This is a genomic window from Cupriavidus sp. IDO (genome assembly GCF_000812465.1).
In the GTDB taxonomy this organism is placed as follows: Bacteria; Pseudomonadota; Gammaproteobacteria; order Burkholderiales; family Burkholderiaceae; genus Cupriavidus.
This window is the reverse complement of sequence record NZ_JWMA01000165.1, coordinates 1-56097: the sequence shown is the minus strand read 5'-3', so window position 1 is coordinate 56097 and position 56097 is coordinate 1. Positions and strand designations below refer to the sequence as shown.

Below are 56097 nucleotides of genomic sequence, written 5' to 3'. Positions count from 1 at the left end.
ATGCCCGGCTCGGTGTGGGCGGACCTGTTCTGGCCGGTCTTCGGCGCCGGCGTGGCGGTCGGGGCATTCCTGGCCACGCGCGTCGGCATGGAACACGACAACCGCCGCCTGCTGACGTGGTCCTATGGCCTGCAGGCGCTGGGGGTTGCCATCGCCGTGGTGTGGCCCACCGTGACCGGCTTCGCGTTGAGCAGCCTGCTGGCGGGGCTGCCGTTCACAGCGCTGGTGTCGTTCGCGATGCGCGAGGCGCGCAAGCTGTGGGGGCCGCAGGCGCCGCGCCTGATGGGCCTGATGACGGCGTCGTACGGGCTCGGCCAGATCGTCGGCCCGCCGCTGGCCACGGCGCTGGTGGCGCGCACCGGCGGCTTTGGCGGCTCGCTGGCCTGCGCGGCAGCGGCGCTGCTGCTGGGAGCCGTGATGTTCGCGTGGATGATGCGCAAGTGGCCTGCGAGCGCCACGCACGCGAGGTAGCGGGGGAGCGCGGCAGACTGCGCTACAGTATTGCCTTCGCCGCCCATTGCCTCGCATGGAGCGACCTGAAGAAGCCGGGTGGAAGACCCGGCAAGGGCGGCGCAGGAGCGGACCCCCTATGTCTTTTGCCTTGCAGCCCGCCCGTGCGACGGGCGCCCCCCAGCCCATCACCCCCGAGGAGCAACGCGTACGCGTCGACCTGGCCGCCGCCTACCGGCTGGCCGCGCTCCAGGGCTGGGATGACCTGATCTACACGCATATCTCGGCCGCCGTTCCCGGCGAGCCGGACCATTTCCTGATCAATCCGTTCGGCTTTGCGTTTGACGAGATCCGCGCCTCGGACCTGGTCAAGATCAACGGCCGTGGCGAGGTGGTCGGCGAGACCGTGCACCCGGTCAACGTGACCGGCTTCGCGCTGCACGCCGCCGTGCACGCCGCGCGTGTCGACGCCATGTGCGTCATGCACCTGCACAACACCGCCGGCATCGCGGTGTCGGCGCAGGCCGACGGGCTGCTGCCGCTGTCCCAGCATGCAATGCGTTTCCATGGCCGGATTGCCTATCACGACTATGAAGGCCTCGCCTTCAGCCCGGCCGAAGGCGCGCGGCTGACGGAGTCGCTCGGCGATCACCCGGCCATGCTGCTGCGCAATCACGGCACGCTGACGGTGGGGCGGACCGTGGCCGAGGCCTATGTGCTGATGGCGACGCTGATCAAGGCCTGCGAAGTCCAGCTCGGCGCCCAGGCCGGCGGGCGCCTGGTGCAGCCGGCGCCGGCCGTGGCCGACAAGACTTCCGAGCAGCTTTATGACAACGGTGCAGTCGAAGGCGCGCTGGAGTGGCCCGCGCTGCTGCGCAAACTCGATAAAATCGATCCTTCCTACCGGGACTGACGCGCCGCAATGAATCGGGCGCGCCCCGACAATCAATCACAGGAGCATTGCATGCCGACTTTTCACGTAGAGCTGTTTGAAGGCCGTACCATTGAGCAGAAGCGCAAGCTGGTCGAAGAGGTGACGCGCGTCACCTGCGAAGCACTGGGCTGTTCGGCTTCGGCCGTGGACATCATCATCACCGACATCAAGCGCGAGAACTGGGCCACCGGCGGCGAACTGTGGGCCGACAAGAAGTAAGAGCCAGCGCATATTCGCCGACCGCCGCCATGCAGCACTTCGCCTCGGACAACTACGCCGGATTCTGCCCGGAATCGCTCAAGTACTTCCTGGAAGCCAATGCCAGCGGCCACGAACAGGCCTATGGCGACGACTCGTGGACGCAGAAGGTCTGCGATCGCATCCGCGACCTGTTCCAGACCGACTGCGAAGTCTTCTTCGTGTTCAACGGCACGGCGGCCAATTCGCTAGCGCTGTCGGCGCTGTGCCAGTCCTACCATTCGGTGATCTGCCACGAGCTGGCGCATATCGAGACAGACGAGTGCGGCGGCCCGGAATTTTTCTCGAACGGCTCCAAGCTGCTGACCGCGCCGGGCGCCAACGGCAAGCTGACACCGGATGCGGTGGAGGCGCTGGTCACGCGCCGCTCCGACATCCACTATCCGAAGCCCAAAGTGGTGTCGCTGACGCAGTCCACCGAAGTGGGCACGGTCTACACGGTGGACGAGGTGCGGGCAATCGCCGCCATCGCCAAGCGCCGCCAGCTGCGCGTGCATATGGACGGCGCGCGCTTTGCCAACGCGGTGGCCTCGCTCGGCGTGCATCCGTCCGAGATCACCTGGCGCGCCGGCGTGGACGTGCTGTGCTTCGGCGGCACCAAGAACGGACTGCCGGTCGGCGAGGCGGTGGTGTTCTTCGACCGCCGCCTGGCGGAAGATTTTGCCTACCGTGTGAAGCAGGCGGGCCAGCTGGCATCGAAGATGCGTTTTATCTCGGCGCCGTGGCTCGGGCTGCTGGAAAACGATGTCTGGCTGTCCAACGCGCGCCACGCCAATGCCATGGCGCAACTGCTGCAATCGCGCATTGCCGATATTCCGGGCGTGCGCATCATGTTCCCGACCGAGTCGAACGCGGTCTTTGCCGAATTGCCGCTGCCTGCGATCGAGGCGCTGCGCGCGAAGGGCTGGCGCTTCTATACCTTCATCGGTGCCGGCGGTTGCCGCTTCATGTGTTCGTGGGACCTGCAGCCGGCCACGGTCGAGGCACTGGCGGCCGACATGCGCGCGGCCTGCAGCGCCTGACAGATCCTGTAAAGAACAGACCCACTGGAGCCCCCAAATGCAATATCGATTCTGTCCGCAATGCGGCGCGCCGCTTGAAGTGCTGCCGCTGTCCGGGCGCGAGCGCCATGCCTGCGTGGAGCAGGGCTGCGGCTTCGTGCACTGGAACAACCCGCTGCCCGTGCTGGCGGCCGTAGTCGAATATGAGGACAAGCTCCTGCTGGCGCGCAATGCCGCGTGGCCGGAGAAGATGTTTGCGCTGGTGACCGGCTTCCTCGAGCGTGACGAAACGCCGGAGCTGGGCGTGGCGCGCGAGCTGAAGGAGGAGACCAACCTCGATACCGAGGCGGTCTCCCTGATCGGCGTCTACGAGTTCATGCGCAAGAACGAGCTGATCATCGCCTATCACGTCAAGGCGAGCGGCACCATCGCGCTGTCAGAGGAGTTGGCGGAGTACAAGCTGGTGGCCCCGGAAGACATGCGGATCTGGTCGGCCGGCACCGGCTTCGCTGTCGCCGACTGGCTACATGCACGCGGCTATCCGGTGCGATTCTTCGACCGGCAGACCGGCGAGGACATTCCGGACCCGCGTCGCCCGAACGACTTCAGCCTGGTCAACGGTTCGCTACAATACCGCTTGTAGAACAAACACAGATACCGAGGAAGAGAGGAATGGAGTTCCAGAAAGAAGTGGATGCGCGCGGCCTGAACTGCCCGCTGCCGATCCTGCGCACCAAGAAGGCACTGGCGGACATGGCCAGCGGCGATGTGCTAAAAGTGCTTGCCACCGATCCGGGCGCAACCCGCGACTTCCAGGCCTTTGCCAAGCAGACCGGCAATGAGCTGCTGTCGCACCAGGAAGTCGACAAGGTTTTCGTGTTCTACATGCGCCGCCGCTGACCCGCACACCGCGGGCTTGCGCAGACAGAAAAAGCCGCTCGAAGCGGCTTTTTCTTTGACTGCGCGATGCGCCTGGATCAGGCGGGACCCGTCAGGTGCTCGCGCGATTCCAGGTAAGCGCTGAATTCCTGGCCGACTTCCGGGTGCTTCAGCGCGAACTCCACGGTCGCCTTCAGGTAGCCCAGCTTGCTGCCGCAGTCATAGCGGCGGCCCTGGTAGCGATAGGCCAGCACCTGCTCCTGGTTGAGCAGGGACTGGATCCCGTCGGTCAGCTGGAACTCGCCGCCGGCCCCCGGCTTCAGTTCGCGCAGGTGGTCGAAGATGCGCGGCGTCAGGATGTAGCGGCCGACCACCCCGAGGTTGGACGGCGCGTCTTCCGGCGCCGGCTTCTCGATGATGTTCGACACCTTGATCACGCCCGGTTCCCACTCGCGGCCCTCGATCACCCCATACGAACGGCTCTGCTCCGGCGTGATCTCCTCGACGCCCAGCACCGAGCAGTTGTAGTGGTTGTAGGTATCCACCATCTGCTTCATCACCGGCGGGTCACCGTCGATCAGGTCATCGGCCAGCATGACCGCGAACGGCGTGTCACCGACCAGCTTGGCCGCGCACAGCACGGCGTGGCCGAGCCCGAGCGCTTCCGGCTGGCGCACGTAATAGCACTCGACGTTGGCCGGCTTGATCGAACGCACCACGTCAAGCAGCGCCTGCTTGTTCTTGGCTTCGAGCTCGACTTCCAGTTCGAAGGCCTTGTCGAAATGATCCTCGATGGCACGCTTGGAGCGGCCGGTGACGAAGATCATCTCGGTAATGCCGGCGGCCATGGCTTCTTCCACCGCATACTGGATCAGGGGCTTGTCCACAACCGGCAGCATTTCCTTGGGGCTTGCCTTGGTGGCGGGAAGGAAGCGGGTGCCCAGACCCGCGACCGGGAAGACTGCCTTGGTAACGCGATTTTCCATTTCAGGTGTTCCTCTCGGGTTTGAATCACAACCCTGCCGGATGCAGAGGGTGCCGTCTGTCCGGTTTCGTCCTATACGGGGCGCGAAACCGGACCGCTGTGACGGATTATGCAGGCAAGCGCTGCAACTGATCCTGCAGCTTGGTCAGCGTCTGTTCGAAATCCGACAGACGCTGTGTCTCCTGCGCCACCACGGCGGGTGGCGCCTTGGCAACAAAGCTTTCATTGGAGAGCTTGCCGCGGCACTTGCCGATCTCGCCGCCGATGCGTTCGATTTCCTTCGACAGCCGCGCCCGCTCGGCGGCGACGTCGATTTCGATCTTCAGCATCAGGTGGTTGCCGCCGACGATGGCAACCGGAGCGCCGGCACCTTCGGCCTGCAGGGTGCTCTCGTCTTCGAATACGCGCACCTCCGAAAGTTTCGCCAGCGCCTGGATATGTGCGCTGGCAGCCTTCAGGAATTCGCTGTCGCCCTGGGCATAGAGCGGAATGCGCTGCGCCGGCGAGATGCTCATTTCGCCACGCAGGTTGCGGCAGGCATCGACCACGGCCTTGAGCTGGGCGACCCATTGCTCGGACGCCTCATCGATCTTGGCCAGGGCAGGCAAGGGATAGTCCTGCAGCGCGAGGGTCTCGCTGCCATCGCCCTTGGCGCGGCCGGCCAGCGGGGCCACCTTCTGCCACAGTTCCTCGGTGATGAACGGGATGATCGGATGGGCCAGGCGCAGCACGGTTTCCAGCACGCGCAGCAGCGTGCGGCGGGTAGCGCGTTGCTGGGCTTCGGTGCCCGTCTGGATCTGCACCTTCGCCAGCTCCAGGTACCAGTCGCAGTACTCGTCCCAGACGAACTTGTAGATCGCGCTGGCGATGTTGTCGAAGCGGTATTCGGCAAAGCCCTTCTCGACTTCGGCTTCCACGCGCTGCAGCAGCGAAACGATCCAGCGGTCGGCCTGCGAGAAGTGCAGGTAGCCGTCCGGACCGCAGTCATTGCTGCACGGGCCCATGCCGCAGTCGTGGCCTTCGGTGTTCATCAGCACGAAGCGGGTCGCGTTCCACAGCTTGTTGCAGAAGTTGCGGTAGCCCTCGCAGCGGCCGGTGTCGAAGTTGATGTTGCGGCCGAGCGTGGCCAGCGAGGCGAAGGTGAAGCGCAGCGCGTCGGCGCCAAAGGCGGGTATGCCCTCGGGGAATTCCTTCTTCGTCTTTTTCTCGATCTTGGGCGCGTCCTTCGGGCGGCGCAGGCCGGTGGTGCGCTTCTGCAGCAGCGTATCGAGGTCGATGCCGTCGATCAGGTCGACCGGATCGAGTGTATTGCCCTCGGACTTGCTCATCTTCTTGCCTTCCGAATCGCGCACCAGGCCGTGCACGTAGACGGTATGGAAGGGCACCTTGCCGGTGAAGTGCTTGGTCATCATGACCATGCGCGCCACCCAGAAGAAGATGATGTCGTAGCCGGTGACCAGCACCGACGACGGCAGGAAATGCTGCATCTCGGGCGTCTCTTCCGGCCAGCCCAGCGAGGAGAAGGGCACCAGCGCCGACGAGAACCAGGTGTCGAGCACATCGTCCTCGCGGCGCAGGGCGCCGGTGCTCCCGGCGGCCCTGGCCTTTGCGGCAGCTTCCTCTTCCGTGCGCGCCACGAAGCAGCTGCCGGCATCGTCGTACCAGGCCGGGATCTGGTGGCCCCACCACAGCTGGCGCGAGATGCACCAGTCCTGGATATTGCCCAGCCACTGGTTGTAGGTGCTGATCCAGTTTTCGGGCACCAGCTTGATCTCGCCGCTCTGCACGGCCTCGAGCGCCACTTCGGCGATCGAGCGGCCCGGGTAGTAGGTGCCTTCCGGCGCCGGCTTGCTCATGGCGACGAACCACTGGTCGGTCAGCATCGGCTCGATCGCGCTGCCGGTGCGCTCGCTGCGCGGCGTCATCAGCTTGTGCTTCTTGACCTCGGCCAGCAGGCCTTGTTCTTCCAGGTCGGAAACGATCGCCCGGCGCGCGTCGAAGCGGTCGAGGCCGGCGTACGCGGCGGGCGCATCGGCGACGATCTTCGCGTCCAATGTCAGGATCGACAGTTGCGGCAGGTTGTGGCGCTGGCCGACGGCATAGTCGTTGAAGTCGTGGCCCGGGGTCACCTTGACCACGCCGGTGCCGAATTCGCGGTCGACGTATTCGTCGGCAATGACCGGGATCTGGCGGCCCGTCAGCGGCAGGTGCACGAACTTGCCGATCAGGTGCGCATAGCGCTCGTCTTCCGGGTGGACCATCACGGCCACGTCGCCCAGCATGGTTTCCGGGCGGGTGGTGGCAACGGTCAGGTAGGTCAGGCCGGCCTTGGTATCCGCCTCGACCAGCGGATAGTGGATGTGCCACAGCCAGCCTTCTTCCTCGACGTTCTCCACTTCGAGGTCCGAGACGGCCGTGCCCAGCACCGGATCCCAGTTGACCAGGCGCTTGCCGCGGTAGATCAGGCCCTGTTCGTACAGGCGCACGAAGACTTCGGTGACCGCCTTCGACATCTCGGGCGACATCGTGAAGTACTCGCGGCTCCAGTCGATCGAGGCGCCCATGCGGCGCACCTGCCGCGTGATGGTCGAGCCCGATTCTTCCTTCCAGGCCCACACCTTCTCGGTGAACTTCTCGCGGCCGAGGTCATGGCGCGATACGCCCTGGCCCTCGAGCTGGCGCTCCACCACGATCTGCGTGGCGATGCCGGCGTGGTCGGTGCCGGGGACCCACAGCGTATTGGCGCCCGACATGCGTGCGTGACGCGTCAGGCCGTCCATGATGGTCTGGTTGAACGCGTGGCCCATGTGCAGCGTGCCGGTCACATTCGGCGGCGGCAGCTGGATCGCGAAATCGGGGCGGGCCGGGTCGAAGGTCGGCCTGGCGATGCCGCGCTTCTCCCACTCGGGGCCCCATTTCGCCTCGATGGCGGCGGGTTCGAAGCTCTTGGCAAGGGACTGGTCTTGGGCGGTCATGCTGGGGATGTCGATGTTGGCGTCGGGGGTCGTCGCAGGATGCTTCGGCCTGCGCCTGGCGGGGCGGCGGCCGACGGCGGCCGGCATTGCGCCAGTAAAACGTCAAATTATACGGGGGGCGACTGGCCGGTGCCTATTTCCGCCCGCCGGCGCCGCCCAGATGTGACTTGCAGGACAGGGCCCGCCGGTATAATTGGCGCCAATCCACAAGGCCCTCCGATGTCCGACCTGCTTGCCAACCTGAACGCCGAACAACTAGCCGCCGTTACCCTGCCGGACGAACCGGCACTGATCCTGGCGGGCGCCGGCAGCGGCAAGACGCGCGTGCTGACCACGCGCATCGCCTGGCTGATCCAGAACGGCCGGGTCTCGCCGGCGGGCATCCTGGCGGTGACCTTTACCAACAAGGCCGCCAAGGAAATGCAGACGCGGCTGTCGTCGATGCTGCCGATCAATACGCGCGGCATGTGGATCGGCACCTTCCACGGCCTGTGCAACCGCATGCTGCGCGCGCATTTCCGTGACGCGGGACTGCCGCAGACCTTTGCCATTCTGGACAGCCAGGACCAGCTTTCGGCCATCAAGCGGCTGCTGAAGTCGCTCAACGTGGACGACGAGAAGTACCCGGCCAAGAACCTCCAGTACTTCATCAACAATGCCAAGGAGCAGGGCCTGCGGCCGGCCGACGTGGAGGCCAACGACGATTTCAATAAGCGCTTCGTCGACCTCTACGCTGCCTACGACATGCAGTGCCAGCGCGAAGGCGTGGTGGATTTTGCCGAGCTGCTGCTGCGCTGCTATGAGCTGCTGCGCTACAACGACGCAATCCGCCAGCACTACCAGCACCGCTTCCGCCATGTGCTGGTCGACGAGTTCCAGGACACCAACGTGCTGCAGTACCAGTGGCTCAAGCTGCTGGCGGGATACGGCACGCAGAATCCGGCGGCAGTGTTCGCGGTGGGCGACGACGACCAGAGCATCTATGCCTTCCGCGGCGCGAACGTCGGCAATATGCGCGATTTCGAGCATGAGTTCCGCGTGCGCCGGATGATCAAGCTGGAGCAGAACTACCGCTCGCACGGGCACATCCTCGACTCGGCCAACCACCTGATCTCGCACAACGCGCGCCGCCTGGGCAAGAACCTGCGCACCGACGCCGGCCACGGCGAGCCGGTGCGGGTGTTCCAGGCGGGCTCGGACGGCCAGGAGGCCGCGTGGATGGTCGAGGAAATCCGCGACCAGATTGCGCAGGGCATGACGCGGTCCGAGATCGCCATCCTGTACCGCAGCAATGCGCAGTCGCGCGTGATCGAGCACGCGCTGTTCTCGGCCAGCATTCCGTACCGCGTGTACGGCGGCCTGCGCTTCTTCGAACGCGCCGAAATCAAGCACGCGCTGGCCTACCTGCAGTTGCTGGAGAACCCGCGCAACGACGCCGCCTTCGGCCGTGTGGTGAACTTTCCCGCGCGCGGCATTGGTGCGCGCTCGCTGGAGCAACTGCAGGATGCCGCGCGCCAGTACAACTGCTCGTTGGCCGAGGCCGTGGCCTATGTGCCCGGCGCGGCGGGCAGCAAGCTGGCGGCGTTCGTCCGCCTGATCGAGCAGATGCGCGCCGAGACGCGCCGCATGACGCTGGCCGAGGTGGTCGAGTACGTAACCAACACCAGCGGCCTGATCACGCATTACCACGGCGAGAAGGAAGGCCAGGACCGCATCGAGAACCTGCAGGAGCTGGTGACCGCGGCGCAGGCCTTTGTCGTGGAAGAGGGCTATGGGCTGGAAGCACTGGCCTCGGTGATCCCGGTCGGCTTCGAATCCCGCGCGGCGCAGGCCGTGCCGCAGCTAGCAGAGGGCGACCAGGCCCAGCAGGTGCTGGACCCGGAGGCGCTACCGGTGGTGATGACGCCGCTGGTGGCGTTCCTCACGCACGCCTCGCTGGAGGCTGGCGACAACCAGGCCCAGGCCGGACAGGACGCGGTGCAGATGATGACCGTGCACGCGGCCAAGGGCCTGGAGTTCAACGTGGTGTTCATCACCGGGCTGGAAGAGGGGCTGTTCCCGCACGAGAACAGCGCGATGGAGCTGGATGGGCTCGAGGAAGAGCGACGTCTGATGTACGTGGCGATCACGCGTGCGCGCGAGCGGCTGTACCTGTCCTTTGCCCAGAGCCGCGTGCTGCACGGCCAGATGCGCTACCACGTGCGCTCGCGCTTCTTCGAGGAGCTGCCTGAAGAGTCGATGAAATGGCTGACGCCGCCGGCGCAGAGCTACGTCAGCAGCCGCAAGCAGCAAGACACCGGATGGGGCCGCGACTGGTTCCGCAAGCCGGAGGATGTGCCGTATTCAGGCAACAAGCCGACCGGTGGCATGGATACCGGCAACGGCTATGCCGATGCGAAGCGCGAGGCCGGAACGGGATTTCGTGTGGGACAGGAAGTGTTCCACAACAAGTTCGGCGAAGGGGTGATCACCGCGCTGGAAGGCGACGGGGCGGATGCCCGGGCCAACATCAAATTCAAGCGCCACGGCGCCAAGTGGCTGGCGCTGTCGGTGGCCAAGCTCGATCCGATCAACTGATCGCGCCGGCCGGCCGTGGCGGTTGTGCCGCCGCGGCCGCGGACGTCATGCCGACGCGGCGGGTTCCGCGCCCGGCGGTGCCACGTTGAAGCAGCCTCGGTAGGTCGCGTAGAACGAGCAATAGAGGATCGCCAGCATCAGCAGCGAATACGGCGTGACCAGGAAAGACAGCACGGTTTCAGCGCCAAAGGCGCTGAACACGGCTTCGAGGAAGAACGGGATCGCCACCAGCAACACGGCGAACAGCACCACGTAGGTGAAGAACGCGCCGCGGTTGCGCCAGCACGCCGTCCAGCTGAAGAACAGCGCCTTGACCGGCGGCACGCCGTGCCAGGCCGCCAGCAATGGCGCGAACCAGAACATCATGGCGATCGGCGTATAGAGCATCGCGCCGATCAGCAGCGCGTAGTAGAGCTGCCGCACCGCCTCGGCCGAAGGCGCTTCTTCCTTCAGCAGGATCGGCAGCAGGGCGCTCATGTCCACCAGCGAGCCGGCGATCAGGCTCAGCAGGAATACCAGTCCGGCATAGATGCCGCCCAGCACCAGCAGGTTGCGCGTGGCTTCCTTGCCGTTGGTGCGGAACCCTGCCAGCAGTATGGTGGGCAGGACTCGCTTGTTCTGGATCACCTCCCGGCATGCGGTCATGACACCGACGGACAGCCCCGGCGTGACCACCAGCAGCGCGATGATGCCGATCAGCGGCACGAAGATGGCCAGCTGTGCGGCGATCAGGTAGATAAACAGCAGCATCAGGAAGGCGAGCGGATTCTTGCGGAACAGCCAGATACCCTGGCGGAACCAGACATAGCCTTCCTTGGCGGGGACTTCCAGTAGTTGCATACGGATCAGATCCAGGGGAGCGCGGCGGCGTCCGACTTTACGTCAATTCGCCGGCGCAGGATGCGTTCGAAATGGGTCGGATCATGCGGCTGGAGCATGTCGGCCTCGCGCGGCAGGTAGAAATCCCACAGCCGGGATACCCAGAAGCGCAGGGCGCCCGCGCGCAGCATGTCCTGCCAGTGCGCGGCCTCGATCGCGCCGAGCGGCCTGACGGCATGATAGGCCCGCAACAGTGCCTGCGCACGCGCGGCGTCCAGCTCGCCAGTGGCCAGGTCGATGCACCAGTCATTGACGGTCACGGCCAGGTCGAACAGCCACTTGTCGTTGCCGGCGAAGTAGAAATCGAAGAAGCCGCCCAGGCGGTGATGCCCGGTGCCGTCCTCCTCGAACAGCACGTTGTCGCGGAACAGGTCGCAATGGCACGGGCCGCCCGGCAGCGCCGCGTAGTCCGCGCTGCCGAAGAAAGCAGTCTGGTGGGCGATTTCCTGTTGGAGCAAGCCGCGTTGCGCCGCGTCCAGGAACGGCACGATCTCGCTCTCGGTCTGGCGCCACCACGGCAGGCTGCGCAGGTTGGGCTGCTGGCGCGGATAGTCCTGTCCGGCCAGGTGCATGCGTGCGAGCATGTCGCCGACCTGGCCGCAGTGCTCGGCATCCGGCGCCAGCTGCGAGGCGCCCGGCAGGCGGGTGACGATCGTGGCCGGCTTGCCCTTGAGCGCGCGCAGGATCTCGCCGTCGCGGGCCGGGATCGGTGCCGGCACGCTGATGCCGCGTTCGGCCAGATGCGCCATCAGGTACAGGTAATACGGCAGTTGCGTGAAAGACAGGCGCTCGAAGATGGTCAGCACGTACTCGCGTACGTGGCCATCCTGCTCCATGGTCAGAAAGAAATTGCTGTTTTCGATGCCCGAGGCGATGCCGCGCAGTTCGCGCACTTCGCCTAGGTCGAAATCAAGCAGCCAGCTGGCGATCTCGTCCTGCGAGACCGTGGTGAATACGGCCATACTCGTTGTTTGAAGCGAAACGGAAAGCGGCGGCAAAATAGTGTCCGCCGCCGCGGCAAGACTGCCGGAGGGCCGGCGCGGCCCGGCAGCTTGCACTGCCGGCCGTGGGAAATCAGATTCAGAACTGCAGGTTGACCGACGGCACGCGGTTGACGTCGTGATCGCGGATCTTGGGCGAGCTGTCTTCCGGCTTGCTCATCTGGTACTTGGTGCCAAAGCCCGACTTGACCTGGATATCGGTCGCCTGGCCTTTGTTGCGGAATTCGCGAACCTGGGTGCCGTCGCGCTCATTGAGCTGGAAGCTCGGCTGGCGCGGCTGGTTGAGTTGCGTCTTGGCGGCCGGGGCGATCGGCTGGTTGTTGATCTGGTTCAGTTCCTGCTGGGTCAGGGCATTGCTTTCCTGGCCGGTCTGCGCCATCAGCAGGCCGGGCATGGCCAGCGCCAGCGCGGCAGCGGCTACCGTCAGCAGATGAGCCGGCACGGCGGCAGGCGGCTCTTCCGCATTGGCGGCAGGCAGATAGGAGGAGGAGTTCATCAGGGGCTCCTGTGCGGCACAGCAGGGCGGGGCGTGCTGTGCGGCGAATTGGGGCGTTGGCTGCAACCCGGCGGCGCCGGGCTTGGCAGACGGACAGGTTCCATTCTAGCAATTCCTGCCGTAAGCGGGCCGCTGCGGTGCCCCGTGGGGCACCTGAACAACGGTGCACAGCCGGCCCGGCAGAAGAGCTTGCTCCCGCTGCCGGCCTGGACTTACAGATAGAACATCTCTTCCTTGGGCGGAATCGGCTTGTCGCCGCCACGCTGCTCGTAATACTCATAGACCGCTTCCAGCACTTCGTGCGGCTCATCCACGATCTTCATCAAGTCAAGGTCGTGCTCGGCGATCAGGCCCATCGGCAGCAGCGTGAAGCGGAACCAGTCCAGCAGGCCTTTCCAGAAACGGCTGCCGAACATCACCACGGGCACCGAACGCGACTTGCCGGTCTGGACCAGCGTCAGCACCTCGGCCAGCTCGTCGAGCGTGCCGAAGCCGCCCGGCATCACGATGAAGGCGTCGGAGTTCTTGACGAAGGTGACCTTGCGCGTGAAGAAGTGGCGGAAGCGCATGGCAATGTCCTGGTATGGATTGCCCTGCTGTTCGTGCGGCAGTTCGATATTGAGGCCGACGCTGGCCGACTTGCCGGCGTGGGCACCCTTGTTGGCTGCTTCCATGATGCCGGGGCCGCCGCCGGAGATCACGGCAAAGCCGGCATCCGAGAACAGGCGTGCGATTTCAATGGTGCGCTGGTAATACGGCGAATCCTCGCGCAGACGCGCGCTGCCGTAGATCGAGACCGCGGGGCGGATCTCCGACAGGTACTCGGTGGCCTCGATGAACTCTGCCATAATCGTGAACATTTGCCACGAGGCGCGCGCCTTCTTTGCCGTAGCGCGATCTTCGTCGGCCAGCGCACGCAGGCTGGGAATCATCTTGCGCGGATTGGCGCGCGAGCCGGGCGCGCCTGCGCCGTCGGCCGGTGCCTCCGCGGGATGCCCCGCAGCGGCCGCGTCGGCGGCAGCGGCTACGGCCGCGGCATGTTCGGCAGCAGCTTCCGGCGGCGGTTGTACGGTATCGCCGGAAATATCGGAAACATCCGGGTCAGCAAGGGGGGCGGTCGAAGCACCGCCTGCGGCGGCACCAGTCAATTTTGAGTCCATGGGAATGTCGGATAGTCCAAAAACACTCTTGCTCGTCGACGGATCGAGCTATTTGTATCGCGCGTATCACGCCCTGCCGGACCTGCGCAATGGAGAGGGTCTGCCCACAGGGGCAATCTACGGCATGATCAACATGCTGCGCAAGCTGCGCAGCGATTACCCGGCAGAGTATAGCGCCTGCGTGTTCGACGCAAAGGGCAAGACCTTCCGCGACGATCTCTATCCCGCCTACAAGGAACACCGGCCTTCCATGCCGGAAGACCTGGCGAAGCAGATCGGGCCGATCCACGAGGCGGTACGCGCGCTGGGCTGGCCGATCGTCATGGTCGACGGCGTGGAGGCGGACGACGTGATCGGCACGCTCGCCCGCCAGGCCACGGAGCAGGGCGTGCGAACCGTCGTGTCCACTGGCGACAAGGATCTCGCGCAGCTGGTCGACGGCCACGTCACGCTGGTCAACACCATGAGCGGCGAAGTGCTCGATCCCGCTGGCGTAAACAGCAAGTTCGGCGTGCCGCCCGAGCGCATCGTCGACTACCTGTCGCTGATCGGCGATGCCGTCGACAATGTCCCGGGCGTGCCGAAAGTCGGGCCCAAGACCGCCGTGAAGTGGCTGACCGAGTATGGCACCCTCGACGCCATCATGGCGGGCGCCGCCGGCATCAAGGGCGTGGTGGGCGAGAACCTGCGCAACACGCTCGACTGGCTGCCGATGGCGCGCACGCTGGTGACCGTAAAGACCGATTGCGACCTGAGCGATGCGGTGGCCGACTTCCATGCGCTGAAGGAAGTGGGCGAGGACAAGGAGAAGCTGGTCGAGTTCTTCTCGAAGTACGGCTTCAAGACCTGGCTGCGCGAACTGACCGGCGAACGCCTGCCCGACCCGCGCGCCCAGGCGCGTGCCCGCGCTGCGGCACCGGCGCCAGCCCCGGCGCAAGGCGGACTCTTCGATATGGAGACGCCAGCTGCCCCGGCGGCAGCCGAGCACGCCGAGACCGTGCCGACCGAGATCCGCTATGAAAGCGTGACGACCGAGACCGCGTTTGAAGCCTGGATGCAGCGCATCGAAGCCGCATCGCTGGTGGCCATCGATACTGAAACCACCTCGCTCGACCCGATGCAGGCGCAACTGGTCGGCATCTCGCTGTCGGTCGAGCCGGGTGAAGCCTGCTATATCCCGGTGGGGCACCGCGGGCCGGATGTCGCCGGACTGGAAAACCACGGCCAGCTGTCGCGTGAGTTCGTGCTCGAGCGCATGCGGGCCTGGCTCGAGGATGCCGGGCGCGCCAAGCTCGGCCAGCACATCAAGTACGACTCGCACGTATTTGCCAACCATGGCGTGACGCTGCGCGGCATCGCGCATGACACCATGCTCGAAAGCTACGTGCTGGCATCGCACCGCAATCACGGCATGGACAGCCTGGCCGAGCGCCTGCTCAGCCTGAAGACGATCACGTACGAGGAAGTCTGCGGCAAGGGCGCGAACCAGATCGGCTTTGACCAGATCGACCTGGTGCGCGCGACCGAGTATGCCGCCGAAGATGCCGACGTGACGCTGCGCCTGCACCGCAAGATGTATCCGCAGGTCGAGGCCGCGCCGGGACTGCATCGCGTGTACAGCGAAATCGAGATCCCGGTCTCGGTGGTGCTGCAGAAGATCGAGCGCAACGGCGTGCTGATCGATTCGGAGCGCCTGGCGACGCAAAGCGCCGAACTCGGGCAGCGCATGCTCGAGCTGGAGCAGGCCGCATACAGTGCGGCCGGCCAGCCGTTCAACCTGGGATCGCCGAAGCAGATCGGCGAGATCCTGTTCAACCAGATGAAGCTGCCGGTGGTCAAGAAGACTGCCAGCGGCGCACCGTCCACCGATGAAGAGGTGCTGCAGAAGCTGGCGGAAGACTATCCGCTGCCGAAGCTGCTGCTCGACTACCGCGGCCTGGCCAAGCTCAAGTCGACCTACACGGACAAGCTGCCGAAGATGGTCAACGCGAACACTGGCCGCGTGCATACCAGCTACGGACAGGCCACCGCCGTCACCGGCCGGCTTGCGTCGACCGATCCGAACCTGCAGAACATCCCGGTGCGTACTGAAGAAGGACGGCGCATCCGCGAGGCGTTCATCGCCGCGCCGGGCAACGTGATCGTGTCGGCCGACTATTCGCAGATCGAGCTGCGCATCATGGCGCATATCTCGGGCGACGAGAACCTGCTGCGCGCCTTCGCCAATGGCGAGGACATCCACCGTGCGACCGCCGCCGAGATCTTCGGCGTGGAGCGCGACGCCGTCAGCAGCGAGCAGCGCCGCTACGCCAAGGTGATCAACTTCGGCCTGATCTATGGCATGAGCGCGTTTGGCCTCGCCAGCAACCTCGGCATCGAGCGCGAAGCCGCCAAGCACTATATCGATCGCTACTTCATGCGCTATCCGGGCGTGGCCCACTACATGGAAGAAACGCGGCAGACCGCGCGCGAGCAAGGCTATGTCGAAACCGTGTTCGGCCGCCGCCTGTGGCTGCCCGACATCAACGGCGGCAGCGGCCCGCGCCGGCAGGCGGCGGAGCGCGCAGCGATCAATGCGCCGATGCAGGGCACGGCGGCGGACCTGATCAAGCTGTCGATGATCGCGGTGCAGGGCTGGCTGGAGCGCGACAAGCTGCAAACGCGCCAGATCATGCAGGTGCACGATGAACTCGTGCTGGAAGTGCCGCAGGACGAGCTGGAGCTGGTGAAGGTGCGGCTGCCCGAGCTGATGTGCTCGGTCGCTGAACTGCGCGTGCCATTGGTGGCGGAAGTGGGAAGCGGGACCAATTGGGAGGAGGCGCACTAAGGCTCGCGCCCCGACCCCTGCATGGTGGTACTGAATGAAGCGACTGCTGAGTCGGTGTTTGCAGTCTTGCGAGTTCTGTTGCAATGCAGCAGACTGTGACAAACGGCTTATCCGCTGAATCATTGAAATCCATGTCAGTGATTCCGTGGACCAGGGCCCAGCTTTTCAAGAAAAATCGGGTAGACCATGACCACCAAAGAGGGAAGGGCGCATCGCATCATTGTCGTAGGAGGAGGGGCAGGCGGACTGGAACTGGTGACGAGGCTGGGCGACAAGCTCGGCCGGAATGGCGCCGCACAGGTTGTACTGGTGGACCGCATGCCCACCCATATCTGGAAGCCGCTGCTGCATGAAGTTGCCGCCGGCAGCATGGATCCCAACACCCATCAGCTCGAATACGTGGCGCAGGCGCGCTGGCATCATTTCGAGTTCCAGCAGGGCGAGTTGACCGGCATCGACCGCACGCGCAAGACGATTTCGGTCACGGCCTGCCTCGACCAGGACGGCACGGAATTGCTGCCGGCGCGCGAGCTCCCGTACGACACGCTGGTGCTTGCGATCGGCTGCGTCACGCATTTCTTTGGCGTGCCCGGCGCTGCCGAGAATGCCATTGCCCTCGATACCGTCGACCAGGCCGAACGCTTCCGACGCCGGCTTATTGCCGCCTGCGTGCGCGCCCAGAACGGCAAGGGCCGCGTCGGCGAAGACGGCCGGCCGCGCGTGGACGTGGCGATCATCGGCGCAGGTGCCACCGGCGTTGAGCTGTCCGCGGAGCTTCGCAATACCGCGCATGTGCTCAATGCCTACGGCCTGCACCAGCTCGATCCGCGCCGCGATGTGCGCATCCATGTGATCGAGGCCGGGCCGCGCATCCTGCCGGCGTTGTCGGAGCGGGTTTCCGCCGAGACCACCAAGCTGCTGCGCAAGCTCGATGTCGACGTCTTTACTGGCGAGCGCGTGACCGAAGTCACGCCGGAAGCGGTGCTGACCGCCAGCGGCAAGCGCATCGACGCCGACCTGACGGTGTGGGCGGCAGGCATCACCGCGCCGCCGGTGCTCGCTACGCTCGGCCTGCCGGTCAGCCGTCAAGGCCAGATCGTGGTCGGGCCCACGCTGCAGAGCGAGGGGGATCCGGACATCTTCGCCTTTGGCGACTGCGCCAGCTGCCTGTGGCCGGAGAAGCAGACCGCGGTGCCACCGCGCGCGCAGGCCGCGCACCAGCAGGCCACGTTCCTGTACAACGCGTTGCGGGCCCGTCTCGAAGGCAAGCCGCTGCCGAAATTTGCCTTCAAGGATTTCGGCTCGCTGGTGTCGCTCGGGCATTTCAGCGCGGTCGGCAGCCTGATGGGCGGCCTGATCGGCGGCTCAATGTTCATCGAGGGGCTGATGGCGCGATTCATGTACACCTCGCTCTACCGCATGCATGTGCTCGCGCTGCACGGTGCCATCGGCATGGGCCTGGATACGGTGACCCACTGGCTGCGCAGCAAGACCAGCCCGCGCGTGAAGCTGCACTGAGGAGTCTCCGCATCGCGAACGGGCTGCGTGCGCGATGCGGCATGTTTGCTTAGAATCGGCGGCTGGCGCCACCCGCCAGCCACCGATCCTGGAGACACGCATGCTGAAACCCGAAGTGGAGAGCCTCGTACCCGGCCAGACGTTCGATCGCCGCGGATTCGTCAAGACCGCGCTGGGCTCGGCCTTTGCCGCGGCCGCGCTGCCGGTGATGGCGCAGGCCATCAAGACCGATTTTGCGGGCCTGACCGCCGGCGAAGTGACCATTCCTTCCGGCGGGTTCAATATGCCCGCCTATCGCGCCCAGCCCGAAGCTAAGAAAAACCTGCCGGTGGTGCTGGTGGTCAGCGAGATTTTCGGTGTGCACGAGCATATTGCCGATGTCTGCCGGCGTTTTGCCAAGCTCGGCTACCTGGCCATCGCGCCGGAGCTGTTTGCGCGGCAGGGCGATCCGCAGAGCTTTGGCACCATCCAGGAACTGCAGGCCAGGGTGATTTCCAGGGTGCCGGACGAGCAGGTCATGGGTGACCTGGATGCCACGACAAGCTGGGCCGGTGCCAATGGCGGCGACTTGTCCCGGCTGGCCATCACCGGCTTCTGCTGGGGTGGCCGGATGACCTGGCTCTATGCCGCGCACAACTTGCGGGTCAGGGCGGCGGTGGCATGGTACGGGCAACTGGTGGGCGAGCCAACGCCGCTCAAGCCGAAGAACCCGATCGACCTGGTTGGCCAGTTGCACGCCCCGGTACTGGGCCTGTATGGCGGCAAGGACACGGGGATTACGCAGGAGCAGGTGGAGAAGATGAAGGCCGCGCTTGCGGCATCGTCCGATCCGGAGGCCAAGGCCTCCAGGTTCGTCGTCTACCCGGACGCCGGCCACGCCTTCCATGCCGACTATCGTCCCAGCTACCGCGAAGCGGACGCCAGGGACGGCTGGCAGAAGTGCATCGACTGGCTCCGCCAGCACGGCGTGGCCTGAGCGGCACCCGGCAGCCTGGCCAGCGGGGAAGGATTGCAAAGTTCTTGCTGGAATACGTACAATGCGGCCTTCGAGTAGTTGCAACATTGTTGCGTTTGCCGCCCGGGCCGTCCCGGGCGGAACGGCGAGCGGCCTCCGGCCGCGCCAGCCCCCCGGGAGCCCATCATCCATTCGACGCTTTTGTATATCCTGCTCGCCGCCACCATTTCCGGCGTGGGCAGCATTTTCGGGGCGGCTCTGTTGTCGCTGACGGTGGCGTCCCGCGTGGTCGAGCGCATGGTGAGCTTTTCGGTGGGGGTGCTGCTGGCCACCGCCTTGCTGCACTCGCTGCCAGAGGCCTTCGAATCCGGCGCGGATCCCCGTGCGCTGTTCGGCACGCTGCTAGCCGGGCTGCTGGGATTCTTCCTGCTGGAAAAGATCTCCCTGCTGCGCCACTCGCATCATCACGAGGGCGACGGGCACCATCACCACCATGGGCATGACCGCGAGGAAGCGGGGCGCAGCGGCCTGACCATCCTGGTGGGCGACACCTTCCACAATTTTGCCGACGGCATTGTGATCGCCGCGGCGTTCCTGGCCGATCCGCATATCGGCATCGTCACCGCGCTGGCGATTGCCGCGCACGAGATCCCGCAGGAAGTGGGAGATTTCATCGTGCTGCTCAACGCCGGTTTCTCCAAGGCGCGCGCCTTTGCCTTCAACCTGCTGTCGAGCGTGGCTGCCATTGTCGGCGGCCTGGTGGGGTATTTCCTGCTCGACCAGATGAGCGGGTGGATTCCGTACGTGCTGGTGATTGCTTCCAGCAGCTTCCTCTATATCGCCGTGAGCGACCTGATGCCGCAGATGCAGCGCAAGCCGCGCTGGCGCGAATCGGCCATCCAGGTGGTGCTGGTGGCCGCCGGGATTTCGGCCATTGTCTTCATTACCAATGGCGTGCACGAGCGGCATGGCCATGTCGGCCACGGCCACGCCGCTCCGGTGGCATCGTCGGACTGACCGTCCCTTGCGTCAGCCTGCGCCGGTCGCGACCGGCCGCGCCGGGTCGGCGCACCATTCGCTCCACGATCCCGGATAGAGCGCCGAGCCGCTCAGGCCCGCCACTTCCAGTGCCAGCAGGTTGTGGCAGGCGGTCACGCCGGAGCCGCACTGCATCACGGTCTGCGCGGGCACGGTCTGCCCGATGACGCGGGCGAAGTCGGCGCGCAGCTCGGCCGCCGGCCTGAAGTAGCCGTCCGGCGTCAGGTTGTCCTTGAAGAAGCGGTTGGCCGCGCCGGGGATATGGCCGCCGACCGGGTCCAGCGTTTCGTTTTCACCGCGGAAGCGGTCCGGTGCGCGCGCATCCACCACCAGCAGCACGGGCTTTGCCAGATTTTCCAGCACCACGCCGGCGTCGACGGTCTGCACCAGCGGCGTGCCGCGCTCGATATTGCCCGGCATTTCCGGTTCCGGCGTCGGGTCGGCTGCAACCGGCAGGCCGGCTTTCACCCAGGCGTTCTTGCCGCCATCCAGCACCGTCACGGCCTCATGGCCGATCCAGCGCAGCAGCCACCACAGGCGCGCGGCGTACATGCTGCCCTGTGCGTCATAGGCGACCACCAGCGTGTCGCGGTTCACGCCAAGCGCGCGCAGGCGTGCTGCGAACGTATCCGGATCCGGCAGCGGGTGGCGGCCGTTCTGGCCGTTCCTGGGGCCCGACAGCTCGTTGTCGAGATGGAGGTAGAAGGCGCCGGGCAGGTGGCCCTGGCGATACGCCTCGCGGCCCGCCGCGGGGTCGGCAAGGTCGAAGCTGCAGTCGATGACGACGCTGCTGCGCAAGGGATCGTTGCGCAGCGCCTGCAATTCGGTGACGGAGATCAGCGGTGTCGACATGTGAATCCTGTTGATGTCTGCCAGTGAGAGGTGGGTTCCCAATGCTACACCTCGGGATGCACCTCCGCCTCCGGCGACTTGACCGGCGTGTCGGCGGTCGGCTTGTGGTGCGAGGTCTCGCGTGCGCGGGTCAGCGTGGTGGCGATGCCGCTGGCGATGATCAGCGCCATGCCAAGCCACGAAATCCAGTTGAGCTTGTCCGACCAGATCAGCATGCCCCAGATGCTGGAGAACACGATGCCGGCGTACTGCAGGTTTGCCGTCAGCAGCGTATTGCCGCGCTTGTAGGCCCGCGTCATGGAGGTCTGCCCGAGCGTTGCCAGGATGCCGATCGCAACCAGCAGGCCGGCGCCATGCCAGGTGTGGGGGCTCGGGCCCGAGTAGAGCATCCAGGCCAGGCCAACGACCATCCCGACCGCCGAGAAGTAGAACACGATGCGGCCTTCCGGTTCGCCGAGCTGGCCCAGCTGGCGCACTTCCACATAGGCCAGTGCAGTGAACATGCCGGAAATCAGCCCGATCAGGCCGCCGGTCAGCTGGTCCTTGCCCACCGAAGGTTGCAGCAGGAGCAGGACGCCGGCAAACGACATCAGGATGGCGCCGATCAGCTTGCGGTCCGCTGGCCCGGCGGTGCCCGCCAGCGCGGCGCCGGCGCCGAGGATCAGCGCGATCCAGACCGGCGACATGTAATTGAGCGTCATCGCCGTGGCCAGCGGCAACAGCGTGATCGAGGTGAACCACAACAGCAGTGCCGTCACGCCGAACAGGCTGCGCTTGATGTGCGTGACCATGTGGGGGGTGCGCACCGAGACCCCGCCATGGGCCAGCAAGGCCCACATGATGGCCACGCCGATCACGCTGCGGTAGAAGACGATTTCACCCGTGGTGTAGAACTCGGATGCGAGCTTGACGCCCACCCCCATCAACGAAAACGAGAAGGCGGCGAACAGCATCCAGAGCGATTGCATGGCGAGGGCGGAACCGGGAGGTAGAGAGTGCGCGCGAGCACGACTTCATCAGGGCGCGGCCCTGCGTCGCGGAACGGAGGCGCAGGCAATATGGACAATATGGCCGGCACCGGACAGCAATTGTAACTTTGCGTGCGCGTCACATTAACGCAAAACGGACCGCACGCGGTCCGTTTCTTCCCGTGGTGTGCGGTAATCGCACGCGGCCTCGCTCTGCAGCCTCAGCCCGTATAGGCCATGGCGCGGCGATACCACTCGTGAAAGTGCTGCATCCCGTCTTCCATCGGCGACTGGTACGGGCCGACTTCGCTGGTGCCGCGCCTGAGCAGGGCCAGGCGGCCGGCGTCCATGCGCTCGGCGATCTCGTCGTCCTCGATGCAGGTTTCCATATAGGCGGCGCGTTCGGCCTCGACGAATTCGCGCTCGAACAGCGCGATTTCCTCGGGGTAGTAGAACTCCACCACATTGCGTGTCTTGCGCGGGCCCACCGGGTGCAGTGTCGAGATCACCAGCACGTTCGGGTACCACTCCACCATGATATTGGGGTAGTAGGTCAGCCAGATCGCGCCGTGCTTGGGCAGCACGCCGTTGTTGAAGCGCAGCACGGCGTCATGCCACTTCTCGTATGTCTGGCTGCCGGGGCGCTTCAGGCCCGCGTGCAGGCCGACCGTCTGGACGCTGTGCCACTCGCCGAATTCCCACTTCAGGTCGTCGCAGGACACGAAGCTGCCCAGGCCCGGGTGGAACGGCACGACGTGGTAGTCCTCCAGGTAGACCTCAATGAAGGTCTTCCAGTTGTACTCGCACTCGTGGACCTCGACGTGGTCGAGCATGTAGCCGTCGAAGTTCAGGTCTGAGGCCACGCCAAGCCTTGCGAGGTCGGCGCGTACGTCGCGCTCGCCATCGAACAGCAGGCCGTTCCAGTTCTGGAGCGGCGAGCGCTTCAGGTGCAGGCAGGGTTGCTCGTCGAAATGCGGCGCGCCGAGCAGTTGGCCCTTCAGGTCGTAGGTCCAGCGGTGCAGGGGGCAGACGATGTTCTTCGCGTTGCCGCGGCCGTTCAGCATGATGGCCTGGCGGTGGCGGCAGACGTTGGACATGAGTTCCACGCCGCTCGCGTTGCGCACCAGGATCCGGCCCTCGTCCTCCGCCTTCAGGGTGTGGTAGTCGCCTGCCTCCGGCACCATCAGCTCGTGGCCGATGTAGCCCGGGCCCTTCTTGAACAGCAGTTCCAGTTCTTGTTGATGCAGCGCCTCGTCGAAATAGACGTCAACGGGCAGTTGCGTATCAGCCGGCGCCAGCTTGAGCGCGGTGCTGAGATTGGACATTATCCCCACTCCCAGATAACAGGTGAAAGCAGTGAACAACCCAACCATCGAAAAATAAATCGATTTGGGAAAGACTGTCAGGCGCCCCTTGGGCATTGCGCTGACGAACCGGGGATTGTACCCGACCCAAAAAGTTAAGGGCCTGATTTTTTTGCCTTTTTAGCGAAAAAGTCGACCCGGGTCGTCTTCTGGGTGCCGTACCGGGCGCATTCCGAATGACGACCCGAGCGCACAAGTCACTTCTGTGGGCCGCGCGTCGTCAAGTGACCCTTTCGCTTAGTGGCAGGATGCGGCCGGGCGCCTGCTTTGGCGTAAAATCCGGGGTTCCCCTGTTCCAAGGCCTGACATGCCCAAAACGACGACCGACCCGGTCCAGACTGACGACACCGCAGCCGCCTCCACGCCCCCCGCCTCCTACGAGGCCGCGATGGCCGAGCTGGAAACCCTGGTGGCGAGCATGGAAAGCGGCGAGCTGCCGCTGGAAGCGTCGCTGGCCGCCTACCGCCGTGGCGCCGAGCTGGTGCGCTACTGCCAGCAGAAGCTGGAGCGGGTCGAGCAGCAGGTGAAGGTACTGGAAGGCGACGTGCTCAGGCCGCTGGCCGGCGAGAATGGTTCGAACGGGGTGGATCAGGAATGACCGATTTCGCAAGCTGGATGAAGGCGCAGGGCGCCCGGACCGAGGCTGCCCTGGAAGCAGCGTTGCCGAATTCCAACACTGTGCCGCATACTCTGCACGAAGCCATGCGTTATGCTGTTCTCGGCGGTGGCAAGCGGGTGCGCCCGCTGCTGGTCCACGCAGCCGGCGAGGTGGCCGGCGCGGACCCAGCGGCCTGCGATGCGGCCGCCAGCGCGGTGGAGATGATCCACGCCTACTCGCTGGTGCATGACGACATGCCCTGCATGGACGACGACGACCTGCGGCGCGGGCGGCCTACTGTGCACAAGGCCTACGACGAGGCGACCGCGCTGCTGGTGGGCGATGCGCTGCAGACCCAGGCCTTCATCGTGCTGGCCCAGGCCGGCGCGATCGCGGCCGAGGCCCGCCTGAAGCTGGTGGCCGAGCTGGCGCTGGCCTCGGGCTCGGTAGGCATGGCAGGCGGCCAGGCGATCGACCTGCAGAACGTTGGCAAGGCCATGTCGCGGGACGCGCTGGAAGCCATGCATCGCATGAAAACCGGTGCCCTGTTGCGCGCAAGCGTCCGCATGGGTGCACTATGTGGTGAAATCGATGCCGGCGGCCTGGCTGCGCTGGATCGCTATGCGGCGGCGGTGGGATTGGCGTTCCAGGTGGTTGACGATATTCTGGACGTCACTGCCGATACCGCCACATTGGGCAAGACGGCCGGCAAGGATGCCGCCCACGACAAGCCGACCTACGTCTCGCTCATGGGGCTGGACGCGGCACGCGAGCTGGCAGCCGGCCTGCGCACGACGGCACACGAGGCACTGGGCGGCTTCGGCGCCCGTGCCACCCGCCTGGCTGAACTGGCGGACCTGATCGTGCTGCGCACACACTGAACTGAAAGCCGGGCGCAAGAAACCGGCGGCCGAACGGACATCATGACCTACGCACTCCTCAACAAGATTGACGCCCCCGCAGACCTGCGCAAGCTTGACCGGCGCGAACTCCAGACCCTGGCAGGGGAACTGCGCGCCTATGTGCTCGAGTCAGTTTCGCAAACCGGCGGCCACTTGTCGTCGAACCTCGGTACGGTCGAGCTGACCATCGCGCTGCACTACGCCTTTAATACTCCTTCGGATCGCGTGGTCTGGGACGTGGGCCACCAGAGCTATCCGCACAAGATCCTGACCGGCCGCCGCGACCGCATGAATACCCTGCGTCAGTGGGGCGGCATCTCGGGCTTCCCGCGCCGCAGCGAGAGCGAGTACGACACCTTCGGTACCGCCCATTCGTCGACCTCGATCTCGGCCGCGCTGGGCATGGCGCTGGGTGCGCGCACGCTGGGCGAGAAGCGCGTGTCGATCGCCGTGATCGGCGACGGTGCCATGACCGCCGGCATGGCCTTCGAGGCGATGAACAACGCTGGTGTCTACAAGGACCTGCCGCTGGTGGTGATCCTGAACGACAACGACATGTCGATCTCGCCGCCGGTCGGCGCGTTGAACCGTCACCTGGCCCGCCTGATGAGCGGCCAGTTCTATGCGGCCACCAAGAAGGGCATCGAAAAGGTGCTGTCGGTGGCGCCGCCGGTGCTGGAGTTTGCCAAGCGCTTCGAAGAACATGCCAAGGGCATGATGGTGCCGGCCACGATGTTCGAGGAATTCGGCTTCAACTACATCGGCCCGATCGACGGCCATGACCTGAACTCGCTGGTGCCGACGCTGCAGAACATCCGCCAGCGCGCCCTGGAAGGCGCCGGTCCGCAGTTCCTGCACGTGGTGACCAAGAAGGGCCAGGGCTACAAGCTGGCCGAGGCCGATCCGATCCTCTACCACGGCCCCGGCAAGTTCAACCCGGCCGAGGGCATCCGCCCGGCGGCCAAGCCGTCGCGCAAGACCTATACGCAGGTCTTCGGCGAATGGCTGTGCGACATGGCCGCGGCCGACAAGCGGCTGATCGGCGTGACGCCGGCCATGCGCGAAGGCTCGGGCATGGTCGAGTTCGAGAAGCGTTTTCCGGACCGCTACTACGACGTCGGCATCGCCGAACAGCACGCCGTCACGTTTGCCGGCGGCCTGGCTTGCGAAGGGCTGAAGCCGGTGGTCGCGATCTACTCGACCTTCCTGCAGCGTGGCTACGACCAGCTGATCCACGACGTGGCGCTGCAGAACCTCCCGGTGGTGTTCGCGCTCGACCGCGCCGGACTGGTCGGCGCGGACGGCGCCACCCATGCCGGTGCCTACGATATCGCCTACCTGCGCTGCATCCCCAACATGATGGTGATGACGCCGGCGGACGAGAACGAAACCCGCCAGTTGCTGACCACCGCCTTCCATCAGAATTGCCCGACTTCCGTGCGCTATCCGCGCGGCACCGGCCCGGGCGTGGCGATCGCCGCCGAGCTCACCGGCCTGCCGGTCGGAAAGGGCGAGATGCGCCGCACGGGCGGTGCTCGCGCCGGCCAGCGCGTGGCGTTCCTGGCGTTCGGTTCGATGCTGCATCCCGCGCTGGGCGCCGCAGAGGCGCTCGACGCGTCGGTGGCCAACATGCGCTTCGTCAAGCCGCTCGACGTGGAACTGGTCAGGAAGCTGGCTGGCAGTCACGACTACCTCGTCACGGTCGAAGAGGGCAGCGTGATGGGCGGCGCCGGCAGCGCGGTGCTCGAAGCGCTGTCGGAAGCCGGCATTGATATCCCGGTGCTGGTGCTGGGCCTGCCCGACCGCTTCGTCGATCATGGCGATCCCGCGTTCCTGCTGCAGCAATGCGGCCTGGATGCAGCGGGCATCGAGCGCTCGGTGCGCGAACGTTTCGGCCTGGGCCAGGCGCCCGTGGCAGTGGCAACGCGCGTAGCCTGAGGCGCCGGCGGGTGACTCGTATCACCCGCGGCGCGCAAGGGGATTCCGGGCCGAGGCAGACGGCCCGGTCCGAATTCCCTTAAACTCCCCCGTTTTGTGTTCGCAGCTGCGGGTCGGCATGAGGTTTGCCGGGTCCCGTGGTTTCACACTCGTTGCGCGGCATGGATGGACTGCGAAAATGCCGCGACCGTAAGGACCTGTGCCATCCCGTGGTGCAGCCCTGGAGGAAACCGTAGATGAATGACATCAATCCCGCCTTCGTGATGCCCGACGTCCAGTCGAGCCTCGACACCCGCCAGATCCCCATCCAGCGCGTCGGTGTCAAGGGCGTGCGCTATCCCGTCACCCTGAAGACCCCGACCGGCGTGGTGCCGACCGTGGGCACCTTCAGCCTCGACGTGCACCTGCCGGCCGACCAGAAGGGCACGCATATGTCGCGCTTCGTCGCGCTGCTCGAAGAAGAGCGCGCGCCGCTGGAGCTGGCGAGCTTCCGCCTGCTGCTGGACAAGATGCTGGAGAAGCTCGAAGCCGAGGCTGGCCGTATCGAAGTCACGTTCCCGTACTTCATCAGCAAGATCGCGCCGGTATCGGGCGTGCAGTCGCTGCTGGACTACGAAGTCACGCTGACGGGCGAAGTGCGCAACGGCGCGACGCGCGTGTTCCTGAAGGCGCTGGTGCCGGTGACCAGCCTGTGCCCGTGCTCGAAGAAAATCTCGCAGTACGGTGCGCACAACCAGCGTTCGCACATCACCATGAACGTGGAGCTGGCCAGTGAGCTGCCGGTGGAAGCGCTGGTGCGCATGGCAGAGGAAGAGGCATCGTGCGAGCTGTGGGGCCTGCTCAAGCGTCCGGACGAGAAGTTCGTCACCGAGCGCGCCTACGAGAACCCGAAGTTCGTGGAAGACCTGGTGCGCGACATCGCCATGCGGCTGAATGCCGATGACCGCATCGTGGCCTACGTGCTCGAAGCGGAGAACTTCGAGTCGATCCACAACCACAGTGCGTATGCCGTGATCGAGCGCGACAAGCGGATCGCCTGACGTCAGCGCGCCGCCAACGAAAAAGCCACCGCTTGACGGTGGCTTTTTCGTTTTTGCGGGCAGAAACGTCAGGCTGCAGATGGCAGCCGGATATCCGAAAGATCCCAGCGCGGTGTCACGCCATAGCCATAGCTGTGCTGCGCCAGTTCCGGTGCGGCCTGCAGGCGCATCGCGCCGGCAAAGGCGATCATCGCGCCGTTGTCGGTGCAGAAGGCCAGGTCCGGGTAGTAGACCTCGATCCTGCGCTGCTTGCCCAACAGGTCCAGCCGCTCGCGCAACTGCCGGTTGGCGCCCACGCCGCCGGCCACCACCAGCCGCTTGTGGCCGGTTTGCTTGAGCGCGGCCATCGACTTGGCTGCCAGCACGTCAACGATGGCATCCACGAAGGCGCGTGCCAGGTTGGCGCGGTCCTGCTCGCAGGTGTTGGCGAGCTTGCGCGTCTGCGTCAGCACCGCCGTCTTCAGGCCGGCGAACGAGAAATCGAGATTGCCCGAATGCAGCATCGGCCGCGGCAGTTCGAACGCGCCCGGAACGCCGAATTCCGCCAGCCGCGATACCTCCGGCCCACCCGGATAGCCCAGGCCGAGCAGCTTGGCGGTTTTGTCGAAGGCTTCGCCGGCGGCATCGTCGAGCGTTTCGCCCAGCAGGGCATAGTCGCCGATGCCCTTGACTTCCATCAGCTGGGTATGGCCGCCCGACACGAGCAATGCAATGAAGGGGAAGGGGGGCGGCTCGCGCGTCAGCAGCGGCGACAGCAGGTGGCCTTCCAGGTGGTGCACGCCCACCATCGGCACATTCAGTGCAAAGCCCAGTGCATTGGCGACCGAGGCGCCAACCAGCAGCGCGCCGGCTAGCCCCGGCCCTTGCGTAAAGGCAATGGCATCGATATCGGCGCGCGCGCGGCCGGCTTCGTCCAGCACCTGCTGCAGCAATGGCAGCACGCGGCGAATGTGGTCGCGCGAGGCCAGTTCGGGGACGACGCCACCGTAGTCGCGGTGCATGGCGACCTGCGAGTGCAGCGCATGCGCCAGCAGGCCGGCCTCGGTGTCATAGAGGGCCAGCCCGGTTTCGTCGCAGGAAGATTCGATACCGAGAACAAGCATTTGGCAGCGACATGGCAGCCGTCTCCATCAGGAAACAGCCGCCAAATCAGTAATTTACAGGAGGTTGGCGCGGGCTGCGGGGAGTGCCCCGGCGCAAGGGCAGCAGGGTAGCACACCGGCGCCCGGCCTGCTTTTCGTTACAATCGGCGCTTTCCTGAGCGGTGGATTGACGATGGCAGTACGAGGGGTGCAATGAGCGGTTCGGCTGGAACACGGGCGGCGGGACGGTACGACGTGGCCGTGCTGGGCGCGGGCGCGGCCGGCATGATGTGCGCCGCCGTGGCCGGGCAGGGCGGCGCCCACGTGGTGCTGATCGATCATGCCACGCGCCTGGCCGAGAAGATCCGCATCTCGGGTGGCGGACGCTGCAATTTCACCAATCTGCAGGCGGGTCCGGCGAACTATCTGTCGTCTAATCCGCACTTTTGCCGTTCCGCGCTCGCACGCTACACGCCGCAGGATTTCCTCGGCCTGATGCGGCGCTACGAGATCGACTGGCACGAGAAACATCGCGGCCAGTTGTTCTGCAATGACAGCGCGGAAGATGTCATCGCCATGCTGCGGGCGGAATGCGACACCGGGCACGTGCACTGGCAGACCGGTTGCAGCGTGGCCGAGGTGCGCCGGGAGGGCGAGGACTTCCTGCTGCTGACCTCCCAGGGGACGGTGCGCGCCGGAGCGCTGGTGGTGGCGACCGGCGGGCTTTCTATCCCCAAGATCGGCGCGACGGATTTTGGCTACCGCATCGCCAGGCAATTCGGGCTGGGGATTATCGAAACCCGCCCGGCGCTGGTGCCGCTGACTTTCGACGGCCAGGCCTGGCAGCCGTTCGTGCCGCTGGCGGGCGTATCGCTGGAAGTCGATATCACGACCGGCAATGGCAAGGCGGCCGGCGGGTTCCGCGAAGACCTGCTCTGGACCCATCGCGGCCTGTCCGGTCCGGCGGTGCTGCAGATTTCCAGTTTCTGGCGTCCCGGCACGCCCATCGCCATCGACCTGTTCGATGGCCAGGATGCGGCGGCGTGGCTGCTTGAGCAAAAGGCCGGCAGCCGCAAGCACCTGGACAACCTGCTGGCGCAGCGCCTCCCCGCGCGGCTGGCCGAGGCCTGGTGCGCGGGGTCCGGGGTGGACGGGAAGCTGCCGCTGCACGACATCTCCGACAAGGCCTTGCGCCGCCTGGGCGCGACGCTCAATGACTGGCGCCTGGTGCCGTCCGGGACGGAAGGCTATCGCAAGGCGGAAGTGACGCTAGGCGGCGTCGATACGCGTGGATTGTCGTCGACCACGATGATGGCGCGCGATGTGAAGAATCTCTACTTCATCGGCGAGGTCGTCGATGTGACCGGTTGGCTTGGCGGATACAACTTCCAATGGGCCTGGGCCTCTGCCGTGGCCGCCGGACAGGCCGCCGCCGAGGCGGCCCGCGAAGCGCACGCCGTGGCATAAACGAGACGTCCGGGGCGCCTGGTGAGCGTCGGCCGACTTTCGGAGCTTGGTGCTACAATTCCCAACTTCGTAAAACCGCTAACGTGCAGTTCCCTCTTTTTCTGCTCAAATGACGACGATCCGCCTCAAGGAAAACGAGCCTTTTGAAGTTGCCATGCGCCGGTTCAAGCGCACCATTGAAAAGAACGGCCTGATTACAGAATTGCGAGCGCGCGAGTTTTACGAGAAGCCGACGGCCGAGCGCAAGCGCAAGAAAGCCGCGGCGGAGAAGCGTCACTACAAGCGCATCCGCAGCCAGATGCTGCCGAAGAAGCTTTACTGATCGCGCCTCTCGCATCAGCATCGCAACCCGCTGTGGCAGGAGCTCCGGCGGGTTTTTGCGTTTTGGGCGTTTCGGGCTGTCCTCTCGTCGCGATGCGCTCGCGGCACGTCCGACACGTCCTTCACCCAGTTTCAGGAAGACTACGATGTCCCTCAAAGCCCGTATCAGCGAAGACATGAAAGCCGCCATGCGCGCCCGCGAAACCGAGCGCCTCGGCACCATTCGCCTGCTGCTGGCGGCCATCAAGCAGCGAGAAGTCGATGAGCGAATCGAGCTGGACGACACCGCCGTGCTCGCCGTGGTGGAAAAGCTGATCAAGCAGCGCAAGGACTCGATCTCGCAGTTCCAGGCCGCCGGACGCAACGATCTGGCCGACAAGGAACTGGCCGAAGTCGAAGTGCTGAAGGTCTATATGCCCGCCGCGCTGTCGGATGCCGAAGTGGCCGCCGAAGTGCAGCAGGCTGTGACGGACAGTGGTGCCACCGGCCCACAGGAGATGGGCAAGGTCATGGGCCTGCTCAAGGCGAGGCTCGCCGGCCGTGCCGACATGACGGCCGTATCCGCCCTGGTCAAGGCGGCGCTGACAGGTAAGTAAATACGGTTTTAATAGCGTAGTGCGAATATCGGCGCCAGATGAATGGGGTTGGGCGACGATGCGGGCAAAGCGGGCGTGTTGCTGCGCCTGCACTACAATGATTCGATAGCAACTGGGCGCAGCCCCGGTCACGCATTCTTAAAATATAGGCCGCCCGATGCCGGGACGGCCATGCCTCAGGACGGCCAGCCGGGTGATTCCGCAATCCTTCATTCAGGACCTGCTTAACCGTGTCGACATTGTCGATGTGGTGGGCAAGTATGTGCAGTTGAAGAAGGGCGGCGCCAATTTCATGGGGCTGTGCCCTTTCCATAACGAGAAATCCCCGTCATTTACGGTCTCACCAACCAAGCAGTTTTATCACTGCTTTGGCTGCGGCGCCCACGGCTCGGCCATCGGGTTCCTGATGGAGTATTCCGGGCAGTCCTATCCGGATGCCGTGCGTGAACTGGCGCAATCGGTCGGGTTGTCGGTGCCGGAAGAGCGCGACCGGCTGCCACCGGCCCAGCGCGCCGAACAGCAGGCCCGTTCACTGGCCCTGTCCGATGCCATGACCCGTGCCACCGATTTCTACCGCCGCCAGCTGCGGGGCGCGCCCCAGGCCATTCAGTACCTGAAGGGGCGGGGGCTGACAGGCGAGATTGCCGCGCATTTTGGCCTGGGCTATGCGCCGGACGACTGGCAGGGCCTGGAATCGGTGTTCGGCAGCTACCGCGACGATGCCATCGCCGGCCCATTGGTCGAGGCCGGGCTGCTGATCGAGAGCGACAAGCGCGATGCCGACGGCAAGCCGCGCCGCTATGACCGCTTCCGCGACCGGATCATGTTCCCGATCCGCAATACCAAGGGTGCGGTGATCGGCTTCGGCGGCCGCGTGATGGGGCAGGGCGAGCCGAAGTACCTGAATTCGCCGGAAACGCCTCTGTTCAGCAAGGGTACCGAGCTGTACGGGCTGTTCGAGGCACGCCATGCCATTCGGGAAACCGGCTACGTGCTGGTGGTCGAAGGGTATATGGACGTCGTGGCACTGGCGCAGCTCGGGTTTGCCAATGCGGTGGCCACGCTGGGCACCGCGTGCACGACCGTGCACGTGCAGAAGCTGATGCGCCAGACCGATGCCGTGGTGTTTTCGTTCGATGGCGATGCGGCCGGCCGCCGTGCGGCGCGCCGCGCGCTGGAGGCGTGCCTGCCGCATGTGGCCGACAACAAGGCGATCCGCTTCCTGTTCCTGCCCGCGGAGCATGACCCGGACAGCTATGTGCGCGAGGAAGGGACCGAGGCTTTCGCCGCGCAGGTTCGCGATGCCATGCCGCTATCGCGCTTCCTGCTCCAGGCGGTCACGGAGGACCTGGACATGCGGCAGCCCGAGGGCCGTGCGCGCGCCCAGTACGAGGCCAAGCCGCTGCTCCAGGCCATGCCTGCCGGCGGCCTGAGGCTACAGATCATCCGCGAACTTGCCGATGTTACCGGTACGACACCTGCGGAAATCGAAGCGATCTGCGGCTTGCGCAGCGATCCGGCCCGGGTTGGCCGCTTTGCCCAGCCGCGTCCGCGCACCAAGCGCCAGGCGCCAACCGGGCTGGAGCAGCGGGTGCTGCAGTTGCTGATGTGCTACCCGGTGCTGGCGGGCAGGCTCGATGAGGACAGCCGGATGCTTCTGTTGGAGGGCGAGGGTGGCGATACCGAGGTGCTGGCCCACCTGATCGGCGTCTGCGATGAAGTGCAGGGTGAAGTCAATTTTGCGGCGTTCAGCGAACATCTGGCGCAGTCGCCCTATGTGGAGGTGTACGCCGCGGCCCGGAGCGCCGTGCTGCGTGAAGAGATTGAAGAGGCACCCGCCACGCAGGAGTTCGATGCGGCCATTACCAAGCTGCTGGCCGAACCGCTGCGCCGCGAACTGGACAGCCTGCAGGCCGATGTGATCGCTGGTACCGCTGACGAGGCCGGCAAGCAGCGCATGCGCTGGCTGGTCGGTGAGATCCAGCGCCGTCGCCAATTGGGCTGAAGCGGCGAGGGCGTGCGCGCCCGTGCATTTGGAGGTGGCAGTAGCAGTTAATGAGGGGCTGAGCCGGCACTGCTGAGCTTAAGCCTTGATTTATCAGGTGAAAACCTCACCTGACAGGAAGCTGGCTATCTGTGGCGTGCTACAATAGCCGGTTTGGATTGCGAAATCTTTCTTCCCAGATCTGGTGAAAGTGAGCGTGCCAATGGCAAAGGCCAAAGCAACCGAAACGGTTTCCACGAAAGCTCCCCAATCAGGGAGCGGCAAGGCGTCTGTGAAAACAACGGCGGCGAAGACATCGACCGCGTCAGTCAAGACACCAGCCCGGTCTGCGCCATCAAAATCCGCGCGTAGCGCTACTGCGCCCGCCGGAACCACTCCCACCAGGAGTCGCACATCCGAAACGACAAAGGCCTCGACTTCGGCACGCGAGAGCGGCAAGAGCGCCAGTACCAGCGGCAAGGTTGCCGCGTCTGCACCAGTGAAAGGCAAGAGTATCACCGTGGCGAAACAGCAGAATACCGAAGTCGAGAGCAAGCGAGCGGCCGCCGCCGGCGCAAAGAGCGGAGGCGCCAAGACCGGCGCTGCCGCGCCCGCGTCCAAGGCACGTGCCGACACTCCCGCACCCGTTGCATCCGAGCGCCCCGCCGCTCCGGCAATCAAGCCGGAGCCGAAAAAGCGTGGCCGCAAGCCCAAGGCCGGGATGCAGCACGACGACAGCACCACAGACGACGTGACTGAAGAGCTTTACGAGAACGACATCCCCGCGGCGGCTCCGGCCGCGGCGCCCAAGACCGAAAAGCAGAAAGCCAAGGACCGCAAGGCCAAGGAAAAGGCCCTGCTCAAGGAATTCGCCTCGACCCAGCAAGGTACCGAGGAAGAGCTTGAACTGCGCCGCCAGAAGCTCAAGGCGCTGATCAAGCTGGGCAAGTCGCGCGGCTACCTGACCTACGCGGAAATCAACGATCACCTGCCGGACGACATGGTCGATTCGGAAACGATCGACACGCTGGTCGCGACGCTGAACGACATCGGCATCGCCGTCTACGAACAGGCGCCCGATGCCGAGACGCTGCTGCTGAACGACAACGCACCGTCGGCCACCAGCGAAGAGGAAGCCGAGGAAGAGGCCGAAGCCGCCCTGTCCACGGTGGACTCCGAGTTCGGCCGCACCACCGACCCGGTCCGCATGTACATGCGTGAAATGGGCACGGTCGAGCTGCTGACGCGCGAAGGCGAAATCGAGATCGCCAAGCGCATCGAAGCCGGCCTCAAGGACATGGTGATGGCGATTTCGGCTTGCCCGGTCACCATCTCCGAGATCCTGGCCCATGCCGAGCGCGTCGCCAACGACGAGATCAAGATCGACGAATTCGTCGATGGCCTGATCGACCCGAACGCCGACGAAGTGGCTGTGTCCCCGGCCGCTGCAGCCGCAGCAGCCGAAGAGGAAGACCTCGAGTCCGACGACGAGGAAGAGGCCGACGAGGACGAAGACGACGAAGGCGGTGCCGGCGCCGGTGCCTCCGCTCGCCAGCTGGAAGAGCTGAAGCAGAACGCCCTGGAAAAATTCCGCGTGATTGCCGAGCAGTTCGACAAGATGCGCCGCGCGTTCGAGAAGGAAGGCTACAACTCCAAGCCCTACGTCAAGGCGCAGGAAGCCATCCAGGCCGAGCTGATGGGCATCCGCTTCACCGCCCGCAATGTCGAGCGCCTGTGCGACACGCTGCGCGGCCAGGTGGACGAAGTGCGCAAGCTCGAGCGTTCGATCCTGAATATCGTGGTCGACAAGTGCGGCATGCCGCGCTCGGAATTCGTCGCCCGCTTCCCGGGCAACGAGACCAACCTTGAGTGGATCGGCACCGTGGTTGCCGACGGCAAGGGCTACAGCGCCATCGTCGAGCGCAACGTGCCGGCCGTGCATGAACTGCAGCAGAAGCTGATCGACCTGCAGTCGCGCGTGGTGCTGCCGCTGAAGGAACTGAAGGGCGTCAACCGCAAGATGGCCGAGGGCGAGCGTCGTGCCCGCGAAGCCAAGCGCGAGATGACCGAGGCCAACCTGCGCCTGGTGATCTCGATCGCCAAGAAGTACACCAACCGTGGCCTGCAGTTCCTCGACCTGATCCAGGAAGGCAACATCGGCCTGATGAAGGCGGTGGACAAGTTCGAATACCGCCGCGGCTACAAGTTCTCCACGTACGCCACGTGGTGGATCCGCCAGGCCATCACCCGTTCGATCGCCGACCAGGCGCGCACCATCCGTATCCCGGTGCACATGATCGAAACGATCAACAAGATGAACCGCATCTCGCGCCAGATCCTGCAGGAAACCGGTAATGAACCGGATCCGGCAACCCTGGCCGAGAAGATGGAGATGCCGGAAGACAAGATCCGCAAGATCATGAAGATCGCCAAAGAGCCGATCTCCATGGAAACGCCGATCGGTGACGACGACGACTCCCATCTGGGCGACTTTATCGAGGACACCAACACGCTGGCCCCGGCCGAAGCGGCGCTGCACGGTTCCATGCGCGACGTCGTCAAGGACGTGCTGGACTCGCTCACGCCGCGCGAAGCCAAGGTGCTGCGCATGCGTTTCGGCATCGAAATGAGCACCGACCACACGCTGGAAGAGGTCGGCAAGCAGTTCGACGTCACGCGTGAACGGATCCGCCAGATCGAGGCCAAGGCACTGCGCAAGCTGCGCCACCCGAGCCGCTCGGACAAGCTGAAGAGCTTCCTGGAAGGCAACTAAACGCTTCCATGGGCCTCTAGCTCATGCCTGGTTAGAGCAGCGGACTCATAATCCGTTGGTGCCGTGTTCGACTCACGGGAGGCCCACCAATGTAAAAAGGGACTGCAGGTTGATGCCTGCAGTCCCTTTTTCTTTTTCCGGCCGGTTCGTATCAAGCTACGCCTTGTGATGCAAAAGCCGGTTCCACCAATACTGGAACGGATGTTCATGAGTCGGATAGATCAGCGACTTGTGATAGAAGATCGCGCGAACCGCGAGCGCGTAGAGGGCGAAGACAACTAGCGCTACAAGGATCGAGGTGAGCATGAGGAACTCCCAAAAGCCTGGGGTGAATTCATTCTTCGGCTGGACTGGCCAGCTCGCTTTGGATCATGGTTTGTCCCAGTGACGAAGAGGTGGCACCTGGCAGGGTGTCCACGAGGCTGCCTTTCTCTTTCCATCTCTTAGCATAGGAAAGTTCACGCTTCCATGTGTCCTGTCCGGCTGTCGAGGTATGGAACGGGCGCCAGGCCAGATGTGGGCACCGCCATTGGCAATGTCGTGGCTCGCGGGCTTCCGGTGCGATTTTCGCGATGGAGTATGGTAGTCAGACGCAGGAACCGCACGGCAGTTGCCAGGACGCCGTCACCTGCGCCTCAACTAGCAAGGAGTTCGTCCTATGTCCTACATCGATGGATTTGTACTGGCCGTGCCCAAGGCCAATCGCGAGAGATACCGTGAGGTCGCGCAGAAGGCCTCGGCGGTGTTCAAGGAGCATGGTGCGCTGAAGGTGGTGGAGTGCTGGGGTGACGATGTGCCGGAAGGCAAGGTCACGTCCTTCACCATGGCGGTCCAGCGCAAAGAGGACGAGGCGGTGGTGTTTTCGTGGATCCTGTGGCCCTCGCGCCAGAAGCGGGATGAAGGCATGAAGGCCGCGATGGCCGATCCGCGCCTCAAGGAAGGGATGGATCCGATGCCCTTCGATGGGCAGCGGATGATATTCGGGGGCTTCGAGGTGATCGTCGATGCGTAGTTGGCGCCAGCGATGTCCCGCTGCATGGCGGGCACCGCCGGCGCCAGCTGACTGGCGTCAGAGCAGGTGGAAGACCATGCCTAGCGCGATGGCTCCGCCCAGCGTTTCTACCGCTGCGAGTGCAAGAAGATTCTTCAGCACGAAAGCTTCGTCTTTTTTTGTCACCATGGCCTGTCTCCGGTCAGTGGAACCACATTCGCAAGGCAGTCGACTGCAGCGACGCATCGCGTCTGGCGATCGGGGTTGCTGGTCGATGCAGTTCCAGTAGACCGCAATGCAGGGCTTGCCGGAAGCTGGCGAAAACCCGCTCGGCGGAAACCCGGATACCGCACATGGCGCGCAAAGGCGATGATTGACTGGCTATATCGGCGTACTTCCCGCGTTCAACGGCACAAGTGGCGCTGGTTTCTGCGGAACCCGCTAGATTGCACCGGGCGCTGTTGCGTCACCCCGCATTTGGGTGATGCCCGGCATTGCGAAATCCGACAAGATATTCTCGGGGCGAATCGAATGATTGCTCCGCTACCACTTCAGCCCCGCGACCTTCCCCGGCCTGCGGGGCTTTTCTCTTGGCGGTGCGGATACTGAAGGATCGGTGTGGCGGCAGGATGCGTTCGATGCGCTCCGCGGTGTCGCGCAAGGGTGGCAGGGGGGCTGCGTCGCGGCATTCCGTGGGACCGACCGCGGGGCCGGCCGCGGTGCAGGCAGGTGTTCAGCCCGCCGCCGGCAGCCCGGTCCAGTGCTGCAGGCTGTCCTCCTGTGCGGCTGGCAGGGGCGGTGCCGTCCCCTCGGACGCGCCTGTGACCAGGCCGAGGAAAAGGCTTGAAGTCCGCAGGAAGCATTGGCAGGCCTGGCTGAAAAGCTCCAAATCCATGATTGTGAGTTGGTGGTCGATACTGTTCGTTATCTGGGTGGGCCTGCGTGGTCCGCGCTGCACAGCGCGATCCGGCGGCTGCCCGCATCATGGCTGCGATATGTGACACGCTGTTGAAATGCAGGTGCGCCAGACTTGGCCTGTGCCACGCCGGCTGCACGTGCTGCACTGTTCATTGGCGGCCCAGAGGTGCTAAAATCTAAGTCTTTGATTCTCATGGGCAAATGCTGTCAATGGCATTGCCGCGCCGGGATCCTCCCGGTGCCAGACGAGATTCGAGGCGAGATGAGTTCGAGACGCGTGTCCGTTTGTGTCGGGTTCGCCTCCCGCCAGACACCGAAACCATGACCACTACGACCCTACCCGACCAGACCCCCGCAGAGCAGACGTTTGAGAGCTTTGGCCTGGACCCGCGCATCCTGCGCGCCTTGTCCGACCAGGGCTACACCAAGCCGACGCCGATCCAGGCGCAGGCGATTCCCGTCGTGCTGCTGGGCAAGGACGTGATGGGCGCCGCCCAGACCGGTACCGGCAAGACCGCCGGCTTCGCGCTGCCGATCATCCAGCGCCTGCTGCCGCTGGCCAATGGCAGCGCCTCGCCGGCACGGCACCCGGTGCGCGCGCTGATGCTGACGCCCACGCGGGAACTGGCGGACCAGGTCTATGACAACGTCGCCCGCTACGCCCAGCACACCGACCTTCGCAGCACGGTCGTGTTCGGCGGCGTCGACATGAATCCGCAGACCGATGCGCTGCGCCGCGGCGTGGAAATCCTTGTTGCCACGCCGGGCCGCCTGCTCGACCACGTGCAGCAGAAGTCGGTGAACCTGTCGCAGGTGCAGATGCTGGTGCTGGACGAGGCCGACCGCATGCTCGACATGGGCTTCCTGCCCGACCTGCAGCGCATCATCAACCTGCTGCCGGCCCAGCGCCAGACGCTGCTGTTCTCGGCGACCTTCTCGCCGGAAATCAAGCGGCTGGCCGCCAGCTACCTGAAGCAGCCGGTGACCATCGAAGTGGCGCGCAGCAACTCGACCAACGAGAACGTGCGCCAGATGGTGTACCAGGTCGAAGACGGCCACAAGCAGGCGGCGGTTGTGCACCTGCTCAAGCAGCGTGCGGAGCAGGGCCTGTCGCGCCAGTGCATCGTCTTCGTCAACAGCAAGATCGGCTGCTCGCGCCTGGCGCGCCACCTGGAGCGCGAAGGCATCAATGCCGCCGCCATCCATGGCGACAAGACCCAGACCGAGCGCATGCAGACGCTCGACGGCTTCAAGAGCGGCACCATCGACGCGCTGGTTGCCACCGACGTGGCCGCGCGCGGACTCGATATCCCCGACATGCCCTGCGTGATCAACTTCGACGTGCCATACAGCGCCGAAGACTACGTGCACCGCATCGGCCGTACCGGCCGTGCCGGCGCCAGCGGCGACGCGCTGTCCATCTTCGTGCCCGGCAACGACGAGCGCCTGCTGGGCGATATCGAGAAGCTGATCAAGCGCAGCATTCCGCGCGGCAAGCTGGAGGGGTTCGATCCCACCGGCGAGCGTGCCCGCCAGGAGGAATCCGACCGTCGTCGCCAGCGCACCGATGTGCGCCGCACCCGCGGCAACGGCGATGGCGAAGAGCGTCCGCCGCGCCGCCACGATCACAGTGGCAGCCGCACCGCCTTCCGCCCGTCGGACGATCCGTTCTTCTCGCGTCCGTACGAGCCCAGCAACAATAACGCCAACACGCAGCCTGCCGACGAAATGGTGGCAGCGGCGCTGTCACGCGGTCGTCAGCAGCCCAAGCGGCCAGTTGCCGCGCTGCTCGGCGGCGTGCCCCGCAAGTCCTGAAATCCTGAAGTTCTGAAGGCCGGTCATGCCCGCCCGGGCATGATGCAGTGATTACGCGCCGGGTAGCGCAGCGAGCCGCTGCATCCAGTCCGCGCTGGCTCGCCTGAGCCAGCCCTGCACGTCCCTTTCCCCGTTTTTCAGCCCGAGATGGGCGCCCGCCGCCCGCAGCGCGTCGAGCGGTGCGCTGGTGTCGATCGCCTGCGCGCCGCTTTGCTTGCTCAGTTTTTCGCCGTCGGCATTGACCACCACCGGCACATGCAGGTAGGCCGGCGAGGGAATGCCCAGCAGGCGTTGCAGGTGAATCTGGCGGGGCGTGGAGTCGAGCAGGTCGGCACCGCGCACGATATGCGTGATGCCCTGCAGGCCGTCGTCCACCACCACGGCGAGCTGGTAGGCCCACAGCCCGTCCGCGCGCCGCAGTACGAAATCTCCCAGCTCGGTTTCCAGGTTCTGGCATTGCCGTCCCTGCCAGCGGTCATCGAAGCAGATGGTCGCGGCCGGGCCGTCCGGCACGCGCACCCGCCAGGCGCGCGGCAGCTTGCCATTCAGGCCGTGGCGGCAGGTGCCCGGGTAGCCCAGGGTCTGGTGGCGCTCGCGCACATGCACCAGGGAATCGGCAATCTCCTTGCGCGAGCAGCCGCAGGGGTAGATCTGGCCGACGGCTTCCAGCCGGCGCAGGGCATCGGCATAGAGTGATTCACGCCGGCTTTGCCAGACCGAGGGCTCATCGGGTGTCATGCCGAGGCGCTCCAGCGTCCGGAGGATGTCCTCGTCGGCGTCGCGCACGCAGCGCGGGTAGTCGATGTCTTCGATGCGGACCAGCCACTGGCCGCCATGCGCGCGGGCGTCGAGCCAGCTCGCCAGCGCGGTGACCAGCGAGCCCATATGCAGCGGGCCGGTAGGCGAGGGGGCAAAGCGGCCGCGATAGCCGCCGTCGGGACCTGCCATGCGCTGGCCTCAGCCGTTAAAGTCTGGTTGTTGCTGGAGCAGCGCCTGCGCCAGCCGCGGATCCTCGAGCTTGTTGGCCCACCATTGCAGCGCCTTGCCGCGGTTGCTGGTGCGCCAGGCGACCTTGAAGTTGCCGGGGGCGCGCACCTCAACCGTTTCGCGGGCCTGCAGCACGCCGCTCTCGATATGCGGCTGCGCCATCGGCGCCGGCAGCCAGCCACAGCCAAGGCCACGGATCTGCGCTTCGAGCTTGTCGCGCATGGTCGGTACCACCAGTACATCCTGCCCTGCCAGCACGCCTTGGGTGCGTGCCGGCAGGTTGCGCGACGTATCGCCCACGGCCACGATGCGGTGCCTGGCGATCTGGACGGTAGTGAGCGGGCCTTCCTCCGCCGCCAGGGGGTGGTGCGCAGCCACCGCAAAGACAAACGGCATTGAGCCGAGAGGCCGGATCTGGAAGCCTTGCGTGCTCGGCGCGTCATAGGCGCCGCCAATCACGAGATCGGCCCGGTTGTTCACCAGCGCGTCCCAGGCCCCGGCCAGCACTTCCTTGGCAAAGCGCAGGCGGGTGGCGGTGTTCTCGGCGTAAAAATCCTGGATTACCGGCATCAGCGCGCGGAAATTAATCAGGTCGTCCACTACGATGGAGAGCGTTGCCTCCCAGCCTGTCGCCAGGCGCTTGACGCGGCGGGCAAGGTCGTCGGCGGCATGCAGCAGGTGGCGGCCTTCGTCCAGCAGCGCGCGCCCGGCGGGTGTCAGTTCCGCGCGGTGGCGGCGGCGGTCGAACAGGAGGACGTCCAGGTCTTCCTCCAGCTTGCGGACCACATACGTGAGCGCCGACGGCACTTTTCCCATCTCGTGCGCGGCGGCGGCGAAGCTGCCCTTGCGTTCGATGGCATCGAGGACTTCCAGGGATTCGAGGGAGAGTGGCATATTCAAAAATTCTGAACAACTGCTTCTATGGCGATGCCGTTTAATATACGCTACCAGCCCTAAACTTCCTAGCATCCCAAGCAGATGTCAGCCTGGCTCTAGATCAAAACGCCAGTATGACAAGCCAAGGCCATTAGGAGGGCCATCAAAATGATTGAAATCAGAAAGGCTGGAGAGCGCGGCTACGCGGACCACGGCTGGCTCAAGTCATACCATTCGTTCTCCTTCGCCGACTACTACGATCCGCAGCACGTCCAGTACGGGCCGCTGCGCGTCATCAACGAGGACCGGGTTGCGCCCGGCATGGGGTTTGGTACCCACGGCCATCGCGACATGGAAATCATCAGCTACGTGCTGGAAGGCGAGCTGGCCCACAAGGACAGCATGGGTAACGGCAGCGTGATCCGTCCGGGCGACGTGCAGCGCATGAGCGCGGGCACCGGCGTGCGCCACTCGGAATACAACCACGCCGCCCATGACACCACGCATTTCCTGCAGATCTGGATCATGCCGGACCGCACCGGGATCGAGCCGGGCTACGAGGAAAGGCGCTTCGAAGCGGCCGATAAGCGCGGCAAGCTGCGGCTGGTGGCAAGCGCGGATGGTGCCGAGGGTTCGGTGGTCGTGCATCAGGATATGCGGCTGTATGCGGGCCTGTTCGATGGCGACGAAGCGGCTACGCTGGCCATTGCGCCGGGTCGGCGAGTCTACGTCCACGTGGCTCGCGGCCGCGTGGTGGTCAACGGCCAGGCGCTGGAAGCTGGTGATGCGGCCAAGCTGGAGGCGGTGGGCGAGGTTGCCGTGTCGCAGGGCAGTGACGCCGAAGTGCTGGTGTTCGATCTGCCCTGAAAGCTCTTGCTGAGCTTTGGGCAGGACAGAAAGCCCGCCGGCGTTGCCGGCGGGCTTTCCTTTTTCAGCGCCCGGTTAGATCGGCAGGTACCGCTGTGCTATCTTCTTGCTATAGATATGCGACCGGGCAGCCACTTCGCCGCCCGGCGTTCCGGCCTTCGCCACCAGTCCCGAGATGACCTTTGTTTCCATTCTTCTGGCGCTGATTGCAGAGCAGTTTCGCGCACTGGGTCGCAACAACCCGATCCATGAAATCGTGCGCACGCTCGGCGACCGCGCAGAACATGCCTTCGACACCGGCCGGCCGCGCGACGCCGCGCTGGCGTGGTTCACCGTCGTGTTGCCGCTCACGCTTGCCGTGATGGTCGTGCACTACCTGCTCGCTTCGATCAGCGTGGCGCTCACGCTCGCCTGGAACGTGCTGGTGCTCTACATGACGCTCGGTTTCCGGCAGTTCAGCCACTACTTCACGGATATCCACGAGGCGCTGAACCGCGACGACCTGCTCACCGCGCGTGCCCTGCTGCATGAGTGGACCGGCATCGATGCCGTCGAGATGCCGGTCAGCGAAATCGTGCGCCATACGCTGGAAGCCGCCATCGTCGCGGTGCACCGGCATGTGTTCGGCGTGTTCTTCTGGTTCCTGGTGCCGATCGGTCCCGGCGGGGTGGTGCTGTACCGCACGGCGGAGTATCTGGGCCGGCACTGGAACGAGCCCTCCACCGAGCGCAGCCCGGCCCTGGGCCGTTTCGCCGCACGGGCTTTTTACCTGCTGGACTGGATTCCGTCGCGCCTGACCTCGATCGGCTTTGCCATCGTCGGCAATTTCGAGGACGCGGTGTATGCCTGGCGCAACCACGCCCGCAAGTGGAACGATGCGGTCAACGGCATCCTGCTGGCCAGCGGCGGTGGCGCGCTCGGCGTGCGGCTGGGCACGCCCCTGGCTGAAGAAGACTCCAGCGTTGTGCTGCGCACCAGCCTGGCTGGCCCTGCCATCGACTACGCGCCCGGCATGGAGGATGACTCCGGGCCGGAGCCGGTTCCGCCTGAATTTGGTGTCGAGCCGGGGGTCCGCACGCTGCAATCTGCGGTGGGGCTGGTCTGGCGGGCTGTGGTGCTGTGGATGCTGCTGCTTGCGATGTTGTCGCTGGCGCTCTGGGTCGGCTGATCCACTGCCTGCAGCCGGATTCTTTCGGCTAGTCTCTCGCGGCGCCGCAGTGCCAGCAGGCGCCGAACTGCGCTTCATGCCATTCATGGCAATGGCGGCATTGCCAGCGCGGACCCGGCGCCGGGTTGGCGGCCGCGTCCAGCACGGCCCAGGCCTGGGTCTCCATCTCGTCATCGACCAGCCAGACCTGCGGCGCACTCTCCCGGAAGGGAATTTCACCAATGGCGCCGGACAGCCAGGTATTGCGCAACTCAGCGCGGATACCGGCTGCCAGCAGCACGTTCTGGCAATGCGCCGCGTGGACAAGCGACGGGGTGGACAGCAGCAGTTTCATGGGCGGCACCCGGCTGTGCAGGTGCGCCAACCTTACCACGGCTTTTGCTGACGCGACTCGTGCAGGAGCTGGGTGTAGAGCTGGTGCCGGCGCTCGGAGATGCCACCGGCGTCGATCGCCGCCAGCACGCCGCAGCCCGGTTCGTTGATGTGATGGCAGTTGTAGAAACGGCACTCGGTCAGGCGCGGCCTGAACTCCGGGAAGGCGCGTTCCAGCATGCCCTCGCTCAGGTGATGCAGGCCGAATTCCTGGAAGCCCGGTGAGTCGATCAGGCAGCCTCGCCGCCCATCCACTGTCCCCCAGTCCGCCGGCAGGTGATAGAGCCGGGTGAAGGTGGTGGTGTGCTTGCCCGAATCCAGCTTGGCCGAGATCTCGCGCGTCTGCGCCTCCACCCCCGGAATCAGCAGGTTCAGCAGCGACGACTTGCCCATGCCGGACTGGCCGATGAGGATGCTGGCCAGCCCCGCCAGGCGCGGCTGCAGTTCGGCCAGCGTTTGTTCGGGATTGCCGCGCACCGACAGCTCGACGGTGTCGTAGCCCAGGTTCCGGTACAGCGCCAGCCGCCCCCGCGATTCTTCCAGCCGGTCGGGCAGGTCGGTCTTGTTCAGCACGATCAGCGGCCGGATTTCGAGCGCTTCCGCCGACACCAGCGCGCGGCCGAGCAGGTCTTCGGAGAAGCCCGGCTCGGTGGCCAGCACGATGATGACCTGGTCGATATTGGCCGCCAGCAGCTTGGACTTGAACTGGTCGGAGCGGTGCAGCAGGTTCTTGCGCGGCCTGACCGCCGTGATCACGCACTGGTCTGCCGCGGCGCGTTCGATGCTGACGTGGTCGCCAACGGCGGCTTCGCTCTTCTTGCCGCGTGGGAAGGCATGCATGCGCGAGCCGTCGGCCAGTTCGGCCACATAGTGGCGGCCATGCGCAGCAACGATCAGCGCACCCTCGGGCGCGGTGCCGGCGACTGTGCCGCTGCCGGCGGTGCGGTGACGCAGGGTGCGGCTCATGCGTGCGCCAGCAGTCGGTCGATCCGCTGGGCTGCGGGCGGATGCGAGTAGTAGAAGGCGCTATAGAGCGGATCGGGCGTCAGCGTCGAGGCGTTGTCCTTGTACAGCTTGACCAGTGCCGAGACGAGGTGGCCGGCATCGGTCTGGTCGGCGGCAAAGGCGTCCGCCTCGAATTCGTGGCGGCGCGACGTCAGGCTCGACAGCGGCCCGAGCAGGAAGGTGAACACCGGCAGCGTCAGGAAGAACAGCACCAGTGCCAGTGCGTGATTGGATACGCCCAGGTTGGGCACGACGCCCAGGCCGGTGTAGAACCAGGCGCGGGTCGACAGCCAGCCCAGTAGCGCCAGGAAGACCAGGCTCAGGGCGAAGGTGACCACGATCCGCTTGGTTACGTGGCGGCGCTTGAAGTGGCCCAGCTCATGCGCGAGCACGGCCTCGATCTCGTCGCCGGACAGTCGCGACAGCAGGGTGTCGAAGAAGACGATGCGCTTGGCGGCGCCGAAGCCGGTGAAGTAGGCATTGCCGTGCGCGCTGCGCTTGCTGCCGTCCATCACGAACAGGCCCTTGCTGGCAAAGCCGCATTTCTGCATCAGCGCTTCGATGCGCTTGCGCAGCGACTCGTCGTTGAGCGGCTCGAACTTGTTGAACAGCGGCGCGATGAAGGTCGGGAACACCACCAGCAACAGCAGGTTGAATGCCATCCACACCAGCCACGTCCAGACCCACCACAGCTCGCCGGCGCGGTCCATCAGCCACAGCACGGCCAGCAGCAGCGGCAGGCCCAGCACGCTGGCGACCAGCAGCATCTTGACCATGTCGGCCAGCCACAGCGCCGGCGTCATCTTGTTGAAGCCAAAGCGCTCCTCGATGCCGAACTGGCCGTACAGCGAGAAGGGCAGTTCGGCCAGTCCGCCGATCAGCGCCACGCTGGCCACCAGCGCCACGCCGTAGGCATAGCCGGGGCCGAAGATGTCCAGCCAGAACTGGTTGAGCCACTGCAGCCCGCCCAGCATGGTGAAGCCGATCAGCACGGCGGCTCCGGCCAGCACTTCGAGCATCGACAGCCGGGTGCGGGCGATGGTGTAGTCGGCAGCCTTCTGGTGGGAAGACAGCGCAATGGTGTCGGCAAAGCGCGCCGGCACCGCGTTTCGGTGCGCGGCCACATGGCGTACCTGGCGGGCTGCCAGCCAGAGCTTGGTCAGGACCATGACGACCAGGGCGGCGAGGAAAATCAACGTGAACATCGGCATAGGCCTTGTCGGGATTGCGACGGCACCGGCCAGTCTGGCGCCGCGCATCGGGATATCCGGTCGCCGCTGGCAAGGTGCGCCAGACGGCATTCCGGACGGATATGCGAGAATTATAAATTGTTCGCGCCCCGGCCCACCGCCGCGCATAGCGCGTTTTTCCCATTCAAGCTATCCAGCAGTCCAGATGACAAGCCACGCCTCCACCACCAAATCCGTCAAAAGTGAAAACAACCTGGTCTGGTTGGACATGGAAATGACCGGCCTGTCGCCGGACAACGACCGCATCATCGAGATAGCGATCGTCGTGACCGACTCGGAACTCAATATCCTGGCCGAGGGCCCGGTGCTGGTGATCCACCAGGAAGATGCCGTGCTCGACGGCATGGACAACTGGAACAAGGGCACCCACGGCCGTTCGGGCCTGATCGACAAGGTCAAGGCCTCGACGCTGACCGAAGAGCAGGCCGAGGCCGAACTGCTGGCCTTCCTCAAGCGCTGGGTGCCGGCCGGCAAGTCGCCGATGTGCGGCAATTCGATCTGCCAGGATCGCCGCTTCATGGCGCGCTACATGCCGAAGCTGGAGTCGTTCTTCCACTACCGCAACCTGGACGTGTCCACGCTGAAGGAACTGTGCAAGCGCTGGGAACCGGCCATCCACAAGGGTTTCATCAAGCGCCAGCTGCACACCGCGCTGGCCGACATCCTCGAATCGGTGGAGGAGCTGCGCTACTACCGCACGCATTTCATCCGCCATTCGGCCGCCGCCACACTCGCCACCCCGGCCGCCACCCCGGCCGCGCCTGCGGCTGACGCTCCCGCCCCATAACAAGAACCGGCGGGCCGGTCCGAACCGGCCACGCCGCCCGCGGCAGGCGCGACCGACGCCGCCGTTCTCCCGCTCCGCTAAGTCCCATGTTCGCCCGCATTGTCTCGATCATCACCCCGGTCATCCTGATCATCCTGGTCGGCTGGCTGTACGGGCGCAAGGCCCATCCGGACATGGCGGGGATCAACCGTGCCACGCTAGACGTGATCGCGCCGCTGCTGGTGGCGTCGGCGTTCGGCAGCAAGGACTTCGTGCTGGCCGACCAGCTGGTGTTGCTGGCCTGCGCCGTCGCCGTGGTGCTGGGCTCGGGCGTGCTGGCGTGGATCGTGGCGCGGATGCTCAGGGTCGATCCGCGCACCTTCGTGCCGCCGATGATGTTCAACAACTGCGGCAACATGGGCTTGCCACTGTCCGTCTTTGCCTTCGGCCCGGCCGGGCTGGCACCGGCGGTGGCGCTGTTCGCGGCCTCGAACCTGATGCATTTCACGATCGGCATGAAGATCGTCAACCGGCATGCCTCGACCGCCCAGATCGCGCGCAATCCGATGGTGCTGGCCACCGTGGCGGGGGTAGGGCTGTCGCTGGCCCGACCGTGGTTTGCGCTGCCGGAGCCGGTCTACCAGTCAGTCAAGTTGCTCGGCGATGCCACGGTGCCGCTGATGCTGTTTGCGCTGGGGGTGCGGATGAAGGATGTCAGCCTGCGCAACTGGGGCATGGGGCTGATCGGCGCTGCGGCCTGCCCGCTGACGGGAATTGCGGTGGCGCTGCTGCTGGCGCAGTGGGTGCCGCTCACCGGATTGCAGCGCGGCCTGCTGTTCGTCTTTGCGGCACTGCCGCCGGCGGTGCTGAACTTCCTGGTGGCCGACCATTTCCGGCAGGAGCCGGATCAGGTGGCGTCGATCGTGCTGCTCGGGAATATCGGGGCGGTGCTGTTCGTGCCCGCAGGGCTTTACCTGGGGTTGCGCTGAGCCCCTGGCGCTGGCGTCATCAGGCAGCCGGCCTGGTACGAATGGCGTTCTTGGGCCGCCAGGCCTTGACCACAGCCTCGTCGGTTTCCATGTAGGGCCCGCCGATCAGGTCGATGCAATACGGCACCGCGGCAAAGATGCCTTGCACGACCGCCTTGCCGTCGGCGTCGCGCAGGCCTTCCAGCGTTTCGCGGATGGCACGCGGCTGGCCCGGCAGGTTGATGATCAGCGCCGCCCGGCTGGCGGTTTCGCGGATCACGGCCACCTGGCGCGACAGGATCGCGGTCGGCACGAAATTCAGGCTGATCTGGCGCATCTGCTCGCCGAATCCGGGCATTTCCTTGGTGGCCACGGCCAGCGTGGCTTCCGGCGTGACATCGCGCCGCGCGGGGCCGGTGCCGCCGGTGGTCAGCACGAGGTCGCAGCCGGCGACGTCGACCAGTTCGATCAGCGTGCGCGAGATCTGGGCCTGTTCATCGGGAATCAGGCGTTCCACGCCTTGCCAGGGCGAGGTCAGCGTACGGCCGAACCACTCGCGCAGCGCCGGGATGCCTTCGTCCTGGTAGGTGCCGGCCGAGGCGCGGTCCGAGATCGAGACAAAGCCGACGACCAGCTCGTCAGGGTGGTTGCGGGCGATCGGGTGGAGGGTCTGCGTCATGCTTCGGGCTCCGGGGAAGGGGCTTGTTCATCGGCAGCATGGCCATCGGTGGCGTCGAGCGCCGTCTTGATGGCCTGGAACAGTTCGCGGAAGTAGCGCGGCGGCTTGGCCTGCTCCTTCTCCTTGCGCGCGTTGCGGATGATATTGCGCAGCGCCTGCACGTCCGCGCTCGGGTGCTCGCTCAGGAAGCGGGTCAGCGCCGCATCGTCGGCCAGCAGCAGCTCGCGCCAGCGCTCGATCAGGTGCATGCGTGCGGTCTCGGCCTTGCTGGTGCCCTTGAAGCCTTCCAGCGCGGCGCGTATCGCCTCGACTTCGTCGTCGTCCAGGCCACGCATGATCTTGCCGACATACTGCATCTGGCGGCGCTTGCCCTCATGGCTGGTGATGCGGCGGGCCTCGCGGATGGCGTCTTCCAGGGTCTCGGGCATCGGTACGCGCGCCAGGCGGTCCTTGGCCAGCGCTTCGAGCTCGACGCCAAGGTCCTGCAGGGCGGTCATGTCGCGCTTCTTCTGCGACTTGCTTTTGGGTTCGTCGGCATCCGGTTCCGGGGAAAATGCACCGGGGAAGCGGGAGCCGGAGGAGTTACGGGAATTTCGCGTCATAGGCGGCATTTTATCTTGCTATGATTGCCGCTTGAACTTTTGATGACGCCGCCCAGCATGGACCAGATCGCAGAACAGACCGCGCACTTCACTTACACCCAGGCCCAGCTCGGCGAGATGGCCGCCGATGTGCTGCGTGTGGCACGCGAACTGGGGGCGACCGATGCCGCCACCGAGATCTCCGAGGGCAGCGGCCTGTCGGTTTCGGTCCGCAAGGGGCAGGTGGAAACCATCGAGCAGAACCGCGACAAGGTCGTGGGGGTGACGGTGATGATCGGCAAGCGGCGCGGCAATGCCAGCACCTCGGATTTTTCGCCGGCAGCGCTGCGCGCCACCGCCGAGGCAGCCTACAACATCGCCCGCTTCACGGCGGAGGACGACTGCGCCGGGCTGGCCGAGGAGGAACTGCTGGAGCGTGCCCCGCGCGACCTGGACCTGTTCCACCCCTGGAACATCGACGCCGAGGCCGCCATCGACATCGCGCGTCGCGCCGAGGCTGCCGCCTTCGAGGTATCGCCGCGCATCCGCAACAGCGACGGTGCCAGTGTGTCGGCGCAGCATTCGCAGTTCGTGCTGGCGACCTCGCGCGGCTTCCTGGGCGGCTATCCATACTCGCGCCACTTCATTTCGTGCGCGCCGATCGCCGGCACCGGCGGCGGCATGCAGCGCGACGACTGGTATTCGTCCAAGCGTTCGCCGCTGGCACTGGCCGTGCCCGAGGACATCGGCCGCTACGCCGCCGAGCGCGCGCTGGCCCGCCTGAACGCGCGCAAGCTTTCCACCCGCCGCTGCGCGGTACTGTTCGAGGCCCCGCTGGCCGCCGGCCTGCTCGGCGCGTTCGTGCAGGCGGTGTCGGGCGGCGCGCTGTACCGCAAGTCCACCTTCCTCTACGACACGCTCGGCAAGGCCGCGTTTGCGCCGCATATCCAGATCCACGAGCAACCGCACGTGCCCGGTGCGATGGGTAGCGCACCGTTCGACGAAGAAGGCGTGCGCACGCAGGCGCGCGACGTGGTGCGCGACGGCGTGGTCGAGGGCTACTTCCTGTCGACCTACTCGGCGCGCAAGCTGGGCATGCAGACCACGGGCAACGCCGGCGGCTCGCACAACCTGACGCTGTCGAGCAAGCTGACCCAGCCGGGCGACGATTTCCGCGGCATGCTGAAGAAGCTCGGGACCGGCCTGCTGGTGACAGAACTGATGGGGCAGGGCGTCAACTACGTGACGGGCGACTACTCGCGCGGCGCGTCGGGCTACTGGGTGGAGAACGGCGAGATCCAGTATCCGGTGGAAGAGATCACCATCGCCGGCAATATGGCCGAGATGTTCCACAAGATCGTTGCCGTGGGCGCCGATTCGCTGGTGCGCGGCACCAAGGAAACCGGCTCGATCCTGATCGAGCAGATGACGATTGCGGGGAATTGAGCGGACGCCGAAATGTCGTAAGGCCTAACTGCCCGTCATTCCCGCCTGAGCGGGAATGACGGGCAGTTTGATCTTTGTCTGGCAATCTGAGCAGGTGCCGTGTGCACCTGCTTTTTTGTGGTTCTTCGCCGGATTGGGGGATTGGGTTCTTGGAGGCTCTGCTGTTTCGCCGGCGTAGCCGGCGACCTCCTTTCTGACGGCGCCAGAAAGGAACTCGCCCGGCAGGGCGAAACGGGGCCGTCGACCTTCGACAGCAGCCAACCCGCAGCCACTACCCTCAGGCCCGTCAGCAATAGCCCCTCCAAAACCCCTGCCCACAAATCGGCGATGAATCTTGCTGACCGCGCCTTACTCCTCGCCCGAGGGCGGCCGGTCGTACTGCACAAAGGCGTAGTCGAAGCCGTTCGCTTCCGAGCGATGCACCTCGCGCGATGTCTCCAGCCACAAGGTGCGGTCGATCGCCGGAAAGAAGGCGTCGCCTTCCACGTTCGCATCGATCTCCGTCACCACCAGCCGGTCGGCGCTCGGCAGGGCCTCGGCATAGAGCTGGGCGCCGCCGATCAGGAATACCTGTTCCACGCCCACGCACAGCCGCTGCGCATCTTCGAGCGAGGCGGCCACTTCCGCGCCCTCGATCTTCAGCGCCGGATTGCGGCTGACCACAATATTGCGGCGCCCCGGCAGCGGCCGCCCGATCGAATCCCAGGTCTTGCGACCCATGATGACGGGCGCGCCCATGGTGGTGCGCTTGAAGTGGGCGAGGTCCTCCGGCAGGCGCCACGGCAGCGCGTTGTCGCGGCCGATGGTGCCGTTGCGGGCCTTGGCAACGATCAGCGTCAGCAGTGTCATACGGCCACCGGCGCCTTGATGGCCGCGTGCGACTGGTAGCCCACCAGCTCGAAGTCGTCGTAGCGGTAGTCGAAGATGCTGTCGGGCTTGCGTGCGATCTTCAGCTGCGGCAGCGGCAGCGGGTCGCGCGAAAGCTGGGTCTGCACCTGCTCGAAGTGGTTGCTGTAGATGTGGCAGTCGCCGCCGGTCCAGATGAAGTCGCCCACCTCCAGCCCGGTCTGCTGCGCGATCATGTGCGTCAGCAGCGCATAGCTGGCGATGTTGAAGGGCACGCCCAGGAAGATGTCGGCGCTGCGCTGGTAGAGCTGGCACGACAGCCGGCCATCGGCCACGTAGAACTGGAAGAACGCGTGACAGGGCGGCAGCTTCATGCGCGGAATGTCCGCGACGTTCCAGGCCGACACGATCAGGCGGCGCGAATCCGGGTTGGCGCGGATCTGGTTCAGCAGGTCCGTGATCTGGTCGATGTGGCCGCCGTCGGGCGTGGGCCAGGAGCGCCACTGCGAACCATAGACCGGCCCCAGCTCGCCGTTTTCGTCGGCCCATTCGTCCCAGATGCTGACACCGTTTTCCTGCAGCCAGCGGACGTTGGTCGAGCCCTGCAGGAACCAGAGCAGTTCGAGGATGATCGACTTCAGGTGCAGCTTCTTGGTGGTGACCACCGGAAAGCCTTCGCGCAGGTCGAAGCGCATCTGGTAGCCGAACACCGAGCGCGTGCCGGTGCCGGTGCGGTCGGCCTTTTCGGTGCCATGCTCGTACACATGGCGCATGAAGTCGAGGTACTGTTTCATCGGCGCGGGCGCAGGGAAATGTGACGTTGGAAGGGTGCGAATGCACGCAAGGGTGGCATTTTATCCCATCGCGGAAAAGCGAACGGGCCGCTCTCCCGGGTGGGAGGCGGCCCGTCGGAAGGCCGGGGCATCGCCCCGGCTCGCAGCTGCCTTAGTGGCTTTCCGCCATCGTCACGCGGCGCTTTTGCACCAGGTATCCGGCACCCAGCACGCCGCCGATGATCAGCACGTACAGGCCCCAGTTGATCACCGGGTTGGCTTCGAAGAACGCCTTGACCAGCGGCTCGTGCACGATCATCTTGACCGCGGTGAAGGCCAGCACGCCGGCACCCGCGTAGATGATGGCCGGGAAGCGCGACATCAGCTTGAGCACCAGGCTCGAGCCCCACACCACGATGGGGATGCTGATCAGCAGGCCCAGCACCACCAGCAGGAAGCTGCCGTGGGCGGCGCCGGCAACGGCCAGCACGTTGTCAACGCCCATCACGGCGTCGGCGATGATGATGGTCTTCATCGCGCCGAACAGCGTGGAAGCACCGGCGCCATGCTCGTCGCCATTACCTTCGTCGGACAGCAGTTTGTAGGCAATCCACACCAGCGCCATGCCGCCGACCAGCAGCAGGCCGGGGATCTGGAGCAACCAGACCACGCCGATCGTCATGGCCGAGCGGACAACCACGGCACCGATGGTGCCCCAGACAATGGCCTTCTTTTGCAGGTGCGGCGGCAGGTTGCGCGCCGCCAGCGCGATCACGATGGCATTGTCGCCGGCCAGCACCAGGTCAATGACAACGATGGACAGCAGCGCCGTCAGGAACTGCATCGTGAACAGATCGGTAAACCACTCCATGAACTCTCCTCAGGTACGAATAGCCGCAAGGGCACGTTTGGTTCGCCTGGAGACACGGAGCACGGGAGGGTGGGGCCGCCTTTGCAAACCATGAATCCAGGTTGCAAAGGTCTTGCTCGACAGCCGGCGCGGTATGCGCGCCAGTGTCAGCACAACCGGAGACGTCAGTCTCGGAATGACGATTGTGCTAAGGGCTTGGAGCCCCGGAGCTACTCCCCTTTGAAGGGACGCGACCGCAAGCGGCCGCGTTGGGGCGGATTATAAACGAAGAGTGGCAACTTTGCCGCATCGGGAAAGACACCGACGTGCGGCAGGCGAAATGGATCTTGATCCACATTTTCCGGTCATTCCGCCCGCATTGCAGCAAGCACGATCGGCCGGTTGCACCTATGCTTGAAGATCGGCATCCGGCCGATGCGTCCCGGACGGCACAGCGGCGCATCCCGGTTGCCGTGGCGCGCACGACATGCAGAGCGCAGCCGCTTTAGGGAATCACGCAGTGACCATCCACTTTCACAAGGAAATGTCATGCCGGCTGTCCCGAGCCCTCTCAACCTCAACCGCCCCCACTCGCAAGCCAATCACACCAGCCTCAACCACCACGACGAACATGCAGCGCCGCCGGAACTGGTCAGTGTTGCCAACGGCCATGCGCGGCGAGCCGCCCTTGAGCCGGAATTCGTCCAGCAGTACCACGAAGACAGCGGCGCCCTGCGTGTCCAGGTGCTGGAAGGACTGAGCCAGCCCCAGGCCAGCATCAGCCCGAAGTTCTTCTACGATGTACTCGGCTCGCGCCTGTTCGAGGCCATCACCGACCTGCCCGAGTACTACCCGACCCGCACCGAAGCCGCGATCTTTGCCAGCGCCGCCCCCGCCATCGCGGCGCGCTCCGGCAGCGGCTGCGTGCTGATCGATCTCGGCGCCGGCAACTGCGAGAAGGCGGCGCGGCTGTTCGGCAGCCTGCGGCCGGCGCAGTACGTGGCGCTGGATATCTCGGTGGAGTTCCTGCGCGGCACGCTTTCCTGCCTGCAGCAGCAGAACCCCGACATCCCCATGCTGGGCCTCGGCGCCGACCTGTGCGGCACGTTCGACCTGCCCAGGAGCGTCAGGCGCGGCAGGCGCCTGTTTTTCTATCCCGGCTCCAGCATCGGGAATTTCGCGCCGCTCGACGCGCTCGGGCTGCTGCAGCGGCTGCGCGCCGCCGCCGGCCGCGGCGATGGCGTGCTGATCGGCGTGGACCTGCACAAGGACGAAGCCACGCTCGTGGCCGCCTATGACGATCCGCTTGGCGTTACCGCGGCATTCAACCGCAACGTGCTGCGTAACCTCAACCGCATCGTCGGCAGTGATTTCATGCTGGAGGACTGGCGCCACGTGGCCAGCTTCGACCGTCAGGCGTCGCGCATCCAGATGCACCTCGAGGCCTGCCGCAACGTGACCGTGCACTGGCCGGGCGGGGCGCGCGAGTTCGCCGCCGGCGAGCGCATCCATACCGAGGATTCCTACAAGTACAGGCCCGAGGATTTCGCGATGCTGCTGGAAGCCGCCGGGTTTGACGATCCCGTGCACTGGACCGACCCGCGCGGCTGGTTTGCCGTGTTCCACGCCAGGGCCTGAAGCGGCGGCGGGCTGGTGTCATAATGCCCGCAAGGCGCCGGCCGCATCCGCGGCCCGGCGCCGGTTCTCGTCGTCTTATTTCCTTGCACGGATCATCCCGATGAGCGGCTTTTCCATGCTTCCCGATCTCTACTTCAGCGGTGGCAAAACCATGTGGACTGATGCACGCCGCCTGCCGCGCGAGGGCCTTGCGCAGGCGCTGGTTGACGCTCGCAGCCGAACGCTGGCATGGCTGGCGGCCTTCGGGCAGACCCGCCGCGGCTGGGACGTGCCGCGCCAGTACGATGCCGATCCCCCGCTGTGGACGCTCGGGCATATCGCCTGGCATGCCGAATGGTGGTGCCTGCGCGGCGTGCGCCAGCTGGACCGTGGCGGCGTGCCGGTGCCGGTGGCAAGCGAGCCCTCGCTGCTCGACGGCGCCGACGAATGGTTCGACGCCGACCGCATCGGGCCCGACGAACGCTGGGAAATCGCGCTGCCGGACGTAGCGGTGGTCAAGCGCTATTCGGCCGACGTGCTCGATCGCGTGCTGCGCCGCGTGGCGTTGCTGCCCGATGACGACGATCTCACCCTCTATCCGTTCCGCCGCACGCTGCTCCATGAAGATGCGCAGGCCGAGAAGGTGGCCGCGCTGCTGCAGGCCCTCGGCACGGCGCCCGCGGAACCGGCCACGCCGGGCCCCTCGATATCGGTCGGGCAGGGCGGCACGCTGCATTTTCCGGGCGGACGCTTCACGCAGGGCTGGACGGATGCCGACGGCTACGCGCAGCCCGACGAGCGGCCTCCGCAGCCGACCTACGTGCCGGCATTCGAGATGGATGCCGCCCTGGTCAGCAACGCGCAGTTCCTCGAGTTCGTCGAAGACGGCGGCTACGAGCATCCCGCGTGGTGGTCGGCCTCGGGGCGGCAATGGCTGATGACGCAGGAGCGCTCGGCGCCGCGCTACTGGTCGCGGCATCCGGAATCGCGTGCATGGATGGTGGAACGCTTCGGCACGCTACGCACGCTCAATCCCGACGAGGCCGTGCGCCACGTCACGCTGTTCGAGGCGCAGGCATGGTGCGCCTGGGCCGGGCGGCGACTGCCGGCCGAAGTGGAGTGGGAACTCGCCGCCTTGCAGAACCGCGGCTTGCAGTGGGGCGCGTTGCGCGAGTGGACGGCCACGCCATACGAACCCTATGCGGGCTTCACGGCCGGTCCGTCCGACGTGGATCTGGTCAGCCGGTTCGTCACGCACCAGGCAGTGCGGGGCGTGTCGTTCGCCAGTCCGGCGCGGCTGCGTCACGTGCGGGCGCGCTGGGCACTGCTGCCGGAGGATGACTTCGCGTTTGTCGGCTTCCGCACCTGCGCGCTGTAGGGCGGGGCTGGCCCGATCATGCAAAAGGGCACCCGAGGGTGTAATGCCGTTCAGTTAAGGTCCTTTCTCAGGAACCGAACGGTGTAACGAGAAGGTCGAGACTTAACGACCCGTGCGCATGTGCGT

51 protein-coding genes and 1 tRNA gene (1 of these 52 only partly in view) are annotated in these 56097 nt (G+C 65.4%); 30 read left to right on the top strand and 22 right to left on the bottom strand.

Annotated features, from left to right (window positions below; all coding sequences use genetic code 11):
* The 6 genes from RM96_RS30665 to RM96_RS30640 form a co-directional block, all read left to right on the top strand.
* Nucleotides 1–471: the 3' end of a YbfB/YjiJ family MFS transporter gene (locus RM96_RS30665; RefSeq protein WP_039015498.1), read on the top strand. It extends 765 nt beyond the left edge of the window; only the last 471 of its 1236 coding nucleotides appear in the window; its start codon lies beyond the left edge, outside the window; its stop codon occupies nucleotides 469–471.
* Nucleotides 472–589: 118 nt separating this feature from the next.
* Complete coding sequence (locus RM96_RS30660) at nucleotides 590–1363, top strand: class II aldolase/adducin family protein (protein WP_039015497.1); 774 nt, start codon at nucleotides 590–592, stop codon at nucleotides 1361–1363.
* Between the two features lie 51 nt (nucleotides 1364–1414).
* The gene (locus RM96_RS30655) at nucleotides 1415–1603 is read left to right on the top strand and encodes a 4-oxalocrotonate tautomerase (RefSeq protein ID WP_039015496.1); all 189 of its coding nucleotides are present in this window, start codon (nucleotides 1415–1417) and stop codon (nucleotides 1601–1603) included.
* Nucleotides 1604–1632: 29 nt separating this feature from the next.
* Entirely contained in the window at nucleotides 1633–2664 is a 1032-nt protein-coding gene (locus tag RM96_RS30650; protein WP_039015495.1) for a threonine aldolase family protein, read from the top strand.
* Between the two features lie 37 nt (nucleotides 2665–2701).
* Complete coding sequence (locus RM96_RS30645) at nucleotides 2702–3286, top strand: NUDIX domain-containing protein (RefSeq protein WP_039015494.1); 585 nt, start codon at nucleotides 2702–2704, stop codon at nucleotides 3284–3286.
* A gap of 29 nt (nucleotides 3287–3315) precedes the next feature.
* Nucleotides 3316–3543: a sulfurtransferase TusA family protein gene (locus RM96_RS30640; protein WP_011297045.1), complete on the top strand. Its 228-nt coding sequence runs from the start codon at nucleotides 3316–3318 to the stop codon at nucleotides 3541–3543.
* 77 nt (nucleotides 3544–3620) lie between these two features.
* Here the strand turns inward: RM96_RS30640 and galU are convergent, their stop codons facing one another.
* Both galU and RM96_RS30630 read right to left on the bottom strand, forming a co-directional pair.
* Nucleotides 3621–4508 carry a UTP--glucose-1-phosphate uridylyltransferase GalU gene (gene galU, locus RM96_RS30635; protein ID WP_039015493.1) on the bottom strand — a complete coding sequence of 296 codons (888 nt, stop codon included), beginning with the start codon at nucleotides 4506–4508 and terminating at the stop codon, nucleotides 3621–3623.
* 106 nt (nucleotides 4509–4614) lie between these two features.
* Nucleotides 4615–7482, bottom strand: coding sequence for a valine--tRNA ligase (locus RM96_RS30630; protein WP_039015583.1), 2868 nt, complete (start codon nucleotides 7480–7482; stop codon nucleotides 4615–4617).
* A gap of 219 nt (nucleotides 7483–7701) precedes the next feature.
* On the opposite strand from RM96_RS30630, the gene RM96_RS30625 reads away from it, so the two are divergent.
* Nucleotides 7702–10059: a UvrD-helicase domain-containing protein gene (locus tag RM96_RS30625; RefSeq protein WP_039015492.1), complete on the top strand. Its 2358-nt coding sequence runs from the start codon at nucleotides 7702–7704 to the stop codon at nucleotides 10057–10059.
* Between the two features lie 45 nt (nucleotides 10060–10104).
* On the opposite strand, the gene RM96_RS30620 is transcribed toward RM96_RS30625, so the two are convergent.
* From RM96_RS30620 to RM96_RS30605, 4 genes are all read right to left on the bottom strand, one after another.
* Entirely contained in the window at nucleotides 10105–10899 is a 795-nt protein-coding gene (locus RM96_RS30620; protein WP_039015491.1) for a BPSS1780 family membrane protein, read from the bottom strand.
* Nucleotides 10900–10904: 5 nt separating this feature from the next.
* Nucleotides 10905–11900, bottom strand: coding sequence for a homoserine kinase (locus RM96_RS30615; protein ID WP_039015490.1), 996 nt, complete (start codon nucleotides 11898–11900; stop codon nucleotides 10905–10907).
* Nucleotides 11901–12018: 118 nt separating this feature from the next.
* Entirely contained in the window at nucleotides 12019–12435 is a 417-nt protein-coding gene (locus RM96_RS30610) for a hypothetical protein (protein WP_039015489.1), read from the bottom strand.
* 212 nt (nucleotides 12436–12647) lie between these two features.
* Nucleotides 12648–13595, bottom strand: coding sequence for a TIGR00730 family Rossman fold protein (locus RM96_RS30605; protein ID WP_238587478.1), 948 nt, complete (start codon nucleotides 13593–13595; stop codon nucleotides 12648–12650).
* Nucleotides 13596–13599: 4 nt separating this feature from the next.
* Here RM96_RS30605 and polA point away from each other — a divergent pair, with 4 nt between their 5' ends.
* The 4 genes from polA to RM96_RS30585 all read left to right on the top strand — a co-directional run bounded on the left by polA (nucleotide 13600) and on the right by RM96_RS30585 (nucleotide 19912).
* Nucleotides 13600–16422 (top strand): DNA polymerase I, encoded by a 2823-nt coding sequence (gene polA, locus RM96_RS30600; protein WP_039015488.1) that lies wholly within the window; start codon nucleotides 13600–13602, stop codon nucleotides 16420–16422.
* A 186-nt stretch (nucleotides 16423–16608) separates the two neighbouring features.
* Complete coding sequence (locus RM96_RS30595) at nucleotides 16609–17940, top strand: NAD(P)/FAD-dependent oxidoreductase (protein ID WP_039015487.1); 1332 nt, start codon at nucleotides 16609–16611, stop codon at nucleotides 17938–17940.
* Between the two features lie 100 nt (nucleotides 17941–18040).
* Nucleotides 18041–18916 carry a dienelactone hydrolase family protein gene (locus tag RM96_RS30590; protein ID WP_039015486.1) on the top strand — a complete coding sequence of 292 codons (876 nt, stop codon included), beginning with the start codon at nucleotides 18041–18043 and terminating at the stop codon, nucleotides 18914–18916.
* A gap of 180 nt (nucleotides 18917–19096) precedes the next feature.
* Nucleotides 19097–19912, top strand: coding sequence for a ZIP family metal transporter (locus RM96_RS30585; protein WP_238587477.1), 816 nt, complete (start codon nucleotides 19097–19099; stop codon nucleotides 19910–19912).
* A gap of 12 nt (nucleotides 19913–19924) precedes the next feature.
* Here RM96_RS30585 and RM96_RS30580 read toward each other — a convergent pair whose 3' ends face one another.
* The 3 genes from RM96_RS30580 to RM96_RS30570 form a co-directional block, all read right to left on the bottom strand.
* Nucleotides 19925–20785: a sulfurtransferase gene (locus RM96_RS30580; protein WP_039015485.1), complete on the bottom strand. Its 861-nt coding sequence runs from the start codon at nucleotides 20783–20785 to the stop codon at nucleotides 19925–19927.
* 44 nt (nucleotides 20786–20829) lie between these two features.
* Entirely contained in the window at nucleotides 20830–21753 is a 924-nt protein-coding gene (locus RM96_RS30575) for a DMT family transporter (protein WP_039015484.1), read from the bottom strand.
* Between the two features lie 221 nt (nucleotides 21754–21974).
* Entirely contained in the window at nucleotides 21975–23078 is a 1104-nt protein-coding gene (locus RM96_RS30570; protein ID WP_039015483.1) for an aromatic ring-hydroxylating oxygenase subunit alpha, read from the bottom strand.
* 346 nt (nucleotides 23079–23424) lie between these two features.
* On the opposite strand from RM96_RS30570, the gene RM96_RS30565 reads away from it, so the two are divergent.
* The 4 genes from RM96_RS30565 to folE2 all read left to right on the top strand — a co-directional run bounded on the left by RM96_RS30565 (nucleotide 23425) and on the right by folE2 (nucleotide 27595).
* Complete coding sequence (locus RM96_RS30565) at nucleotides 23425–23715, top strand: exodeoxyribonuclease VII small subunit (protein ID WP_039015482.1); 291 nt, start codon at nucleotides 23425–23427, stop codon at nucleotides 23713–23715.
* Nucleotides 23712–24596 (top strand): polyprenyl synthetase family protein, encoded by an 885-nt coding sequence (locus tag RM96_RS30560; RefSeq protein ID WP_039015481.1) that lies wholly within the window; start codon nucleotides 23712–23714, stop codon nucleotides 24594–24596. Before RM96_RS30565 ends, RM96_RS30560 begins: the two co-directional genes overlap by 4 nt.
* A gap of 42 nt (nucleotides 24597–24638) precedes the next feature.
* Nucleotides 24639–26555, top strand: coding sequence for a 1-deoxy-D-xylulose-5-phosphate synthase (dxs, locus tag RM96_RS30555; protein WP_039015480.1), 1917 nt, complete (start codon nucleotides 24639–24641; stop codon nucleotides 26553–26555).
* Between the two features lie 236 nt (nucleotides 26556–26791).
* Nucleotides 26792–27595: a GTP cyclohydrolase FolE2 gene (gene folE2, locus RM96_RS30550; protein ID WP_039015479.1), complete on the top strand. Its 804-nt coding sequence runs from the start codon at nucleotides 26792–26794 to the stop codon at nucleotides 27593–27595.
* A 68-nt stretch (nucleotides 27596–27663) separates the two neighbouring features.
* Here the strand turns inward: folE2 and tsaD are convergent, their stop codons facing one another.
* Complete coding sequence (gene tsaD, locus RM96_RS30545) at nucleotides 27664–28698, bottom strand: tRNA (adenosine(37)-N6)-threonylcarbamoyltransferase complex transferase subunit TsaD (protein ID WP_039015478.1); 1035 nt, start codon at nucleotides 28696–28698, stop codon at nucleotides 27664–27666.
* Between the two features lie 192 nt (nucleotides 28699–28890).
* Between tsaD and RM96_RS30540 the strand changes: the two genes are divergently transcribed.
* The 4 genes from RM96_RS30540 to dnaG all read left to right on the top strand — a co-directional run bounded on the left by RM96_RS30540 (nucleotide 28891) and on the right by dnaG (nucleotide 33066).
* Nucleotides 28891–30144: an NAD(P)/FAD-dependent oxidoreductase gene (locus RM96_RS30540; RefSeq protein WP_039015477.1), complete on the top strand. Its 1254-nt coding sequence runs from the start codon at nucleotides 28891–28893 to the stop codon at nucleotides 30142–30144.
* A gap of 109 nt (nucleotides 30145–30253) precedes the next feature.
* Complete coding sequence (gene rpsU / locus RM96_RS30535) at nucleotides 30254–30466, top strand: 30S ribosomal protein S21 (protein ID WP_039015476.1); 213 nt, start codon at nucleotides 30254–30256, stop codon at nucleotides 30464–30466.
* 145 nt (nucleotides 30467–30611) lie between these two features.
* Nucleotides 30612–31061, top strand: coding sequence for a GatB/YqeY domain-containing protein (locus tag RM96_RS30530; protein WP_039015475.1), 450 nt, complete (start codon nucleotides 30612–30614; stop codon nucleotides 31059–31061).
* A 193-nt stretch (nucleotides 31062–31254) separates the two neighbouring features.
* Entirely contained in the window at nucleotides 31255–33066 is a 1812-nt protein-coding gene (gene dnaG / locus RM96_RS30525; protein ID WP_039015474.1) for a DNA primase, read from the top strand.
* Between the two features lie 93 nt (nucleotides 33067–33159).
* On the opposite strand, the gene RM96_RS39580 is transcribed toward dnaG, so the two are convergent.
* Nucleotides 33160–33555 (bottom strand): hypothetical protein, encoded by a 396-nt coding sequence (locus RM96_RS39580; RefSeq protein WP_238587476.1) that lies wholly within the window; start codon nucleotides 33553–33555, stop codon nucleotides 33160–33162.
* Between the two features lie 211 nt (nucleotides 33556–33766).
* Between RM96_RS39580 and rpoD the strand changes: the two genes are divergently transcribed.
* Nucleotides 33767–35818 carry an RNA polymerase sigma factor RpoD gene (rpoD, locus tag RM96_RS30515; RefSeq protein ID WP_443112289.1) on the top strand — a complete coding sequence of 684 codons (2052 nt, stop codon included), beginning with the start codon at nucleotides 33767–33769 and terminating at the stop codon, nucleotides 35816–35818.
* Between the two features lie 10 nt (nucleotides 35819–35828).
* Nucleotides 35829–35907 (top strand) — tRNA-Ile (locus RM96_RS30510).
* Between the two features lie 67 nt (nucleotides 35908–35974).
* Here RM96_RS30510 and RM96_RS39575 read toward each other — a convergent pair.
* Complete coding sequence (locus tag RM96_RS39575; protein WP_193752555.1) at nucleotides 35975–36124, bottom strand: hypothetical protein; 150 nt, start codon at nucleotides 36122–36124, stop codon at nucleotides 35975–35977.
* A gap of 352 nt (nucleotides 36125–36476) precedes the next feature.
* Between RM96_RS39575 and RM96_RS30505 the strand changes: the two genes are divergently transcribed.
* Nucleotides 36477–36830, top strand: coding sequence for a DUF1428 domain-containing protein (locus tag RM96_RS30505; protein WP_039015471.1), 354 nt, complete (start codon nucleotides 36477–36479; stop codon nucleotides 36828–36830).
* 1218 nt (nucleotides 36831–38048) lie between these two features.
* Complete coding sequence (locus tag RM96_RS30500) at nucleotides 38049–39542, top strand: DEAD/DEAH box helicase (RefSeq protein ID WP_039015470.1); 1494 nt, start codon at nucleotides 38049–38051, stop codon at nucleotides 39540–39542.
* Nucleotides 39543–39593: 51 nt separating this feature from the next.
* On the opposite strand, the gene gluQRS is transcribed toward RM96_RS30500, so the two are convergent.
* Nucleotides 39594–40490, bottom strand: coding sequence for a tRNA glutamyl-Q(34) synthetase GluQRS (gene gluQRS, locus RM96_RS30495; RefSeq protein WP_039015469.1), 897 nt, complete (start codon nucleotides 40488–40490; stop codon nucleotides 39594–39596).
* Nucleotides 40491–40499: 9 nt separating this feature from the next.
* Nucleotides 40500–41423 (bottom strand): LysR family transcriptional regulator, encoded by a 924-nt coding sequence (locus RM96_RS30490; RefSeq protein WP_039015468.1) that lies wholly within the window; start codon nucleotides 41421–41423, stop codon nucleotides 40500–40502.
* Nucleotides 41424–41573: 150 nt separating this feature from the next.
* On the opposite strand from RM96_RS30490, the gene RM96_RS30485 reads away from it, so the two are divergent.
* Nucleotides 41574–42272, top strand: coding sequence for a pirin family protein (locus RM96_RS30485; protein ID WP_039015467.1), 699 nt, complete (start codon nucleotides 41574–41576; stop codon nucleotides 42270–42272).
* Nucleotides 42273–42447: 175 nt separating this feature from the next.
* Entirely contained in the window at nucleotides 42448–43440 is a 993-nt protein-coding gene (locus RM96_RS30480; RefSeq protein WP_039015466.1) for a CobD/CbiB family protein, read from the top strand.
* A 28-nt stretch (nucleotides 43441–43468) separates the two neighbouring features.
* Here the strand turns inward: RM96_RS30480 and RM96_RS30475 are convergent, their stop codons facing one another.
* The 3 genes from RM96_RS30475 to RM96_RS30465 are packed head-to-tail and all read right to left on the bottom strand — an operon-like array spanning nucleotide 43469 to nucleotide 46022.
* Nucleotides 43469–43774, bottom strand: a complete 306-nt coding sequence (locus RM96_RS30475; RefSeq protein WP_039015580.1) for a putative signal transducing protein — start codon at nucleotides 43772–43774, stop codon at nucleotides 43469–43471.
* A 32-nt stretch (nucleotides 43775–43806) separates the two neighbouring features.
* The gene (rsgA, locus tag RM96_RS30470; RefSeq protein WP_039015465.1) at nucleotides 43807–44778 is read right to left on the bottom strand and encodes a ribosome small subunit-dependent GTPase A; all 972 of its coding nucleotides are present in this window, start codon (nucleotides 44776–44778) and stop codon (nucleotides 43807–43809) included.
* The gene (locus RM96_RS30465) at nucleotides 44775–46022 is read right to left on the bottom strand and encodes a M48 family metallopeptidase (RefSeq protein ID WP_039015579.1); all 1248 of its coding nucleotides are present in this window, start codon (nucleotides 46020–46022) and stop codon (nucleotides 44775–44777) included. Before RM96_RS30465 ends, rsgA begins: the two co-directional genes overlap by 4 nt.
* 190 nt (nucleotides 46023–46212) lie before the next feature.
* Here RM96_RS30465 and orn point away from each other — a divergent pair, with 190 nt between their 5' ends.
* Both orn and RM96_RS30455 read left to right on the top strand, forming a co-directional pair.
* A complete protein-coding gene (gene orn / locus RM96_RS30460) occupies nucleotides 46213–46854 on the top strand; it encodes an oligoribonuclease (protein ID WP_039015464.1) in 642 nt (213 codons plus the stop codon).
* A gap of 86 nt (nucleotides 46855–46940) precedes the next feature.
* On the top strand, nucleotides 46941–47822 hold the full coding sequence (locus RM96_RS30455; protein ID WP_039015463.1) for an AEC family transporter: 882 nt from the start codon (nucleotides 46941–46943) through the stop codon (nucleotides 47820–47822).
* Between the two features lie 19 nt (nucleotides 47823–47841).
* Here the strand turns inward: RM96_RS30455 and mog are convergent, their stop codons facing one another.
* Nucleotides 47842–48480: a molybdopterin adenylyltransferase gene (gene mog / locus RM96_RS30450; RefSeq protein WP_052279847.1), complete on the bottom strand. Its 639-nt coding sequence runs from the start codon at nucleotides 48478–48480 to the stop codon at nucleotides 47842–47844.
* Entirely contained in the window at nucleotides 48477–49091 is a 615-nt protein-coding gene (gene yjgA, locus RM96_RS30445; RefSeq protein ID WP_039015462.1) for a ribosome biogenesis factor YjgA, read from the bottom strand. Before yjgA ends, mog begins: the two co-directional genes overlap by 4 nt.
* A gap of 48 nt (nucleotides 49092–49139) precedes the next feature.
* Between yjgA and pmbA the strand changes: the two genes are divergently transcribed.
* Nucleotides 49140–50507: a metalloprotease PmbA gene (gene pmbA, locus RM96_RS30440; protein WP_039015577.1), complete on the top strand. Its 1368-nt coding sequence runs from the start codon at nucleotides 49140–49142 to the stop codon at nucleotides 50505–50507.
* Nucleotides 50508–50855: 348 nt separating this feature from the next.
* Here pmbA and RM96_RS30435 read toward each other — a convergent pair whose 3' ends face one another.
* The 3 genes from RM96_RS30435 to RM96_RS30425 form a co-directional block, all read right to left on the bottom strand.
* The gene (locus tag RM96_RS30435) at nucleotides 50856–51356 is read right to left on the bottom strand and encodes a dihydrofolate reductase (protein WP_039015461.1); all 501 of its coding nucleotides are present in this window, start codon (nucleotides 51354–51356) and stop codon (nucleotides 50856–50858) included.
* Nucleotides 51353–52147 (bottom strand): thymidylate synthase, encoded by a 795-nt coding sequence (locus RM96_RS30430; RefSeq protein ID WP_039015460.1) that lies wholly within the window; start codon nucleotides 52145–52147, stop codon nucleotides 51353–51355. Before RM96_RS30430 ends, RM96_RS30435 begins: the two co-directional genes overlap by 4 nt.
* Before the next feature lie 151 nt (nucleotides 52148–52298).
* Nucleotides 52299–52997, bottom strand: a complete 699-nt coding sequence (locus RM96_RS30425; protein WP_039015459.1) for a TerC family protein — start codon at nucleotides 52995–52997, stop codon at nucleotides 52299–52301.
* A 528-nt stretch (nucleotides 52998–53525) separates the two neighbouring features.
* Between RM96_RS30425 and egtD the strand changes: the two genes are divergently transcribed.
* Together egtD and RM96_RS30415 are read left to right on the top strand one after the other, a co-directional pair.
* Nucleotides 53526–54614 (top strand): L-histidine N(alpha)-methyltransferase, encoded by a 1089-nt coding sequence (gene egtD, locus RM96_RS30420; protein WP_039015458.1) that lies wholly within the window; start codon nucleotides 53526–53528, stop codon nucleotides 54612–54614.
* Between the two features lie 100 nt (nucleotides 54615–54714).
* Nucleotides 54715–55971, top strand: a complete 1257-nt coding sequence (locus RM96_RS30415) for an SUMF1/EgtB/PvdO family nonheme iron enzyme (RefSeq protein WP_039015457.1) — start codon at nucleotides 54715–54717, stop codon at nucleotides 55969–55971.
* Nucleotides 55972–56097 lie beyond the last annotated feature (126 nt).

Excerpts from the sequence above, each read along its gene's own strand:
- RM96_RS30580 (WP_039015485.1), bottom strand. The coding sequence starts at position 20,785 with ATGTCGACACCGCTGATCTCCGTCACCGAATTGCAGGCGCTGCGCAAC.
- rpoD (WP_443112289.1), top strand. The coding sequence starts at position 33,767 with ATGCAGCACGACGACAGCACCACAGACGACGTGACTGAAGAGCTTTAC.
- RM96_RS30505 (WP_039015471.1), top strand. The coding sequence starts at position 36,477 with ATGTCCTACATCGATGGATTTGTACTGGCCGTGCCCAAGGCCAATCGC.
- RM96_RS30480 (WP_039015466.1), top strand. The coding sequence starts at position 42,448 with ATGACCTTTGTTTCCATTCTTCTGGCGCTGATTGCAGAGCAGTTTCGC.
- folE2 (WP_039015479.1), top strand. The coding sequence starts at position 26,792 with ATGAATGACATCAATCCCGCCTTCGTGATGCCCGACGTCCAGTCGAGC.
- egtD (WP_039015458.1), top strand. The coding sequence starts at position 53,526 with ATGCCGGCTGTCCCGAGCCCTCTCAACCTCAACCGCCCCCACTCGCAA.
- mog (WP_052279847.1), bottom strand. The coding sequence starts at position 48,480 with ATGACGCAGACCCTCCACCCGATCGCCCGCAACCACCCTGACGAGCTG.
- RM96_RS30415 (WP_039015457.1), top strand. The coding sequence starts at position 54,715 with ATGAGCGGCTTTTCCATGCTTCCCGATCTCTACTTCAGCGGTGGCAAA.
- RM96_RS30630 (WP_039015583.1), bottom strand. The coding sequence starts at position 7,482 with ATGACCGCCCAAGACCAGTCCCTTGCCAAGAGCTTCGAACCCGCCGCC.
- RM96_RS30575 (WP_039015484.1), bottom strand. The coding sequence starts at position 21,753 with ATGCAATCGCTCTGGATGCTGTTCGCCGCCTTCTCGTTTTCGTTGATG.
- rsgA (WP_039015465.1), bottom strand. The coding sequence starts at position 44,778 with ATGAGCCGCACCCTGCGTCACCGCACCGCCGGCAGCGGCACAGTCGCC.
- orn (WP_039015464.1), top strand. The coding sequence starts at position 46,213 with ATGACAAGCCACGCCTCCACCACCAAATCCGTCAAAAGTGAAAACAAC.
- pmbA (WP_039015577.1), top strand. The coding sequence starts at position 49,140 with ATGGACCAGATCGCAGAACAGACCGCGCACTTCACTTACACCCAGGCC.
- RM96_RS30430 (WP_039015460.1), bottom strand. The coding sequence starts at position 52,147 with ATGAAACAGTACCTCGACTTCATGCGCCATGTGTACGAGCATGGCACC.
- RM96_RS30465 (WP_039015579.1), bottom strand. The coding sequence starts at position 46,022 with ATGTTCACGTTGATTTTCCTCGCCGCCCTGGTCGTCATGGTCCTGACC.
- RM96_RS30625 (WP_039015492.1), top strand. The coding sequence starts at position 7,702 with ATGTCCGACCTGCTTGCCAACCTGAACGCCGAACAACTAGCCGCCGTT.
- RM96_RS30610 (WP_039015489.1), bottom strand. The coding sequence starts at position 12,435 with ATGAACTCCTCCTCCTATCTGCCTGCCGCCAATGCGGAAGAGCCGCCT.
- RM96_RS30640 (WP_011297045.1), top strand. The coding sequence starts at position 3,316 with ATGGAGTTCCAGAAAGAAGTGGATGCGCGCGGCCTGAACTGCCCGCTG.
- polA (WP_039015488.1), top strand. The coding sequence starts at position 13,600 with ATGTCGGATAGTCCAAAAACACTCTTGCTCGTCGACGGATCGAGCTAT.
- RM96_RS30595 (WP_039015487.1), top strand. The coding sequence starts at position 16,609 with ATGACCACCAAAGAGGGAAGGGCGCATCGCATCATTGTCGTAGGAGGA.
- tsaD (WP_039015478.1), bottom strand. The coding sequence starts at position 28,698 with ATGCTTGTTCTCGGTATCGAATCTTCCTGCGACGAAACCGGGCTGGCC.
- RM96_RS30615 (WP_039015490.1), bottom strand. The coding sequence starts at position 11,900 with ATGGCCGTATTCACCACGGTCTCGCAGGACGAGATCGCCAGCTGGCTG.
- RM96_RS30455 (WP_039015463.1), top strand. The coding sequence starts at position 46,941 with ATGTTCGCCCGCATTGTCTCGATCATCACCCCGGTCATCCTGATCATC.
- RM96_RS30660 (WP_039015497.1), top strand. The coding sequence starts at position 590 with ATGTCTTTTGCCTTGCAGCCCGCCCGTGCGACGGGCGCCCCCCAGCCC.
- gluQRS (WP_039015469.1), bottom strand. The coding sequence starts at position 40,490 with ATGGCAGGTCCCGACGGCGGCTATCGCGGCCGCTTTGCCCCCTCGCCT.
- RM96_RS30605 (WP_238587478.1), bottom strand. The coding sequence starts at position 13,595 with ATGGACTCAAAATTGACTGGTGCCGCCGCAGGCGGTGCTTCGACCGCC.
- RM96_RS30655 (WP_039015496.1), top strand. The coding sequence starts at position 1,415 with ATGCCGACTTTTCACGTAGAGCTGTTTGAAGGCCGTACCATTGAGCAG.
- RM96_RS30500 (WP_039015470.1), top strand. The coding sequence starts at position 38,049 with ATGACCACTACGACCCTACCCGACCAGACCCCCGCAGAGCAGACGTTT.
- RM96_RS30560 (WP_039015481.1), top strand. The coding sequence starts at position 23,712 with ATGACCGATTTCGCAAGCTGGATGAAGGCGCAGGGCGCCCGGACCGAG.
- RM96_RS30475 (WP_039015580.1), bottom strand. The coding sequence starts at position 43,774 with ATGAAACTGCTGCTGTCCACCCCGTCGCTTGTCCACGCGGCGCATTGC.
- RM96_RS30620 (WP_039015491.1), bottom strand. The coding sequence starts at position 10,899 with ATGCAACTACTGGAAGTCCCCGCCAAGGAAGGCTATGTCTGGTTCCGC.
- yjgA (WP_039015462.1), bottom strand. The coding sequence starts at position 49,091 with ATGCCGCCTATGACGCGAAATTCCCGTAACTCCTCCGGCTCCCGCTTC.
- RM96_RS30425 (WP_039015459.1), bottom strand. The coding sequence starts at position 52,997 with ATGGAGTGGTTTACCGATCTGTTCACGATGCAGTTCCTGACGGCGCTG.
- RM96_RS30570 (WP_039015483.1), bottom strand. The coding sequence starts at position 23,078 with ATGTCCAATCTCAGCACCGCGCTCAAGCTGGCGCCGGCTGATACGCAA.
- RM96_RS30485 (WP_039015467.1), top strand. The coding sequence starts at position 41,574 with ATGATTGAAATCAGAAAGGCTGGAGAGCGCGGCTACGCGGACCACGGC.
- dxs (WP_039015480.1), top strand. The coding sequence starts at position 24,639 with ATGACCTACGCACTCCTCAACAAGATTGACGCCCCCGCAGACCTGCGC.
- RM96_RS30565 (WP_039015482.1), top strand. The coding sequence starts at position 23,425 with ATGCCCAAAACGACGACCGACCCGGTCCAGACTGACGACACCGCAGCC.
- RM96_RS30650 (WP_039015495.1), top strand. The coding sequence starts at position 1,633 with ATGCAGCACTTCGCCTCGGACAACTACGCCGGATTCTGCCCGGAATCG.
- rpsU (WP_039015476.1), top strand. The coding sequence starts at position 30,254 with ATGACGACGATCCGCCTCAAGGAAAACGAGCCTTTTGAAGTTGCCATG.
- RM96_RS30530 (WP_039015475.1), top strand. The coding sequence starts at position 30,612 with ATGTCCCTCAAAGCCCGTATCAGCGAAGACATGAAAGCCGCCATGCGC.
- RM96_RS30435 (WP_039015461.1), bottom strand. The coding sequence starts at position 51,356 with ATGACACTGCTGACGCTGATCGTTGCCAAGGCCCGCAACGGCACCATC.
- RM96_RS30540 (WP_039015477.1), top strand. The coding sequence starts at position 28,891 with ATGAGCGGTTCGGCTGGAACACGGGCGGCGGGACGGTACGACGTGGCC.
- RM96_RS30590 (WP_039015486.1), top strand. The coding sequence starts at position 18,041 with ATGCTGAAACCCGAAGTGGAGAGCCTCGTACCCGGCCAGACGTTCGAT.
- RM96_RS30645 (WP_039015494.1), top strand. The coding sequence starts at position 2,702 with ATGCAATATCGATTCTGTCCGCAATGCGGCGCGCCGCTTGAAGTGCTG.
- RM96_RS30490 (WP_039015468.1), bottom strand. The coding sequence starts at position 41,423 with ATGCCACTCTCCCTCGAATCCCTGGAAGTCCTCGATGCCATCGAACGC.
- RM96_RS39575 (WP_193752555.1), bottom strand. The coding sequence starts at position 36,124 with ATGCTCACCTCGATCCTTGTAGCGCTAGTTGTCTTCGCCCTCTACGCG.
- galU (WP_039015493.1), bottom strand. The coding sequence starts at position 4,508 with ATGGAAAATCGCGTTACCAAGGCAGTCTTCCCGGTCGCGGGTCTGGGC.